At 38.8% G+C, this 57671-nt stretch carries 56 protein-coding genes, 1 pseudogene, 1 CRISPR repeat array and 1 other annotated feature (1 of these 59 running past the window's edge); of the genes and pseudogenes, 8 read left to right on the top strand and 49 right to left on the bottom strand.

Annotated elements, in window-relative coordinates:
* The 16 genes from rpsQ to fba all read right to left on the bottom strand — a co-directional run.
* Positions 1-104: the start of a 30S ribosomal protein S17 gene (gene rpsQ, locus ACO5V7_RS04500; protein WP_039849226.1), read on the bottom strand. The gene continues 163 nt to the left of window position 1, outside the view; the window shows 104 of its 267 coding nt (coding positions 1-104); the start codon lies at positions 102-104; the stop codon falls past the left edge of the window.
* Positions 105-128: 24 nt separating this feature from the next.
* The gene (rpmC, locus tag ACO5V7_RS04495; RefSeq protein ID WP_005607469.1) at positions 129-335 is read right to left on the bottom strand and encodes a 50S ribosomal protein L29; all 207 of its coding nucleotides are present in this window, start codon (positions 333-335) and stop codon (positions 129-131) included.
* Complete coding sequence (gene rplP / locus ACO5V7_RS04490) at positions 325-759, bottom strand: 50S ribosomal protein L16 (RefSeq protein WP_005607470.1); 435 nt, start codon at positions 757-759, stop codon at positions 325-327. Before rplP ends, rpmC begins: the two co-directional genes overlap by 11 nt.
* A 2-nt stretch (positions 760-761) precedes the next feature.
* Positions 762-1424 carry a 30S ribosomal protein S3 gene (rpsC, locus tag ACO5V7_RS04485; RefSeq protein ID WP_298650464.1) on the bottom strand — a complete coding sequence of 221 codons (663 nt, stop codon included), beginning with the start codon at positions 1422-1424 and terminating at the stop codon, positions 762-764.
* A 3-nt stretch (positions 1425-1427) separates the two neighbouring features.
* Complete coding sequence (gene rplV / locus ACO5V7_RS04480) at positions 1428-1784, bottom strand: 50S ribosomal protein L22 (RefSeq protein ID WP_005607473.1); 357 nt, start codon at positions 1782-1784, stop codon at positions 1428-1430.
* A 19-nt stretch (positions 1785-1803) separates the two neighbouring features.
* The gene (rpsS, locus tag ACO5V7_RS04475) at positions 1804-2085 is read right to left on the bottom strand and encodes a 30S ribosomal protein S19 (RefSeq protein ID WP_485485212.1); all 282 of its coding nucleotides are present in this window, start codon (positions 2083-2085) and stop codon (positions 1804-1806) included.
* Positions 2086-2142: 57 nt separating this feature from the next.
* Positions 2143-2973: a 50S ribosomal protein L2 gene (rplB, locus tag ACO5V7_RS04470; RefSeq protein WP_298730598.1), complete on the bottom strand. Its 831-nt coding sequence runs from the start codon at positions 2971-2973 to the stop codon at positions 2143-2145.
* 44 nt (positions 2974-3017) lie between these two features.
* The gene (gene rplW / locus ACO5V7_RS04465; RefSeq protein ID WP_005607479.1) at positions 3018-3308 is read right to left on the bottom strand and encodes a 50S ribosomal protein L23; all 291 of its coding nucleotides are present in this window, start codon (positions 3306-3308) and stop codon (positions 3018-3020) included.
* Positions 3308-3931, bottom strand: coding sequence for a 50S ribosomal protein L4 (gene rplD, locus ACO5V7_RS04460; protein ID WP_485485211.1), 624 nt, complete (start codon positions 3929-3931; stop codon positions 3308-3310). The genes rplW and rplD overlap by 1 nt, the downstream gene beginning before the upstream one ends.
* A gap of 25 nt (positions 3932-3956) precedes the next feature.
* The gene (gene rplC / locus ACO5V7_RS04455; protein ID WP_485485210.1) at positions 3957-4589 is read right to left on the bottom strand and encodes a 50S ribosomal protein L3; all 633 of its coding nucleotides are present in this window, start codon (positions 4587-4589) and stop codon (positions 3957-3959) included.
* Positions 4590-4614: 25 nt separating this feature from the next.
* The gene (gene rpsJ, locus ACO5V7_RS04450) at positions 4615-4923 is read right to left on the bottom strand and encodes a 30S ribosomal protein S10 (protein ID WP_039849279.1); all 309 of its coding nucleotides are present in this window, start codon (positions 4921-4923) and stop codon (positions 4615-4617) included.
* A 423-nt stretch (positions 4924-5346) separates the two neighbouring features.
* Positions 5347-6534 carry an elongation factor Tu gene (gene tuf / locus ACO5V7_RS04445; protein WP_298645536.1) on the bottom strand — a complete coding sequence of 396 codons (1188 nt, stop codon included), beginning with the start codon at positions 6532-6534 and terminating at the stop codon, positions 5347-5349.
* A 156-nt stretch (positions 6535-6690) separates the two neighbouring features.
* Positions 6691-8778 (bottom strand): elongation factor G, encoded by a 2088-nt coding sequence (fusA, locus tag ACO5V7_RS04440; RefSeq protein ID WP_298645534.1) that lies wholly within the window; start codon positions 8776-8778, stop codon positions 6691-6693.
* Positions 8779-8849: 71 nt separating this feature from the next.
* Positions 8850-9320, bottom strand: a complete 471-nt coding sequence (gene rpsG / locus ACO5V7_RS04435) for a 30S ribosomal protein S7 (RefSeq protein WP_005607491.1) — start codon at positions 9318-9320, stop codon at positions 8850-8852.
* A 36-nt stretch (positions 9321-9356) separates the two neighbouring features.
* A complete protein-coding gene (gene rpsL, locus ACO5V7_RS04430; protein WP_049555349.1) occupies positions 9357-9773 on the bottom strand; it encodes a 30S ribosomal protein S12 in 417 nt (138 codons plus the stop codon).
* Between the two features lie 322 nt (positions 9774-10095).
* Entirely contained in the window at positions 10096-10953 is an 858-nt protein-coding gene (fba, locus tag ACO5V7_RS04425; RefSeq protein WP_298645525.1) for a class II fructose-1,6-bisphosphate aldolase, read from the bottom strand.
* Positions 10954-11230: 277 nt separating this feature from the next.
* On the opposite strand from fba, the gene ACO5V7_RS04420 reads away from it, so the two are divergent.
* The gene (locus ACO5V7_RS04420; protein WP_485485209.1) at positions 11231-12478 is read left to right on the top strand and encodes a CapA family protein; all 1248 of its coding nucleotides are present in this window, start codon (positions 11231-11233) and stop codon (positions 12476-12478) included.
* A gap of 135 nt (positions 12479-12613) precedes the next feature.
* On the opposite strand, the gene ACO5V7_RS04415 is transcribed toward ACO5V7_RS04420, so the two are convergent.
* The 4 genes from ACO5V7_RS04415 to ACO5V7_RS04400 all read right to left on the bottom strand — a co-directional run bounded on the left by ACO5V7_RS04415 (position 12614) and on the right by ACO5V7_RS04400 (position 17041).
* On the bottom strand, positions 12614-13780 hold the full coding sequence (locus tag ACO5V7_RS04415) for a M20 metallopeptidase family protein (RefSeq protein ID WP_485485208.1): 1167 nt from the start codon (positions 13778-13780) through the stop codon (positions 12614-12616).
* 350 nt (positions 13781-14130) lie between these two features.
* Positions 14131-14994 carry a MetQ/NlpA family ABC transporter substrate-binding protein gene (locus tag ACO5V7_RS04410; RefSeq protein ID WP_298645520.1) on the bottom strand — a complete coding sequence of 288 codons (864 nt, stop codon included), beginning with the start codon at positions 14992-14994 and terminating at the stop codon, positions 14131-14133.
* A gap of 303 nt (positions 14995-15297) precedes the next feature.
* A complete protein-coding gene (locus ACO5V7_RS04405; RefSeq protein ID WP_485485207.1) occupies positions 15298-15993 on the bottom strand; it encodes a methionine ABC transporter permease in 696 nt (231 codons plus the stop codon).
* Position 15994: 1 nt separating this feature from the next.
* A complete protein-coding gene (locus ACO5V7_RS04400) occupies positions 15995-17041 on the bottom strand; it encodes a methionine ABC transporter ATP-binding protein (protein WP_485485206.1) in 1047 nt (348 codons plus the stop codon).
* A gap of 54 nt (positions 17042-17095) precedes the next feature.
* Positions 17096-17339 (bottom strand) — a binding site (T-box leader).
* Between the two features lie 156 nt (positions 17340-17495).
* Here ACO5V7_RS04400 and tehB point away from each other — a divergent pair.
* A complete protein-coding gene (gene tehB, locus ACO5V7_RS04395) occupies positions 17496-18362 on the top strand; it encodes an SAM-dependent methyltransferase TehB (protein WP_485485205.1) in 867 nt (288 codons plus the stop codon).
* Between the two features lie 66 nt (positions 18363-18428).
* On the opposite strand, the gene ACO5V7_RS04390 is transcribed toward tehB, so the two are convergent.
* From ACO5V7_RS04390 to ACO5V7_RS04375, 4 genes are all read right to left on the bottom strand, one after another.
* Positions 18429-18995: a hypothetical protein gene (locus ACO5V7_RS04390; protein ID WP_485485204.1), complete on the bottom strand. Its 567-nt coding sequence runs from the start codon at positions 18993-18995 to the stop codon at positions 18429-18431.
* A gap of 66 nt (positions 18996-19061) precedes the next feature.
* Positions 19062-19868, bottom strand: coding sequence for a hypothetical protein (locus tag ACO5V7_RS04385; protein WP_485485203.1), 807 nt, complete (start codon positions 19866-19868; stop codon positions 19062-19064).
* A gap of 205 nt (positions 19869-20073) precedes the next feature.
* Positions 20074-20766, bottom strand: a complete 693-nt coding sequence (locus ACO5V7_RS04380) for an LrgB family protein (protein ID WP_485485202.1) — start codon at positions 20764-20766, stop codon at positions 20074-20076.
* A complete protein-coding gene (locus ACO5V7_RS04375; protein ID WP_298645509.1) occupies positions 20747-21115 on the bottom strand; it encodes a CidA/LrgA family protein in 369 nt (122 codons plus the stop codon). Before ACO5V7_RS04375 ends, ACO5V7_RS04380 begins: the two co-directional genes overlap by 20 nt.
* Positions 21116-21707: 592 nt before the next feature.
* On the opposite strand from ACO5V7_RS04375, the gene ACO5V7_RS04370 reads away from it, so the two are divergent.
* Both ACO5V7_RS04370 and ACO5V7_RS04365 read left to right on the top strand, forming a co-directional pair.
* On the top strand, positions 21708-23060 hold the full coding sequence (locus ACO5V7_RS04370; RefSeq protein WP_070444871.1) for an MATE family efflux transporter: 1353 nt from the start codon (positions 21708-21710) through the stop codon (positions 23058-23060).
* Positions 23061-23489: 429 nt separating this feature from the next.
* Positions 23490-24254 (top strand): class I SAM-dependent methyltransferase, encoded by a 765-nt coding sequence (locus ACO5V7_RS04365; protein ID WP_485485201.1) that lies wholly within the window; start codon positions 23490-23492, stop codon positions 24252-24254.
* Between the two features lie 846 nt (positions 24255-25100).
* Here ACO5V7_RS04365 and ACO5V7_RS04360 read toward each other — a convergent pair.
* A complete protein-coding gene (locus ACO5V7_RS04360; protein ID WP_485485200.1) occupies positions 25101-25469 on the bottom strand; it encodes a hypothetical protein in 369 nt (122 codons plus the stop codon).
* On the bottom strand, positions 25466-26881 hold the full coding sequence (locus ACO5V7_RS04355; protein WP_485485199.1) for a Y-family DNA polymerase: 1416 nt from the start codon (positions 26879-26881) through the stop codon (positions 25466-25468). Before ACO5V7_RS04355 ends, ACO5V7_RS04360 begins: the two co-directional genes overlap by 4 nt.
* Positions 26882-27161: 280 nt before the next feature.
* Here ACO5V7_RS04355 and ACO5V7_RS04350 point away from each other — a divergent pair.
* Both ACO5V7_RS04350 and ACO5V7_RS04345 read left to right on the top strand, forming a co-directional pair.
* Positions 27162-27388 (top strand): annotated as a pseudogene (locus ACO5V7_RS04350) (MATE family efflux transporter); the annotation flags it as partial.
* A gap of 235 nt (positions 27389-27623) precedes the next feature.
* Positions 27624-28787, top strand: coding sequence for a galactokinase (locus ACO5V7_RS04345; RefSeq protein WP_485485198.1), 1164 nt, complete (start codon positions 27624-27626; stop codon positions 28785-28787).
* 479 nt (positions 28788-29266) lie between these two features.
* Here the strand turns inward: ACO5V7_RS04345 and ACO5V7_RS04340 are convergent, their stop codons facing one another.
* From ACO5V7_RS04340 to ACO5V7_RS04265, 16 genes are all read right to left on the bottom strand, one after another.
* Positions 29267-30442: a hypothetical protein gene (locus ACO5V7_RS04340; RefSeq protein WP_485485197.1), complete on the bottom strand. Its 1176-nt coding sequence runs from the start codon at positions 30440-30442 to the stop codon at positions 29267-29269.
* 15 nt (positions 30443-30457) lie between these two features.
* Complete coding sequence (locus ACO5V7_RS04335) at positions 30458-31519, bottom strand: hypothetical protein (RefSeq protein WP_485485196.1); 1062 nt, start codon at positions 31517-31519, stop codon at positions 30458-30460.
* A gap of 70 nt (positions 31520-31589) precedes the next feature.
* Positions 31590-31922 (bottom strand): methyltransferase family protein, encoded by a 333-nt coding sequence (locus ACO5V7_RS04330; protein ID WP_485485195.1) that lies wholly within the window; start codon positions 31920-31922, stop codon positions 31590-31592.
* A gap of 112 nt (positions 31923-32034) precedes the next feature.
* Positions 32035-34183: a CRISPR direct-repeat array (repeat unit 36 nt; unit sequence GTTTTGTAACCATTCAAATCAACACAGCTCTAAAAC).
* A 69-nt stretch (positions 34184-34252) separates the two neighbouring features.
* A complete protein-coding gene (csn2, locus tag ACO5V7_RS04325; protein ID WP_485485194.1) occupies positions 34253-34918 on the bottom strand; it encodes a type II-A CRISPR-associated protein Csn2 in 666 nt (221 codons plus the stop codon).
* Positions 34905-35249: a CRISPR-associated endonuclease Cas2 gene (gene cas2, locus ACO5V7_RS04320; protein ID WP_288294803.1), complete on the bottom strand. Its 345-nt coding sequence runs from the start codon at positions 35247-35249 to the stop codon at positions 34905-34907. The genes csn2 and cas2 overlap by 14 nt, the downstream gene beginning before the upstream one ends.
* Positions 35246-36115 carry a type II CRISPR-associated endonuclease Cas1 gene (cas1, locus tag ACO5V7_RS04315; RefSeq protein ID WP_485485246.1) on the bottom strand — a complete coding sequence of 290 codons (870 nt, stop codon included), beginning with the start codon at positions 36113-36115 and terminating at the stop codon, positions 35246-35248. The genes cas2 and cas1 overlap by 4 nt, the downstream gene beginning before the upstream one ends.
* The gene (cas9, locus tag ACO5V7_RS04310; RefSeq protein WP_485485193.1) at positions 36112-40260 is read right to left on the bottom strand and encodes a type II CRISPR RNA-guided endonuclease Cas9; all 4149 of its coding nucleotides are present in this window, start codon (positions 40258-40260) and stop codon (positions 36112-36114) included. Before cas9 ends, cas1 begins: the two co-directional genes overlap by 4 nt.
* Before the next feature lie 260 nt (positions 40261-40520).
* Positions 40521-40817: a helix-turn-helix domain-containing protein gene (locus ACO5V7_RS04305; protein WP_485485192.1), complete on the bottom strand. Its 297-nt coding sequence runs from the start codon at positions 40815-40817 to the stop codon at positions 40521-40523.
* Positions 40759-41019 (bottom strand): tryptophan synthase alpha chain, encoded by a 261-nt coding sequence (locus ACO5V7_RS04300; RefSeq protein WP_485485191.1) that lies wholly within the window; start codon positions 41017-41019, stop codon positions 40759-40761. Before ACO5V7_RS04300 ends, ACO5V7_RS04305 begins: the two co-directional genes overlap by 59 nt.
* 458 nt (positions 41020-41477) lie before the next feature.
* The gene (locus ACO5V7_RS04295; RefSeq protein WP_485485190.1) at positions 41478-42308 is read right to left on the bottom strand and encodes a PRD domain-containing protein; all 831 of its coding nucleotides are present in this window, start codon (positions 42306-42308) and stop codon (positions 41478-41480) included.
* 18 nt (positions 42309-42326) lie between these two features.
* Entirely contained in the window at positions 42327-43784 is a 1458-nt protein-coding gene (locus ACO5V7_RS04290; protein ID WP_485485189.1) for a glycoside hydrolase family 1 protein, read from the bottom strand.
* A 12-nt stretch (positions 43785-43796) separates the two neighbouring features.
* On the bottom strand, positions 43797-45626 hold the full coding sequence (locus ACO5V7_RS04285) for a beta-glucoside-specific PTS transporter subunit IIABC (protein ID WP_485485188.1): 1830 nt from the start codon (positions 45624-45626) through the stop codon (positions 43797-43799).
* A gap of 272 nt (positions 45627-45898) precedes the next feature.
* The gene (locus ACO5V7_RS04280) at positions 45899-47455 is read right to left on the bottom strand and encodes a PTS transporter subunit EIIC (protein ID WP_485485187.1); all 1557 of its coding nucleotides are present in this window, start codon (positions 47453-47455) and stop codon (positions 45899-45901) included.
* Positions 47456-47473: 18 nt separating this feature from the next.
* A complete protein-coding gene (locus tag ACO5V7_RS04275) occupies positions 47474-48805 on the bottom strand; it encodes a 6-phospho-alpha-glucosidase (protein ID WP_298729562.1) in 1332 nt (443 codons plus the stop codon).
* A gap of 140 nt (positions 48806-48945) precedes the next feature.
* Positions 48946-49686, bottom strand: coding sequence for a MurR/RpiR family transcriptional regulator (locus ACO5V7_RS04270; protein WP_485485186.1), 741 nt, complete (start codon positions 49684-49686; stop codon positions 48946-48948).
* Positions 49687-49922: 236 nt separating this feature from the next.
* Positions 49923-50183 (bottom strand): hypothetical protein, encoded by a 261-nt coding sequence (locus tag ACO5V7_RS04265; RefSeq protein WP_485485185.1) that lies wholly within the window; start codon positions 50181-50183, stop codon positions 49923-49925.
* A 354-nt stretch (positions 50184-50537) separates the two neighbouring features.
* On the opposite strand from ACO5V7_RS04265, the gene ACO5V7_RS04260 reads away from it, so the two are divergent.
* Positions 50538-51848 carry an SHIRT domain-containing protein gene (locus ACO5V7_RS04260; RefSeq protein ID WP_485485184.1) on the top strand — a complete coding sequence of 437 codons (1311 nt, stop codon included), beginning with the start codon at positions 50538-50540 and terminating at the stop codon, positions 51846-51848.
* A 91-nt stretch (positions 51849-51939) separates the two neighbouring features.
* Here the strand turns inward: ACO5V7_RS04260 and ACO5V7_RS04255 are convergent, their stop codons facing one another.
* Both ACO5V7_RS04255 and ACO5V7_RS04250 read right to left on the bottom strand, forming a co-directional pair.
* Positions 51940-52848 (bottom strand): alpha/beta hydrolase, encoded by a 909-nt coding sequence (locus tag ACO5V7_RS04255; protein ID WP_485485183.1) that lies wholly within the window; start codon positions 52846-52848, stop codon positions 51940-51942.
* Positions 52849-52973: 125 nt separating this feature from the next.
* On the bottom strand, positions 52974-53660 hold the full coding sequence (locus tag ACO5V7_RS04250; protein ID WP_485485182.1) for a YjjG family noncanonical pyrimidine nucleotidase: 687 nt from the start codon (positions 53658-53660) through the stop codon (positions 52974-52976).
* Between the two features lie 540 nt (positions 53661-54200).
* Between ACO5V7_RS04250 and ACO5V7_RS04245 the strand changes: the two genes are divergently transcribed.
* A complete protein-coding gene (locus ACO5V7_RS04245; protein WP_485485181.1) occupies positions 54201-55418 on the top strand; it encodes an alpha/beta hydrolase family protein in 1218 nt (405 codons plus the stop codon).
* A gap of 416 nt (positions 55419-55834) precedes the next feature.
* Here the strand turns inward: ACO5V7_RS04245 and ACO5V7_RS04240 are convergent, their stop codons facing one another.
* From ACO5V7_RS04240 to ACO5V7_RS04220, 5 genes are all read right to left on the bottom strand, one after another.
* The gene (locus ACO5V7_RS04240; protein ID WP_485485180.1) at positions 55835-56296 is read right to left on the bottom strand and encodes a hypothetical protein; all 462 of its coding nucleotides are present in this window, start codon (positions 56294-56296) and stop codon (positions 55835-55837) included.
* Positions 56277-56669 (bottom strand): TIGR02328 family protein, encoded by a 393-nt coding sequence (locus ACO5V7_RS04235; RefSeq protein ID WP_485485179.1) that lies wholly within the window; start codon positions 56667-56669, stop codon positions 56277-56279. Before ACO5V7_RS04235 ends, ACO5V7_RS04240 begins: the two co-directional genes overlap by 20 nt.
* 11 nt (positions 56670-56680) lie before the next feature.
* Positions 56681-57133 (bottom strand): hypothetical protein, encoded by a 453-nt coding sequence (locus ACO5V7_RS04230; protein ID WP_485485178.1) that lies wholly within the window; start codon positions 57131-57133, stop codon positions 56681-56683.
* 156 nt (positions 57134-57289) lie between these two features.
* The gene (locus ACO5V7_RS04225) at positions 57290-57451 is read right to left on the bottom strand and encodes a DUF2992 family protein (protein ID WP_485485177.1); all 162 of its coding nucleotides are present in this window, start codon (positions 57449-57451) and stop codon (positions 57290-57292) included.
* A 53-nt stretch (positions 57452-57504) separates the two neighbouring features.
* On the bottom strand, positions 57505-57671 hold a 167-nt coding region (locus ACO5V7_RS04220), incomplete at its 5' end, for a ClbS/DfsB family four-helix bundle protein (RefSeq protein WP_485485245.1).

The raw sequence follows: 57671 nt of genomic DNA, 5'->3' as shown, positions 1-57671 counted from the left end.
GAGTGACGTTTGTAAGTTTCGATTGCAACTACTAACGTTTTGTCCATCTTATCTGAAACAACGCGTCCTTGATATACTTTACGTTGGTTACGTTCTACAGTCATGTTCATTGCCTCCTTTGCTGATGATTATTTTTGCAATTCTTCTTGACGCAATGCAGTCTTGATACGCGCAATTTGTTTACGTACTTCACGAATGCGTGCTGTACCTTCTAATTGCCCAGTAGCAAGTTGGAATCGTAAGTTGAATAGTTCTTGTTTTAATTCATTTTCTTTTTCAACAAGTTCAGCAGTGGATAACCCTTTAAGTTCTTTCTTAAGTTCATTAACCTTCATTCGATTCACCACCATTTTCTTCGCGTTTCACAAATTTTGTTTTAACTGGCAATTTGTGTGATGCCAAACGTAAAGCTTCGCGTGCGACTTCTTCTGATACGCCAGCGATTTCAAACATCACTTTGCCGCGTTTAACTGGTGCTACCCAACCTTCAGGTGCCCCTTTACCAGAACCCATACGAACCCCGATAGCTTTAGCTGTATATGATTTGTGAGGGAAAATTTTGATCCATACTTTCCCACCACGTTTCATGTAACGTGTCATAGCGATACGTGCTGCTTCGATTTGACGGTTTGTAATCCAGTGAGATTCTGTTGCTTGTAAACCGTATGTACCGAATACTACTTCTTTACCACCTTTAGCTTCCCCGCGCATTTTTCCACGGAACTCACGACGGTGTTTTACACGTTTTGGTACTAACATGTTTATTTCCCTCCTTTCTCAGAGTTTTTGTTCTTTCTTGTTGGTAATACTTCATCACGGTAAATCCAAGTTTTAACACCTAATTTTCCGTATGTTGTATCTGCTTCTTCCCATGCGTAGTCAATATCCGCACGTAATGTATGCAATGGAACAGTTCCTTCTGAATAACTTTCAGAACGAGCGATATCAGCACCGTTTAAACGACCTGAAACCATAGTTTTAATTCCTTTAGCACCAGCGCGCATTGTACGTTGGATTGCTTGTTTTTGTGCACGACGGAAAGCAATACGACGTTCTAAGTCACGAGCAATTCCTTCTGCAACTAATTTAGCATCTAAATCAGGTTTTTTGATTTCTACAATATTGATGTGTACTCGTTTACCTGTTAAGTTGTTTAAGTTTGTACGTAATTTATCTACTTCAGATCCACCTTTACCAATAACCATACCTGGTTTAGCTGTGTGGATTGAAACATTAACACGATTAGCAGCACGTTCAATTTCAATAGTTGAAACGCTAGCTTCGTTTAATTGTTTACGGATATAATCACGGATTTTTAAATCTTCATGCAAGAATTCTGCGAAATCTTTTTTAGCGTACCATTTTGAATCCCAGTCACGGATGATTCCAACACGCATTCCTAATGGATGAATTTTTTGACCCACTGATTATCCCTCCTTCTTCTCTGATACCACTACAGTGATGTGGCTTGTGCGTTTTAAGATTTGTGAAGCTGAACCTTTAGCACGTGGACGGAAACGTTTCATTGTTGGTCCTTCGTTCACGTAAGCTTCACTTACATATAAGTTTTCAACATCTAAGTCGAAATTATGTTCAGCGTTAGCAATTGCAGACATTAAAACTTTTTCTACGATTGGTGATGCTGAACGTGGTGTAAATTTCAAGATTGAAATTGCGTCACCGATTTTTTTACCTCTAATTAGATCGACAACAAGACGAGCTTTACGAGGTGCAATACGAACTGTTTTAGCAACTGCTTTAGCAGATGTGATTTGTTCTGACATTTTTCAAGTCCTCCCCTCGTTATTTGCGTTTAGATTTCTTATCGTCATTCACGTGACCACGGTAAGTTCTTGTAGGTGCAAATTCACCTAATTTATGTCCTACCATGTCTTCTTGAATATAAACTGGAACATGTTTTCTGCCGTCATATACAGCAATTGTTTGTCCAACAAAGTTTGGGAAAATTGTTGAACGGCGAGACCAAGTTTTGATCACAACTTTTTTGTCGCTACCTTGAGCAACTTCAACCTTTTTCATCAAATGTTCATCGACGAAAGGTCCTTTTTTCAAACTACGACCCATTACGGAAATCCTCCTTCCAAGAATTTAATAGAATCAGATTTGTTATCTAGTTATTAATTATTTTTTACGACCACGAACAATAAGCTTGTTAGAACGAGCTTTCTTGCTACGAGTTTTGTATCCAAGAGCTGGTTTACCCCATGGAGATACAGGTGTTGGACGTCCGATTGGAGCGCGACCTTCACCACCACCGTGTGGGTGATCGTTAGGGTTCATTACAGAACCACGAACTGTTGGGCGTTTACGTTTCCAACGAGAACGTCCTGCTTTACCGAAGTTAATTAATTCGTGTTGTTCGTTACCAACTGTACCAACTGTAGCGCGGCAAGTTGAAAGAATCATACGAACTTCACCTGAGTTCAAACGAACTAAAGTGTATTTACCTTCTTGGCCAAGTACTTGAGCACTTGTACCAGCTGAACGAACTAATTGTCCGCCTTTACCTGGTTTTGTTTCAATGTTATGGATCACAGTACCAACTGGAATGTTTGCTAACGGTAAAGCATTACCTACTTTAATATCAGCATTTTCTCCTGATTCGATACGTTGTCCTACTTGTAAACCTTTTGGAGCAATGATATATGCTTTAACACCATCTACATAGTGAATTAATGCAATGTTTGCTGTACGGTTTGGATCGTACTCGATTGAGTGAACTACACCTTCAACGTTATCTTTATTACGTTTGAAGTCAATCACACGGTAAGCACGTTTGTGTCCGCCACCTTGGTGACGTACAGTGATTTTACCTTGGCTGTTACGACCAGCGTTATTTTTTGATGATTCCAACAAAGTTTTTTCTGGTGTTGACTTTGTGATTTCGCTGAAGTCATAACCTGTCATATTACGACGGCCGTTTGAGGTTGGATTATATTTTTTAATCGCCACGTCTGTTTCCTCCTATTATTTATAGTAGTTTTTCTTTCTGAAGATTAAGCTTCTTCAGCGAATAATTGAATATCTTTTGAATCTTTTGTAAGCTTCACAATTGCTTTACGACGTTTGTTAGTGTAACCACCGTAGCGGCCAACACGTTTGAATTTAGCACGTACATTTAAGATGTTAACTTTTTCAACTTTAACACCAAAAATTTCTTCTACGGCTTGACGTACTTGAATTTTGTTAGCACGTACATCAACTTCAAAAGTGTATTTCTTTTCGTCAGTAGCAAGCATTGAAGCTTCAGTAATGATTGGGCGTTTGATTACGTCACGTGCATCCATTATTGAAGTCCCTCCTCTACTTTAGAAAGAGCTGCTTTTGTGAATAATAATTTGTCGTTGTTTACAACGTCTAATACTGTAACATCAGTTTCGTCAACGATTGTTACGTTTGGAATGTTACGTCCTGCTAATAATGCGAAATCGTTTGAAGATTCAACAACTACTAACACTTTTGTATCTACGTTTAAGTTAGACAATACTTGTGCAAACTCTTTTGTTTTTGGTGCGTCAAATTGTAATGCTTCCACTACAACAAGCTTATTATCCAATACTTTTTGTGATAATACTGATTTAATCGCTAAGCGACGTACTTTTTTAGGTAATTTGTAACTATATGAACGAGGTGTTGGTCCGAATACAATACCTCCGCCACGCCATTGTGGTGAACGGATTGATCCTTGACGAGCACGACCAGTCCCTTTTTGGCGCCATGGTTTACGCCCGCCTCCGCTTACTGCACTACGGTTTTTAACAGCGTGTGTTCCTTGACGTAATGAAGCGCGTTGCATGATTACTGCGTCGAATACTACATTTTCATTTGGTTCAATTCCGAAGATGTCTGAGTTCAATTCGATTTCTCCGTTTGTTGTTCCATCTTGTTTAAATAATGTAACTTTTGTCATTCTCTCGTTCCTCCTTCCCTATTTATTATTTAGATTTAACTGCTGTTTTAATTTCTACTAATGATTTCTTAGATCCAGGTACGTTACCTTTGATTAAGATTACATTGCGTTCTGCATCAACTTTCACTACTTCTAAGTTTTGAATAGTGATACGGTCGCCACCCATTTGTCCAGGTAATGCTTTACCTTTGAAAACACGTGATGGGAATGATGCTCCACCCATTGAACCAGGACGACGGTGGTAACGAGAACCGTGTGCCATTGGTCCGCGAGATTGTCCATGACGTTTGATAGCACCTTGGAAACCTTTCCCTTTAGATGTACCTATTACGTCAACGATGTCTCCTGCTTTGAATACATCAACTGTAATTTCTTGTCCTACTTCGTACTCGCTAAGCTCGACATTGTTGAATTCACGAATGAAGCGCTTAGGAGTAGCATTTGCTTTTGCTACATGACCTTTAGCAGGGCGATTTGATAAAACTTCACGTAAGTCGTCGAAACCTAATTGAACAGCTTCGTAACCGTCGTTTTCGATTGTTTTTAATTGAAGAACAACGTTTGGAGTTACTTCAACTACTGTTACAGGAATAAGTTCACCTGCTTCTGTAAAGAATTGAGTCATCCCTACTTTTTTGCCTAAGATTCCTTTGGTCATGGTTACACCTCCATTTTTCTATTTATTATAATTTGATTTCAATGTCAACGCCGCTTGGTAAGTCAAGCTTCATTAAGGCATCAACAGTTTTTGGCGTTGGATTAACGATATCGATCAAACGCTTGTGTGTACGCATTTCAAATTGTTCGCGAGAATCTTTATATTTGTGAGTCGCACGAATAACTGTGTAAAGCGATCTTTCTGTTGGCAATGGAATTGGACCAGCTACGCTAGCACCAGTTCTTTTTGCTGTTTCTACGATTTTTTCCGCTGATTGATCAAGCGCACGATGTTCGTAAGCTTTCAAACGGATACGGATTTTTTGTTTTGCCATTGTCTTTCCTCCTTCGTCTAATGTTGTCATAAGACTAGCTCCACGCGAATTTCCGACTTAACCCTTTCGTGGCAAAGCGTCCGGGCGTGTCGCAACCTCTCGTTTCATAGCTCCCCTTCTTAATTTTAGAGGGGGTATGCTACATCGGAATAGATTTTCCTCTGCGGCACTTTTAATAGTATACTAGATTCTTTTTCTGAATGCAAGCGAAAACCGTTGATTTAACAACATTTATTTATGCACACGCGCCCGTGTGTTTCTTTTTGTACTAAAACCCTTACAAACGTTGATATGAAAGCATTTCTTTTAGATTTCTATATTTTTGCTTTCCGCTTTCAATTGTCTGACATTTTTGTTTAATAATTTTTTAAATAAAAAAAGACTATCCGAAAAGGATAGTCTTGAAAATTTAATTTAGAAAAATTATTTTTCGATAGAAGCTACTGAACCAGCACCTACAGTACGTCCACCTTCACGGATAGAGAACTTAGTACCAGCTTCAATCGCTACTGGGTGAATTAATTCAACTTCCATAGTTACGTTATCACCAGGCATTACCATTTCAACACCTTCTGGCAACACACAAACACCAGTGATGTCTGTTGTACGGAAGTAGAATTGAGGACGGTAGTTTGAGAAGAATGGAGTATGACGTCCACCTTCTTCTTTAGTTAATACGTAAACTTCAGCTTTGAATTTAGTATGTGGAGTGATTGTTCCTGGTTTAGCAAGAACTTGTCCACGTTCGATGTTGTCACGTGTAACACCACGTAATAATGTACCAATGTTATCCCCTGCTTCAGCGTAGTCTAACAATTTACGGAACATTTCAACACCAGTTACAGTAGTTTTAGAAGTTTCTTCAGAAATACCAACGATTTCAACTTCATCACCAACACGAACTTGTCCACGTTCAACACGACCTGTAGCAACTGTACCACGACCTGTGATTGAGAACACGTCTTCAACTGGCATCATGAATGGTTTGTCAACGTCACGTTCTGGAGTTGGAATGTATTCGTCAACAGCAGCCATTAATTCTAAGATTTTTTCTTCGTATGAAGCGTCGCCTTCTAAAGCGCGTAAAGCAGAACCTGAAACAACTGGAGTGTCATCGCCTGGGAAATCGTATTCTGATAATAAGTCACGAACTTCCATTTCTACTAATTCTAATAATTCTTCATCGTCAACCATGTCAACTTTGTTTAAGAATACTACGATGTAAGGAACACCTACTTGACGTGATAACAAGATATGTTCACGTGTTTGTGGCATTGGGCCGTCAGCTGCAGATACTACTAAGATAGCACCATCCATTTGAGCAGCACCAGTGATCATGTTTTTAACGTAGTCCGCGTGTCCTGGGCAGTCAACGTGAGCATAGTGACGAGTTTCTGTTTCGTACTCAACGTGAGAAGTGTTGATTGTGATTCCGCGTTCGCGTTCTTCTGGAGCTTTATCGATTGCACCGTAATCTTGAGCTTGCGCAAAACCTTTCTTAGCTAAAACAGTTGTGATAGCAGCAGTTAATGTTGTTTTACCGTGGTCAACGTGGCCGATTGTACCAATGTTAACGTGTGGTTTTGAACGGTCAAATTTTTCTTTTGCCATTTAAATGATTCCTCCTATTAATTGAGTTTTGTTAGATTCTATAACAGTATCTACCGATTGTAATTATACCAAAGAACTCTCTTAAAAATCAACTGGTTATGACTGACATAACCAGTCGATATCGTTCATTTGATAGTTATCAAATGGGGGGGGAGATTATTCTCCGTTACCGCCATTTTTCTTAATGATTTCTTCTGCAATGCTCTTAGGAACATCTTCATAGTGGTCGAATGTCATACTGAATGTACCACGACCTTGTGTTGCAGAACGTAATGTAGTCGCGTAACCGAACATTTCTGATAAAGGAACCATACCTTTAACGATTTGTGCGTTACCACGGATTTCAGAACCTTCAATACGTCCACGACGAGCGTTAACGTGGCCCATTACATCTCCGAAATACTCTTCTGGAACTGTAATTTCAACAGCCATCATAGGTTCTAAGATAGCAGGTTGAGCTTTCTTAGCAGCAGCTTTAAGCGCCATAGAAGCGGCAACTTTGAAGGCTGTTTCAGATGAATCGACATCATGGTAACTTCCATCATAAAGTTTAGCTTTGATGTCCACTAATGGATAACCAGCTAATACCCCGTTTTCCATAGCATCTTTCAATCCAGCTTCAACTGCAGGGATGTATTCACGAGGAACAACCCCACCGACAATTGCGTTTTCGAATTCGAATCCAGCACCTTCTTCGTTAGGAGTAAATTCAATCCATACGTGACCGTATTGACCTTTACCACCTGATTGACGAACGAATTTACCTTCAGCTTGTGTAGAAGCACGGAATGTTTCACGGTAAGATACTTGAGGAGCACCTACGTTAGCTTCTACTTTGAACTCACGACGCATACGGTCAACGATGATGTCCAAGTGTAACTCACCCATACCAGCGATAACTGTTTCACCAGTTTCTTGGTTAGTGTAAGCACGGAATGTTGGATCTTCTTCTGCAAGTTTTTGTAAAGCAATACCCATTTTATCTTGGTCAGCTTTTGATTTAGGTTCAATAGCAACCTCGATAACTGGATCAGGGAATTCCATTGATTCTAAGATAACTTCAGCTTTTTCATCACATAATGTGTCCCCTGTAGTTGTATCTTTAAGACCAACTGCAGCAGCGATGTCTCCTGAGAATACTTCTGGAATTTCTTGACGAGAGTTCGCGTGCATTTGTAGGATACGTCCTACACGTTCACGTTTACCTTTCGTTGAGTTCTTAACGTATGAACCTGATTGTAAAGTACCAGAGTACACACGGAAGAATGTTAAACGACCTACGAATGGGTCAGTCATAACTTTGAAGGCCAATGCTGAGAATGGTTCTTCATCAGATGAATGACGTTCTACTTCTTGGTCTGTGTTAGGGTCTACCCCTTTAATTGAAGGAACATCTAATGGAGATGGTAAGTAGTCAACTACTGCATCTAACATTAATTGTACCCCTTTGTTTTTGAAGGCTGAACCACATAATACTGGGTAGAATTCTACCGCACATGTAGCTTTACGGATAGCTGCTTTTAATTCAGCTTCTGAAATTTCGTCACCTTCTAAATAGCGTTCCATTAATTCTTCGTCAGTTTCAGCAACAGCTTCCACTAATTTTTCACGCCATTCTTCAGCTAAGTCTTGTAAATCTTCAGGGATATCTGTTTCTTGGATATCTGTACCTAAGTCATTTGTATAGATTTCAGCTTTCATTTTGATTAAGTCAATGATACCAGTGAAGTTGTCTTCAGCTCCGATTGGTAATTGAATTGGGTGTGCATTTGCTTGTAAACGATCATGGATTGTACCTACTGAGTATAAGAAGTCAGCACCGATTTTATCCATTTTGTTTGCAAATACGATACGTGGAACTCCGTATGTTGTAGCTTGACGCCATACAGTTTCTGTTTGAGGTTCTACCCCAGATTGCGCATCAAGTACAGCTACTGCACCATCTAATACACGTAGAGAACGTTCTACTTCAACTGTGAAGTCCACGTGCCCTGGAGTGTCGATGATGTTGATACGGTGGCCTTTCCATTGTGCTGTTGTAGCAGCTGATGTAATAGTGATACCACGTTCTTGTTCTTGTTCCATCCAGTCCATTTGAGAAGCTCCTTCGTGAGTTTCACCAATCTTGTGGATTTTACCAGTGTAATAAAGTACACGCTCAGTCGTTGTAGTTTTACCTGCATCGATGTGGGCCATGATACCGATATTACGAGTATTTTCAAGAGAGAATTCTCTTTTTGCCATCTTCGTTCTACACCTCTTTCTATATTTCTAACAATAAGCGAGACCAAAAAGGTTGGAAAACCTTTTTAATCTTACCAACGATAGTGAGCAAACGCTTTGTTCGCTTCAGCCATTTTATGTGTGTCTTCACGTTTCTTAACAGAAGCACCTGTGTTGTTCGCAGCATCCATAATTTCTTTTGCTAAACGAACTTCCATAGTATCTTCACCACGTAGACGTGAGTAGTTTACTAACCAACGTAAACCTAATGTAGTACGACGGTCTGGACGAACTTCCACAGGAACTTGATAGTTAGAACCCCCTACACGGCGAGCTTTAACTTCAAGAACAGGCATAATGTTTTTCATTGCTTGTTCGAAAACTTCCATTGGATCGTTTCCAGTTTTTTCTTTAACGATATCAAATGCGTTATATAAGATTGTTGCAGCTTTACCACGTTTTCCATCTACCATTAAACGGTTGATTAAACGAGTAACTAATTTTGAATTATAAATTGGATCAGGTAAAACATCACGTTTTGCGACAGGACCTTTACGAGGCATTTATAATCCTCCTTTCATTTAATGAGTGTTTATTTATTATTTGTTTTTAGGACGTTTAGTACCGTATTTAGAACGACCTTGCATACGGTTGTTAACTCCTGCAGTGTCTAAAGCACCACGAATGATATGGTAACGTACCCCTGGTAAGTCTTTTACACGTCCACCGCGGATTAATACAACGCTGTGTTCTTGTAAGTTGTGACCGATACCTGGAATGTACGCAGTTACTTCGATTAAGTTAGATAAACGTACACGGGCATATTTACGTAACGCTGAGTTAGGTTTTTTAGGTGTCATAGTACCTACACGAGTACATACACCACGTTTTTGTGGAGAGTTTGTATTCGTTTGTGATTTTTTGAAACTGTTATAGCCTTTACCTAACGCTGGAGAAGCTGATTTCTCAACTGCTGATTTACGAGGTTTACGGACTAATTGGTTAATAGTTGGCATTAAGCTCTTCCTCCTTCCCTAACGGGTTCTTCTTGGTCCACACTTCCGGGCGGACCATTTTTTGTTAAAAATTAAAAGACATCACTGTCTTATAAAATGGCCTTCTTACCAGTCAGCACGACTGATTTGATTACTTATCAGGAATCAGGTATAAAAGCACCTCTAATAGAATATCATTTCTTCACTTTAGCGTCAAGAGATTTCCTATTCAATTATCGAAACTTTCCATTGAGAAAATAGTGGCTTTTTAAATCGTACAATTCATTTTAAATTAAAAAAAGGCGGGATTTCTCCCGCCTCAATATTTTTTTATTATAGAAAATTAAGCTTTTCCTGTTGAACCAAAGATATCCATTGTTTCTTTTGTTACTTTAACGATAGCATCGAAACCAGGTTTGATAACTTTACGTGGGTCATAAACACCAGCATCTGCATTTAATTTAGCACGAACTGCTGCTGTCCATTGTTGTTGTAATTCAGTGTTAACGTTAATTTTAGCATGTCCACGTTCGATTGCTTTTTTGATTTGGTATTCTGGAATACCTGATCCACCGTGTAATACTAATGGAGCACCTGTAGCTTCTGAGATTGCTAACATTTCATCGAAACCTAAAACTGGTTCGCCTGAGTAAGTTCCGTGAACTGAACCTAAAGCTGCTGCTAATGCATCAATTTTAGCTTCTTTAACCATACGTACACATTCGTTTAAATCAGCGTAGTTAATTCCTCCAGTTACGCCATCTTCAGTACCACCTACAGTACCTACTTCAGCTTCTACTGAAGCTCCTTTTGGATGTGCATACGCTACAACTTCTTTAGTTAATGCGATGTTTTCATCGATTGGGAAGTGAGAGTGGTCAAACATTACTGAGCTGAATCCAGCATCGATGTATTGTTTACATACTTCTACTGAAGAACCGTGATCTAAGTGTAATGCTACTGGAACAGTGATGTCCATTGAATCTAATAACGCATTTACCATAGCTGAAACAACTTTTGGTCCACCCATGTATTTACCAGCGCCTTCAGACACACCTAAGATAATTGGTGAGTTAGCTTCTTGAGCTGCTGTTAATACTGCTTGTGTCCATTCTAAGTTGTTGATGTTGAATTGACCAACAGCGTATTTACCTTCTTTAGCTTTTTGTAACATTTCAGTCATGCTTACTAAACGACTCATGTTTTAGTTCCTCCTTGATGCTTACAGCATTTATTTTTAACGGTCTTATTATAACGTATTCTTTTTTGAATTTCTACCTTTTATTGTTTTTAACATTTCCGTAATCTTTCTTCTGAAAAATGATGTGTCCACCATTCGTTCAAAAAACACTAATTTTTATTTTAAAAAGGCACTAAACATTACAATAAAAATATTCGTTTTTTATCCCAAAAGAAGCTTTTAAACAGATTTTATTTTTATTATAATAAAGTAAATAGTAGGATGGTGCATTATTAATATGAGAAATACTAAAAAACAAGACAAAATTAAACGAATCGAATTTTACGGAATTTGTATCTTATCTATATTAACCCTTACGCTAGGCTGCCTTGCACGTCCATCTGCGCAAGGAAGCTTAGAGACCGTTCAATCAGAAGAACTTTCATCCAAACAAAATCAAGATACAACCATTCCTTCGAATCTCCCTCAATCTGCCAAAACCAACAAACACACTGCTCGCATTACTGCAAGTGGCGATATGCTTTATCACGATATTGTTTATGGTAGTGCGTTTGATGGAACATCATATGATTTTAAAAATGACTACGAACAAATTACTCCACTCATATCTAGCGCAGACCTTGCAATTGGGGATTTTGAAGGAACGATTAATCCCAGCAAGCCTCTAGCAGGATATCCTATTTTCAACGCTCCTGAAGAAGTGATTCAAAGTATTAAGGACGCTGGATACGACGTCCTCGATTTAGCCCATAACCATATCCTCGATACAGGCATCGAAGGATTGAAATACACAGCTAATGCTTTTCGTAAAAACGGCCTCGATATTTTCGGGGTTAAAGTCGACCCTTCTGAAGGTATTCTTGTAAAAGAAGTCAATGGGATTAAAGTGGCTATTCTCGGATTTGCATATGGATTTAACGGAATCGAAGCCAGCCTCACCGATGAAGAATATAACAATCACTTATACGATTTGAATATGCAAAAAGTGAAGGAACTTATCGAACGCGCTGAAGAAATTGCAGACTTTACGATTGTATTGCCCCAAATGGGAGAAGAATATCATCTTCATCCGACAAAAGAACAAGTGGATACGTATCATCAAATGATTGAATGGGGTGCCGATGTCATTTTCGGCGGACACCCACACGTTATTGAACCGACCGAAACCATCACAAAAGATGGTGAAAAGAAATTCATCATCTACTCGATGGGGAACCTCCTTTCCAACCAACGCGTCGAAACCCTGGGAAACATCTGGACTGAACGCGGTGTCATTATGGACATTACGATTGAAAAAGAAAATGGTAAAACAACGCTTACTAGTGTTAAAGCCCATCCAACATGGGTTTCACGTACTGAAATCAACCGCAGTTTTATGGGCGGTCCTGCCTATGACTATCAAGTCTTTCTTGCTGAGAACTATATACCAGGCGGACCCTTAGAGCATACCGTGGATAAAGAAACGCTGGAGCGAATTCAATCCGCTTATACAGAAGTAAATGAATTATTAAATATTAACTTTTAAATAAAAAACAGAGGCGCTTCCTGCAAGCAGGAAGCGCCTTTTACTATTCTAACTTAAGTCATAGGAGCTGAAATGTATGTAATAATTTTATTTGGAGTACCGATTTCTTCGTAATACCCTGTAATCCAAAAATAGTTAAGCGAGTCTACTTAAGAAATAGTTCACTTCAATTTCAACACCCAAGGCTAATACGCGCTCATCGATATCGAATTTTTCATGGTGATGTCCATACGCTGTTTCTTCGCCCGATTGGCTTCCAAGCAAGCCATAAACACCTGGTTTATTCACTAAGTAATCTGCAAAGTCATCGGCGCCCATGGATGATTCATAATTTGTAATTAGGTTATCAATTTCTTCTACTTTTGAAACCACCTTTTGGAATTCTTCTGCTAACTCTAGCGTATTGATGACTGGAGCTGCCGCATCATACCACTCAATTTCAAATTCACAACGGTTGAGCTCAGCAATTCCTTTTGCAATACGCGTTACAGCTTCTTTTAAATGTGCACGTGTTTCGTGGCTAAATGCACGAATCGTTCCCTCTATTTCAGCATCGTTAGCAACGATATTATAGCGCGTTCCTGCATTTAATTTACCGATTCCAACTACAGCCCGGTCAATTGGATTCACTTCGCGAGCCACGATTGTTTGCAAGGCAACCACAACTTCACTTGCTGTCACAAGCGCATCATGTCCTAAATGAGGGCGCCCTACATGAGCACTCTTCCCTGTAATTTTAATTTTAAAAATATCACATGAGGCATTCACTGGTCCACCTTGCACCGCAAACGATCCAACTGGCAATCCTGAATTTACGTGAATCGCAAATGACTCATCCATATCATCGATTTGACCTGATGTCACGAATTGTTTTGCGCCTGCACCAATTTCTTCGGCAGGTTGAAACGCAATTTTTACAATTCCTGAAAAGGTGTCTTTGATGTCGTTCAATAATTTAGCTGTTCCAAGTCCCATAGCCGTATGCGCATCATGTCCACAAGCATGATTCAAACCTAGTCGTTTTGAAGCATATGGTTTACCCGTGCAATCAGGAAGTTCTAATGCATCAATATCAGCACGAAGTAATACGGTTTTCCCTTCCCCTTTCTCCCCTTTGATAATCGCTAAAGTTCCTGTCTCCCCAACCTTTTCAAACGGCACGCCAAATGAATCAAGTTCCTTTTGTATAAAGGCTGCAGTTTCATATTCTTTTAAACTTGACTCAGGATTCTCATGTAGATATCTTCTTGTTTTTACAAGATAATCTTGTAATTCAGATGCTTTTTCTTGAATAGTACTCATTTTATGCTCCTTCTTTCATTGAATAAAGAGGCCTGCTAAGCACGCCTCTCTAACTCTATTTTTTTCGAAATGTAAGATATAACTTACATTTTGCTTTTCTCACAACTTAATAGTTGAGTTCGAAAAGGCAGAGACTCAAGCCTTTCTCGCTTTGTCCGCGCGACTTTCCAAGTCGCTTACGGCAAATCTCGAACCGTCATCGTCTCTTATCGCTTTTTCTCACATCCTATGTAGTTGAGCTCGCCATCGCAGAAATGGCGTGCGTTTCCTGAAACGTCCGCACGACTCGTTCCGAGTCCCTTACGGCATATCAGTCCAATGGTTCGGCCCTGAGCGTTCGCCCTCGTATCCTAGTTGTTTAATTTTGCTTTTGTCCAAACTGGTACGCTAGCACCTTTGGTCACTTCTTCGATTTTCTTAGCGGTTTGTTCTGTTTGGTAGTATTCCACTACTTTTTTGTATACTTCATTGTTTTCGTTTCCTTCTTTAACCGCAATTACGTTGTAGTAAGGTTTAGAAGAATCTGTAATTTCTTCAATGAAGATAGCATCTTTTGTTGGTTGGAATCCCGCTTCAACAGCAAAACCGTTATTGATTAATGAAGCCGCAACATCATCTAATGCACGAGCTGTTTGTCCAGCAGGTAATTCTTTGATTTGAATGTTCTTAGGATTTTCAACGATATCATCTTTAGTTGCTAGAGTATTACTTGGATCTTTTAATTTAATAACACCAGCAGCGTGTAGTAAACGTAATGCACGTGAGTTGTTTGAAGTATCTTCAGGAATTGCGATTGTATCCCCATCTTTTAATTCACTTACGTTTTTGATTTTCTTAGAGTATACACCCATTGGCGCAATCACTGTATATCCAATTGGTTTGATGTGTGTGCCTTGCTCTTTGTTGAAGCGCTCTAAATAAATGATTGTTTGGAAAGCATTCAAATCAACATCGCCATTTTCCAATGCTTGGTTTGGTTGTACATAGTCAGTAAATTCTACTAACTCTACTGCAATACCTTCTTTTTCTTTCAAGCGGGCAATAACGTCATTCCAAACTTCCTGGTTTCCAGCGTTAACCCCTAATTTGACTTGTTTTACTTCTTTTTTTGCTTCTGTAGATGCATTGCTTCCTGAGTTAGATGATTGAGCAGCCCCACATGCTGCTAAAGTTAATGCTGCTACTGCAGCTACGAATAATTTTTTAATGTTCATTTTATTTTCCCCTTTTGAGTTAGTTTGTTTTTGTTTTGGATGAGATTCGTCACATCCCGTAGTTGAACTCGGGCTCACAGGACCGACGTCCATTTCCTGATATGTCCGCACGACTCGTTCCGAGTCCCTTGCGTCATATCAGTCCAATGGTTCGGCCCTGAGCGTTCGCCCTTGTATCCTTTGTAGTTGAGTTCGGAAAAGCAGAAACGACGTCCACTTCCCGAAACGTCCGCAGAACGTTTCACGTTCCTTCCGGCGTTTCGGTCCAGTGATTCGTTTCTAACCGCTTTTCCTCACATCCTTTTATTTCGTGGCTTTCTTTTCTAAGAAGTCCCCAATTGCTTGGCAGATAAATACTACGATAAGCATGATAAGTGTCGATACAACGATAACGTCTCCTTGGAATCGATTATATCCTCTGGAAATAGCTACGTTCCCGATTCCACCGGCACCGAATGCTCCAGCCATAGTCGTTAATCCGATTAAACTAATGATTGTTAATGACCCTGCACGAATTAAACTTGGTAGACCTTCTTTTAAGTACACTCTGAAAATAATTTCAAGTGGAGTACATCCCATCGCAACGCTAGCTTCAATAACCCCTTTATCTACCTCGGTTAAGGCTAGCTGCACCTGACGAGAGAAGAACGGAACTGTTGCTACTACTAGAGGAACGATTGCCCCCGGAATACCAATGGTTGTTCCGATAATAAAGCGAGTAAACGGAATTAATAACATCGCTAAAATAATAAATGGTATCGAACGGAATACATTCACGATTTTATCTAGTATTAAATACACTAGTTTGTTTTCAAGAATATTCCCCTCACGTGTCACCACTAATGTCACACCTAAGGCAATCCCTAGAACTCCAGCGATGAAACCAGATATTCCTACCATTATTAATGTATCAATCGTCGCTTTTTGAATTTCTTCCCAAACTTTAGCATTAATATTTGGAAACCATGATTGAAAATCTATCAGTGCTAATACATTCATCCTAAGCACCTCCCTTTGATTCTTCTAGGACATCAACAGAAACACCTTGTTCCTTGATATAAGAAAGTGCATTTTCGATACCTGATTTTTCTCCAGAGAGACCCACTAATAGCGTTCCTACTGGCGTCTCTTGAATAATCTCAACATTGGCAAACAAGATGTTGGCTGCCACTTGGAATTGAGTAGATAGTTTTGTGATTAATGGTTCTCCCGTCGAAGCTCCTACAAATGAAATCTTCACTAAGTAGTCGCCTTCTTTCAGATTTAATAACTGTTCATGCGAAAGCACTGTTTCAATTCCTTGGTTAATATGAGTAGCTGTATCGATGAAGTCTTTCGTTAAGTCACGTTCAGGATTTGTAAAGATTTCAAGAACGCTTCCTTGTTCAATCACTTCTCCCTCTTCCATAACTGCTACTTTATTACAAATTTCTTTTACAACTTGCATCTCATGCGTGATGATGACAATTGTAATGCCTAATTGAACATTTACTTTCTTCAGTAATTCCAAAATTGAATAAGTTGTTTTAGGATCTAGCGCACTTGTTGCCTCATCACAAAGCAATACATCTGGGTCATTGGCCAACGCTCTTGCGATCGCGACACGTTGTTTTTGTCCCCCAGACAGTTGACGAGGATAACTGTTGACCTTATCTTCTAACCCTACTAATTCTAATAAGGATAGTACTTTTTCTTCAATTTCTGATTTGGTTTTCCCTGATTTTTTTAATGGAAAAGCCACATTATCAAATACGGATAAAGTATTCATCAAATTGAAATGTTGGAAAATCATTCCAATTTTTTTACGAGCTTCACGTAGTCCTTTCGGTTTCAGCTGTAGTAAATCGACACCGTTTACCACTACATTCCCTTTTGTAGGACGTTGAAGAAGATTAATGGTTCTCACTAGCGTACTTTTTCCAGCGCCACTATAGCCGATAATTCCATAAATATCTCCTGATTCCACATCTAAAGATACATTTTTTACTGCATTGATTACTTTTGCGCCTTGTTTAAAAGTCACATCAATATTTTCTAATTTAATCATGTGTTCTCCTTTCTTTTAAGCAAACAAAAATCGCCCTCCTACTAACATAAGTTAGCAAAGGACGAGCTCAATTCCCGTGTTACCACCTTTGTTCATAGCATTCTCACAAATCCTATCTCCATCTGTTAAACAGTATGACTGTTTAACGAGAAGCTGTATCGGGCTTTCCCGTAATTGCCTAACAATTCGACAATTAACACTCAAAGGCCATCTTCAAAGTTGCAACCAATATCTCTTTCCACCAAACCGAGACTCTCTAAAAAGGATTCACTTCTACTCTCCTCATCACCGTGTGTTATAAGCATGAAACTAGGATAGCAACAATTCGCACCTTAGTCAATTATCGCTTTTCTATCACTAGCTATAGCTATTAGTTATAACAAAAATCTCTTTAGTTTTTCAACTCCTCTTTTTTTAGTACAATAATCCTATCACTACTGAAAGGAGACTTTTTATGAGCCTCGATTTAATTCCTTATAAAACAATGCCCATTTGGACAGCTAGTACTTTACCAGAACCCTTTCAAAAAATGCATAATACAAAAGTTGGAACTTGGGCGCGTTTAACCATTCTAGAAGGAGCCCTGACCTTTTATGAACTCGATGAAGAGGGGCGTGTGCTTTCTGAGCATCTGTTTACAAAAGAGTCCGACATCCCTTTTGTTGAACCTCAAGCTTGGCACCGGGTCTCTCCTGCTAGCGACGACTTGCGCTGCTATTTAACTTTCTACTGTACTCCAGAAGACTATTTTTCAAAAAAATACGACTTAACAAGAACTCATTCGGAAGTCATTGAAGCTGCTCCAAAATTTGAAAAAGGACCCATCCTCGACCTTGGTAGTGGCCAAGGTAGAAACAGTCTCTATTTAGCCAAAAAAGGCTTTGAGGTTACCGCATTAGATATCCAAACCATGAGTTTAGCTCATCTCCAACAAATTGCCGAGGAGGAAGGGCTAGCTATTCACGTGGAGCCTTATAATATTGAAAGTGCAGATATCCCTGGTGGTCTTTACAACGCCATTATTTCCACTGTGGTTTTGATGTTTCTAAATCCCGATAGTATCCCAGATGTCATTGAAAATATGCAATCTCATACGGCCCCTGGAGGATATAATCTCATTGTCGCAGCGATGTCTACCGAAGATGCCCCTTGTCCTGTGAATTTTCCAAAGACCTTTGCAGCTGGTGAACTCAAAGAGTATTACAAAGATTGGACTTTCCATAAATATAATGAAGACTTTGGGCAATTACATAAGTTGGATGAACATGGAAATCGTATCCGTATGCGCTTTGTAACGATGCTTGCTCAAAAACCAAAATAATCGTTTAACTTATACAAAAAAGAGACTGGAATCTGATATGTACGCAGAATCCCAGTCTCATTTTTATTATTCAATATATAAAGTTTTGTCTTTCACTCTAAATTTTGTAGTTTCTGTAATGGTTTCACCTGTTAATACAAGGACGTCTTCTCCTTTTTTAGTTTCATCCACTACACGCCATTCACTATCTTTTTTCACCACTAAAACATTATATTTTTGGCGATGATCTTCATCATTCGTTGGAATTACGAAAGCATCTGTTACTCCTGCTAATTCAACTGCTTGATCCAGATTGCTATCTTTAACAATTAAAAATTTACCCTCTAATTTAACAATGTTATATCCATCATTGATTTCTGTATTCATTTCAGCATTCTTTAATTGTTCAACACTTTTAGCAATATTCCCTGCTTTTTTAGCGGCATCCTTTAATTGTTCACTAAGTTTATTTTTCGCATCCTCATCTAATTTTTTCGTTGCTTCTTGTACAGCTTTTGCATTTTCAATTTGCTGTTGTTGTACTCTACTTCTTTCTTGTTTTTGTTCATATCTTCTATAACGATTGTACCCAACAACTATAATGAGGATAATCGAAATAATAATTCCTAACCATCTTCTTCCTTTTGATTCCATCTATTATTCACCCCTAGTAAAATATAATATAAAAATAACATAGTTAAGTATTTTTAGTAAACTCATTCAAAACCCACTTTGCAAGATAAATCTTAAAAAGTGCAATCGTGGCTTGATCCCTTGATTGGATTCTGTAGAAACCTCACTTGTATCTGGTGTGCGTGGTGTCATTACTTTTGGAATTAAATCCACTGTAAAGGTAATATTGCCGTTGCTCCAAGGAATACTATACACTCTACCTGAATAGACCCAATCTTGCTTTCCTTGTTCAAAGGCTTTTGAAGTCTCATCCAGTTTTTCTCTCATATATTGTACAGCATGATGATAATTTTTAAATTCCGTATTCGTATTTCCTAACGGAAGTAGACGATGGGCAGAAGTGGTCACTTCCTCAGTCGTAGTTGTTGTAGAAGTAGACACTCCCTCATCTATTTTAACTGTTGGTTTTTCTGTTGAAGTGCTCATCTCCGTCTCACTTGTTTGAGGCGTCACTTTTTCCGTCGTCAATGGTTCCTTATTTGGAATGACAACTATTTCTGTTTCTTGCTCTTGTTTTTCAAGAACTACTTTCTTTTCTTCAGTAGTTACTGGAAGCTCCGTAGTGCTTACTGTTGTTGATGCTTCCGACTCTTTCTGAGCCACTGCTTTGTTTTCAGATTTTTCAGATTTACTTGGAGAATTTGACGATACTGTATCAGTCGTTTGTACTTCCACCACTTGTGTTACTTTTGGTAACGGGCTCATCTCTTGAGAAAGAACGTATACACCAGCAAGCATTGCCATTGAGAAGCCCAACGTAATCCCTATTTGGCTCACTAACCCTAACGACTTAAAGAATTCTAGAATTTTAATAAAAATTGTCTTAATCGTCATTTTTTTCTCCTTTCCTTGTTTATCTAAACAATTATAACATTTTTTTCATCATTTTAGAATAAAAAAAACACAATATCATAAAATATACAATCTTTTTTAATTAGTCATAAAAATTAGAGGAGTATCTGATTTGCAACTAATTTCAAGACGATACACTTCTATTAATATAGAAGGAATCATTAAACACAAGCATCTCATTTTAAAGTTATAAAAAACCTAGAAAAATTTGGGTTCCGACTAATGTGATAATTCCTGATATAACGATAGATAGACTGCTCATCGCTCCTTCAATCTCACCAATTTGCATCGCTCTTGCTGTCCCAATCGCATGAGAAGAAGTTCCAATTGCAATCCCCTTAGCAACTGGGTGCGTAATATTGGCAATCTTACATATCCCCTCGCAAAACATATTTCCTAGAACTCCTGTAATAATAATCACTGCAACTGTAATCGTCACATATCCGCCGGTTTCTTGAGATAGTCCCATTCCGATGGCTGTCGTAATTGATTTTGGAAGAAGCGTAACATACTCTTCATGTGTCAATTGAAAAATGTAAGAAAGTAGCCACACTGTACAAAGACTTGTTAGAACTCCTGATAAAACTCCGAAGAAAATTGCTTTCTTATGTTTCTTTAATAACTCTAACTGCTGATATAAAGGAATCGCTAAACAGACGGTTGCTGGTGTTAAGAAGTAACTTAAATTATCTGCACTTGCATAATAACTAGCGTAGTCAATACGGAATACATTTAAAACGATAATTACGAATACAATCGCCACCAACAATGGATTAAAAATAGGCCATTTATAGCGATCTCGAAGGAATACACCAATTTCAAACCCTAGAATACTAATAACAATTCCAATCGTTGCTGAATTAATGGCTAGTTGATTCATGGTCTTCCTCCCTTTCTAAAATGAACTGTGTTACTTTTCCGGAAACAACCATAACCATAACTGTTGTAATCACCGTAATGATGGATACGGGTAAAATAATTCTTTGTAATTGGGCCCAAGATTCAATAATTCCTACAGCTGCAGGAATAAACATCAGAGCCATAATCTCAATTAAGAAAGTCCCCGCTTGATACACACGATCGAGTTTGATGAATCCCGTCATTAAAAATAGCATCATTAATACTAGTCCATAGATACTTGCTGGAATAGGAAACGGCAAGAGATATTTTAAAATTTCACCTAAGCAGGTTACAAACATAATCCAGCCAAATTGTTTAAAGAATTTCATTACTTACTCCTTTAATGTAAAAACACCCTATCCAAGTCATAGAATAGGATGCTTCCATATTTTTGTATATATAAAACTACCTCAGAAAGAATACTCTCTTCCAACTTTTTTTCATAGTATAATCAAATGTATAGAAAGTCAACTACAAACCTAAGAAGTTTCGTCACTTCACCCTATTTTTTTAACAACTGCTTAAACATCGTCTTTTCCATCGTTAGCAAGTCAATAGAAGTCATTTAAGCAGAGGTATAAGGAATACTGGGTATCTCTTTTCATTTCTTTCCTTATTTCATTTCGAAACTGATTCTGGTCGTCCCTGCTTTTCCATTCTTTATATTTTTGGTATAGCGAATTGCGTTTCGTTACCTCTATCTATGATTGATTCATTTCTAAAACTTCATCTATTCTTTGAAGCTAAGAAGAACCCTCTTCGCGATTGGTCTGTTTGACCCCCTTTACCCACGACAAGCCTATACGTCCTTTCTCAAGCGAAATCCTTTCTCGATTTTCACCACAATAAAGTTCCTCCAAAAGCGAATTTTTACAAGGAACGTTCTTGAATTTCCCCAAGCGTGCGAGTATAATTTCCCTTATGAAAAAGACCGCCATTAACTTAACAGACGGGCCGATTTTGCGGTCCATTATTACGTTTGCAATTCCCATTGTTATTTCAAATATATTCCAGCAACTCTATAACACTGCCGATATTATGATTGTAGGGAGGTTCCTTGGGCAGGATGCGCTGGCGGCTGTTGGGGCGACCGCAGCCATCTTTGAACTGATTGTCGGATTCGCACTCGGCGTCGGCAATGGGATGGGCGTCATCATCGCACGTTACTACGGAGCCAATAACCATCGCCTCTTGAAACGTGCCGTCTCGGCCACCATCGTCATTGGGGCCGTTCTCAGTCTCCTCGTAGCTCTTGGGGGAACGTTCGGGATGTATCCGCTGCTCGAGTTTCTTGGAACACCCGCTAGTATTATCGACCAGTCCTATGCGTATATCTCGATCATCGTGCTCGGGATTGCGGTGACGTTTGCGTATAATTTATGCGCGGGGTTGCTCCGCGCCGTTGGAGATAGTCAGGCTGCCCTTTACTTCTTGATTTTTTCAGCGGTGGCGAATATCTTCCTCGATATTTTACTCATTACAACGTTCAACATGGGCGTTGAAGCTGCGGCGATTGCGACGATTATTGCTCAGGGCATATCGGCCGTTCTCTGCTTTATCTATATCAAAAAACGCGCCAGCTTCCTCATTCCGGCCAAAAGTGATTTTGTCCGCGATGATGAACTGTATCTAGATCTCATCAGCCAAGGATTAGCCATGGGACTCATGTCATCCATCGTCTCACTAGGATCTGTAATGCTCCAGTCCTCCATCAACGCGCTTGGACCGGTCATCATCAGTGCGCAAACTTCTGCCAGACGGATTTTCGCGTTCTCGACCTTGCCATTTGCGGCGATTGCAGCGGCAATGACGACCTTCACTTCACAAAACTTCGGAGCCAACAAAGTGCACCGGATTGCCAAAGGAATTCGTCAAGGCAGTCTGCTAGCGTTTGGATGGGCGATTCTGGTCTGCATCATTTTATTCTTTGCGAGTCCATTCCTAAACGAACTCGTCTCTGGATCGAGCGACCCGCTTCTACTGGATAATGCCGCGCTGTATAATCGCATCGGCTCGCTCTTCTATGTGCCGTTAGCGCTTCTTCTGATTTTACGAAATAGTCTGCAAGGGCTTGGACAAAAGGTGACGCCACTCGTGTCGAGTTTTATCGAGCTGGCAGGGAAGGTGCTTTTCGTGGTGTTTGTGATTCCGCAGGCGGGCTATCTTGGGGTGATTTTTGCAGAGCCGATTATTTGGTGCCTGATGGCCATCTATCTTTCCTACGCCTTCTTGCGTCATCCGCTCATTAAAGAAGTAAGGCATGAAATTTTTTAAAGCCAAGGGCTTCTATGGACCTTCGCGGATATCTTCATAGTAATGGAAATAACTGTACCGGCAAGAGCCGAGGTCTCTTTGCCTATCGAACTTCAAAGGGCGTCATGTTGGTAACACCAACTGACGCCCTAATTCATTTCGATTACACTCGTTATTTCCATTACTATAGAATCCGCGAGGTCCCAGGAAGCCCTCTATTTCATTTATGCTTCTTTTAAGTAAACTGGCGCAAGAACCGTGGATAGTGGATTCCTTAATCTTAAGATCCCTTTGGGATACCGGACTGAGCTAAAATCTCAATCCGACCAAGCTTCAAACTGAGGAGGAACACAATTGGATGTTTGATGAAACTTTGGCGCAGGAGACACTTCCCTACTTTTCCTATCAATAGTATAATGAACCTGAGAATACAGAAAGCGGTGGCAAGAGATGAACAATTATATCAAATGTAATCAAGATCGATGGAATAATGTAAAAAATACCTATACTGAGCCAGTAACACATGAAAAATTAGAAGAAATGAGAAAACATCCCATTTCAGTTGCATTAACGGTTGGAAAAAAAGTTCCTCAAGAATGGTTTGAAAAAGCCAACGGAAAAAAGATATTAGGGTTAGCTTGCGGCGGCGGACAGCAGGGTCCCGTTTTTGCTGCAAAAGGGTATGATGTTACCATCATGGATTTTTCCACATCACAATTACAAAGAGATGAAATGGTGGCTAAACGAGAAGGTTTAACCATCACTACCGTTCAAGGCGATCTGACAAAACCATTTCCATTTGAAGATGAAACGTTTGATATTGTTTTTAATCCAGTTTCAAATGTATATATAGAAGATTTAGAAAACATGTATAAAGAAGCCGCTCGCGTATTGAAAAAGGGTGGCTTGTTAATGGTCGGATTTATGAACCCATGGATATACATGTATGACGCTGACATTGTATGGGACCAACCCGATGAGGAATTACTGTTACAGTTTTCACTCCCTTTTAATTCAAAAGAGCTTGAAAAGGAAGGCAAAATCACCATCAATCCAGAATATGGATATGAATTTAGCCATACCTTAGAAACGCAGATTAGAGGGCAACTCAAGAATGGCCTCGCGATGATTGATTTTTATGAATCGTGTGATCAAAGAAATCGATTATCCCATTATGGGAATGACTATATCGCTACGCTCTGCGTTAAACTATAATGTGATATTTAGAAAAGAGACAAAATTAGTCCCTCGGTATCTTCATAGTGTTGATGGTAAGGACACCGGACCAAGCTTCAAAATGAGGAAGAACACCATTTGATGTGTGATGAAACTATGACGCAGTTGACAAATGAATTCCTCTTCACGCTCAAGCGGTTCAAGGAATTCTATTTGTCCTTGCGGGGGTAAGACTACGAAGAAACAAGTTTCTTCTGTCTTACTCCCTATTCACACTATAGAACCGAGGGATTTTTGTCTCTTTTCAGTTTTTCTTTACATTGCGGAGTGCTCTAAAATGAACTACTAGTGCATAGAATAACTTAAAATAGCCGGTGCTTTTTATGAAAGAAGGAAAATGCGAGTCTCGATGATTGCGTAGTTCAACCTTACGAAAATAGTCACGAAATAAGGCTTCCGGGACCTTTTGGATTCTATAGTAATGGAAATAACAGGTGTAACCGAAATGAATTAGGGCGTCAGTTGAGTGTATCAACTTGACGCCCTTTGAAGTTCGGTAGGCAAAGAGACCTTGGCTCTTGCCGGTACAGTTATTCCCTTTACTATGAAGACATCCAAAAGGCAAAAGGAAGCCTTTGGTTATCTTGTCTTTTTTTGTACTATTTTTGAACGAACACAACTTCGAGCTCGCCTTTTTCATTCTGAAGGACGCGGAACATAATCACGTCGCCGTTGGAAGTCCCCCTGGAGTAAACCCAGGAACAGCTTCCCCAATCACTTGTCCAAATTCATTTGTCTTCATATCCTCTTCTACCTTCTATCTGTCACTCTCATCACTTCTCAAAGTACCTTATTATACCACTTCTTTGTAAAAATGAGGACTTCCTACTCTACTGCTTCCTCTTCTGTCTCGACTAAATAGAGTTCCTGGAGGCCACTGATAGGAAGCCACCTTGCTTCTGTCTGAGACTCCACGTAGACTGCTTCATCGCCCAATTCTATAGGCACACCGATCACCATTTCATGCCCTTCCTTCTTCTTCATGCGAAAACACGCCAGTTGCTGGTGAACGTAGAGTTGTGTGAGGAGCGTCCATTTTTCCTCTTTCGTGAGACGACTTGTGTAATGCTCCATCCGCTTCTCTTTGGCGATTTCACTCGTATGTTCGGACAAGAAGAAGCCTTGCCACTTCGCCATGCCACGGTCTGTGTATTCTCTGGTTGCTTTATACGGTAAATACATACGCATATTCATGTCAATCCATCTAACCCTCCTGCCGAATGCCCTCCGACGAGCTGACTTCTCGCCTTCACGCGGGAGGATTCCAATAGAGAGTTCGCCTTCAAAATCGAGGTAAAGCCGAATTCGTCACGAATTATATCGACGGCCTTTTGCAATTTTTCTTCCTTTTCGACCTGCTCATAATCATCGAACAATGAAAATACCGTAATCGCCTCATCTACGAGCCCTTGATAGGAAATCCCTACCCGACGGACCGCGCCACTCGTATACTTCTGGCGAAACAAGTCTAATACCACCTCCGTCAGAGGCTTGGTTTGATTCGTTGGGTCGATTTTTCGTTGCGCTTGAATCGATTTTTTCTCCTCCGTTCTGGAGTACCCCACATGAATCGATACACAAGTCGTCTTCTTGCGGACTCTGCGCAGGCGAACGGCTACTTGCTCGGCCATTTCTCTTAAAATCAACTCGATATCACCCTTTTGACGGTAATCTTTCGGCAAAATTTGCGAGTTCCCGATGCCGTGTGATTTGACCTTATAGGGATGATGGACATTGCTCTCATCAATGCCATTCGCATGAAACCACAGCTCCACGCCCATAATTCCCAAATGCTTCTTCAATAGATCCGCATCCGCCTGCGCCAATTCCTTAATCGTGTAAATCTTGAGCTGATTGAGCCGCTTTTCCATGCGACTGCCAATCCCCCAAAAATCCGTCATCTTCTCGATTCCCCAGACCTTCGTTTCCACGTCCTCGTACGACCAGTTGGCACGCATATTCTTCGCGTTCTTAGCTTCATTATCCAGCGCGAGTTTAGCAAGGAGCGGATTCGCATTAGACATCCCCACCGTCGAATAAAGCCCCGTCTCCTTCCAAATCGCCCGCTGAATTTGCGCGGACAAGAGGTCTAATTTCTCCTTTCTGGAAAGTGTCGGATCCGGGAAGAAATAATTCAAAGAAGTCGTCAAGTCGACAAAGCCTTCATCGATGGAATACGGATAAATCTCACTCGTCGTGGCAAAATTTTGCAAAATGCGCTGAATCTGCATATTAATCCGGATATACTCGGACATTCTTGGCGGGACAATGACGGTCGCTCTCGCCCAGGCCTCGATGAAACGCACGAAGGCCGCATCCGTTGGAAGCCCTTGACGCTCGGCCTTATAATAGGAAAAGCGACGCGTATGAATATCAAACGGCAAATCGTAGGTCCGACCGACATTTTTGCGCCCGAAGACTTTCTTGAAGACGGGAGAACACGCCAGAATGAGCCCTTTACAATTATCCGCGCGACTCATCACACAGAGCGAGGCCTTGAGCGGATGGAGTCCTCTGGCGATGCACTCGACACTGGCATAGAACGACTTCATATCGATAAACGCAATGTCGCTTCTTGGTTCCAAACTGTAGTCAATCAGAGTCATCGAACACGCCTCCCTTCTTACGATACTCTTGCGGTGAAACGATTAATTTTGCACGAAACCCCTATAAACCTCTCTGTAGCAACGTTTCTAAGGCGATTGTTGTTGAGTTTTTTCTCTTTTAGCACCAAATCTGTTTGAACTACCTTAGTTATAACACGAACGTATGTTCTCTTTCAAGCGAAATTCCTTCTCGATTTTCAAAAAATGAAGTCTACAAAAAAGGAAATTTATACAAAGAATCTTCTTGAATTTCTCCAAATATGCGAGTATAACTTCCCTTATGAAAAAGACCGCTATTCACTTAACAGACGGACCGATTTTGCGGTCCATTATTACATTTGCAATTCCAATGATTATTTCAAATATATTCCAGCAACTCTATAACACTGCCGATATTATGATTGTAGGGAGGTCCCTTGGGCAGGATGCGCTGGCGGCTGTTGGACGACTGCAGCCATCTTTGACCTGATTGTGGGATTTGCACTCGGCGTTGGCAATGGGATGGGGTCATCATCGCCCTCTCAACAAACCGCATCGGCTCGCTCTTCTATGTGCTGTTAGCGCTCCTACTAATCTTGCGCAATAGTCTGCAAGGGCTTGGGCAAAAGGTGACGCCATGAAGAGAGGGCTGCTGGAAGATTTTTAGGTGTTGTTGGCTTTCTTTCGGGAAATCCAAAACACCTCTTTTTTTACGAAGAATTTGTCGTATAATGAAGGTAACTAAATAGAAAGCGGTGATGAGATGGGACAAATTACAGATCAATTAAGACAGACGTTTGTGGAGGTATACGGCACGGAGCCTGAGGAGAGTTTCTTTGCTCCGGGGCGCGTGAATTTAATTGGGGAACATACCGACTATAATGGCGGGCACGTTTTTCCTTGCGCGATTACGCTGGGGACTTACGCGTGGGTGAAGCCACGGTCGGACAAGAAGCTCCGTCTCTATTCGGACAATTTTCCGAAGGATGGTATGCGCGAGCTCGATATGACCGACCTGGCTTACAGGGGCAGTGACTCGTGGGCGAACTATGTCAAGGGCGTTTTCGTGTACTTGGAGAATCTTGAGTTTGCTTTTCCACACGGCATGGACATCGCATTTTACGGAAACATCCCAAACGGATCGGGCCTCTCATCGTCAGCCTCCTTCGAGCTGCTCGTGGGCGTCATCGCTCGCAAGGTCTACAGCCTGGATATCGACACGCTTTCCCTCGTGAAGGTTGGGAAACGGGTGGAAAATGACTTCATTGGTGTGAATTCCGGCATCATGGACCAGTTCGCTGTGGGGATGGGCAAGAAGGACCACGCTATCTTCCTCGACTGTGCTACGCTGGAGTATGAACTCGTTCCAGTGAAACTTGGCGACTATCGCATTGTCATTATGAACACGAATAAACGACGCGAACTGGCCGATTCGAAATACAACGAACGCTTTGCCGAAACGCGGATTGCCTTGAAGGAGCTACAAGAGCATGTATCTATCGATAGCCTGGGAGAACTCACTATCGATCAGTTCGATGCAGTGAAGCATCACCTATCCAGCGAGCTCTTCGTCAAACGTGCTCGCCATGCCGTGAGCGAAAATGAACGGACGGTGCTTGCGACTCGTGTCTTAAAAGAAGGCGATCTCGCCCACTTTGGACGTCTCATGAACGAAAGTCACCTCTCGACCGAACTTGATTACGAGGTCACTGGAAAGGAACTCGATACGCTCGTACATACCGCTTGGGAACAAAGTGGCGTCCTTGGTGCTCGTATGACAGGCGCAGGATTTGGCGGTTGTGCCATCGCTCTCGTGCATAAGGACCATATTGACAAGTTTGAAGCCAACATTGCCAAAGTCTACACCGAAGAGATTGGCTACGCCCCAAGCTTCTATATCGCGGAAGTCGCGGATGGAGCGCATTAGTACAAACAAAAAAAGATCATTGGATTTTCCACATCCAATGCTCTTTCTGGTTTTAGTGATTTGAGGTATCTACTTCTCTTGCTCCTTTAATACACCATAAATCTCTTTAATGTCAAGACACGTTCCATTCAAGGTAAATAAAAGGTGTGATTTCTCTCATACACGAAGAAGGTGTGATCGTTTAAAAAAGGCAAAAGGCCCTCGGTTCTATAGTGTGAATGGTAAGAAGAGCAACCAATGGGAGTAAGACAGAAGAAACTTGTTTCTTCGTAGTCTTACCCCCGCAAGGACAAATAGAATTCCTTGAACTGCTTGACAGTGAAGAGGAATTCATTTGTCTACTGCGTTAAAGTTTCAGCACACATTAAATTGTGTTTGCTCTCAGTTTGAAGCTTGGTAGGAGCCAAGACTTAGGCTTGGCCCGGTGCCTTACCATCAACACTATGAAGATACCGAGGGTTATCTTGTCTTTTTTTTTATTATTTTTGAACCGACACCACTTCGAGCTCGCCTTTTTCGTTCTGAAGGACGCGGAACATAATCTCCTCGCCTTCTTTTGATCCGTCTGGATGCTTGGAGTCCATTAAGAGTGTGCCAAAGCATTGATTACCTTCCACGCGTGAAATGCGCACCCACAAGCGTTCGGGGTCCTTGCTCTTGTCTTCGTAGTAGACAGCTACGCCAAAGTCATCGGGATGTTCGCGGTGACGGAATCGGTCGAGGCCTTGGAAGGTTCGTGTTTCTTCTTTTTCTTTGCTCTTTGTGTCATAAACTTCCGCAATGACGCGTCTTGCACGGTCTACAATATACGGATCAACTTCAATCCATTTCATCGAACAGAACTCGCAGCCATCAAGGTTTGCTAGACGAATGAGGTACATCGTCTCTTCGGAGATAAGGCGCATGTCTAGCGTCGACTCCCCCTCTTTAGCAATCCATAGCGGTTGGAACGACACGCCAGCCTCTTCATCGATATATCCGTAAAGGACAAGCCCTGTGTCACCCGCCTTAGCTACTTCTGGCATCACGTCTTCGATGAGCGATGCACAGCGAACGTAGACGAGTTGATGGTAGAAGCTACGGAAAGAGGCATCTTTTACTTTTTGCATCTGAGACGCAATTGGGATTTCATTTGGGAAGAGTTCGCCTTTGATGTCCAGTCCTGGCGCAAAACCGCATCGGTCAAGCCACTCGGGCCTTGTCACCTCTGGGATCGGTTCGGCGTGGGCCTTGGAGGCGAATCGCTCCCTGCTATCAGCCACGATGTCCACCGGCAGATCCAGATTCACATGCTCCATCCATTTCCAACGATAATCGTCCGGCAAATGCAAGAGCAGAATCTGCGTCTTGCCTTCATGCTCGTAAATGTCCAGCACCTTAAAGTGGCTGTCGCGGTTGGCCACATGTAGCCCCCAGTTGGTGCCGTGCTCCGCCTTCGACAGGTCAAAGAGATGGTTGGAGAGGATGCTGAAACGGTGCGTCGTCACCATGCCCCCAACGCGACTCGTCGCATCGGTAAAGGCTGCGTTACGGACAATCTGCCCCACCTTGAACTTCGCTGCTTCTTCCGGCGTGAGGTTAATATCTCTAGCAAACAGCTGCAATCCCGGCAGCATCTCATTCATTAATTGTTCGAGTTGTTGTACTTCTGTCATTCTACTTCTCCTGTCTTACCACGTTGCGCGGGATAATGTTTCGCTATTGTACGGCTGGAGGTTCACGGTGCTCGACTTGATCGTTCCATCCGCGTTCTTCACCGTCTCTGGTGCTGTTTGCCCGATTAAAATCACTTTGCCATTGCCGACTTTGGCAAACACCATCACCGTCGTTCCGGATTCGGACACATAGCACTCCACGATTTCATAAGGGACGTCGCCTTGTTTAAATGTGAGTTCTCCCCATATAAACTTCGCCTTCATTCCAGCAACCGTCGCATAATGGAAGAGCTGGTCTGGAACGGCTAAATCATAGAACATCCGCTGAGTCGCTGGACTTGTGCGCTCATAGACTTCGCCCTTCTTACGCGCGTAAATGGCCATCACATCCGCAATCGATGGGTTACTTTGGGGCGCTTCCTTCTTCCAAGTAACATTGTTGAGGAATCCTGCCCGGAGATCCGCATTCTCCACTTCTTCAAAGTTCGTATCCCTCAGCGTATCTCGCGTCACAGAAGGGGCGTGTAAGAAAATCGGTTCATCCCCCTTGTAGCCAAAGAGATACGCCTGCTGGTTGGTATTATCGATATAAGCATCCACGATGAGAATCTGATAGTCATTCGAGGTGACCTTCCCCATCATATTCCAAGAGGTAGCCTCGCCGTTCACCTTCGCCGCTGTTAAATCCTGCGCTTCTTGAAGCGGTTCGTAGTGCTGGTCTCTTCTTTGGTTCCACTCTTGCATAAATTTGGCAAATCCGCTTGAATGATGCTGAATGAGACGTTCCAAGTCCTTATAGTGCTTCTCGATCATGGCCTTGTCTCTTGGATGAGCGGTGATCAGCTTCTGGCTCTCCTCTTGAGCGGCTTGCAATCCAGACTTGGCATCAGCATCCTTGGCCACTAGATTATACGCTAAATGCAACTGTTCAAAATACGACTCCTGCACTTCTTGCACCGTCGTCGATTGAACGGTAGTCGGTGCAACAGTAGTCGTGACCGTCTCCTCAGGCTTTTTGTTGCATGCTGCCAGCGCCAATACACACAGCGCTGATGCGAATAATTGCCTTCCCTTCATCCTCTTCCCCTCCAATCATGAAAGCCTACTCTATTCATGCTTATTATAGCATAGGTGGGAAAGGATCCCTCTAAAGATAGCGAGGAACTTTTGCCATATATTCTTTGTAAGAATCCCCAAATTTTTCTATACACCATAGTTCTTCTGAAAGAATAATCCAATGAGCTGAAATTTGAAAACACAGCAATATTACAAATAATATACCAGATTGTGTCAATAAAGAAGTGCCTAAAAAATATAAAAATAAAACAACATTAGAAACTTGATAAATATAAAAAGGAAGAACCTCTCCCGCTTGAACAGGAGCAAAATATCCTGCCCGCTGAACTGCTTGTTTATTCAAAATGGATAACCATCCAAATCGAATGATTAATAAAGGTATCAGCAAACAAAAACCATTCATCTATCTCACTTCCCTATATTAAATTTAATCTACATAAGTCAGATACTTTTGATTTGAAAAAGATCGATTAGAACAAAATTAAAACACTAACAGAGCTACGCTATTGTATACATTTTTTTAACCATTCAAATCAACACAGATCTAAAACCTTTCGACATCTTCCAGTTGTAACTCTTTGGTTTTGTAACCATTCAAATCAACACAGCTCTAAAACTCTCTGCTGAGAAAAAACCTGATACTTCAAGTTTTGTAACCATTCAAATCAACACAGCTCTAAAACTCTGCTCCGTTTCTTTTTTATTCCTAGCCAGTTTTGTAACCATTCAAATCAACACAGCTCTAAAACCGAGATAGTTGAGAGAGAATAACCATTGGAGTTTTGTAACCATTCAAATCAACACAGCTCTAAAACGTGTCCTGCTGGTGTTCCGTATCCATATTCGTTTTGTAACCATTCAAATCAACACAGCTCTAAAACTAACAAAACATTTGAAATTGAGTGAAAGAGTGTTTTGTAACCATTCAAATCAACACAGCTCTAAAACTCTTTTTCTTGTAATAATTGACTATTACTATGTTTTGTAACCATTCAAATCAACACAGCTCTAAAACTCTTGAATGTTTCATTTTTAATTGCTCCTTGTTTTGTAACCATTCAAATCAACACAGCTCTAAAACAAGTGAGTATAAGACTCGAACAACTTACCAGTTTTGTAACCATTCAAATCAACACAGCTCTAAAACTAAATGCAACGGGTGAGGAACATGCCTAAAGTTTTGTAACCATTCAAATCAACACAGCTCTAAAACTAGATATATACCGCAATCAAAACTGCTGCAGTTTTGTAACCATTCAAATCAACACAGCTCTAAAACCTACGAAAATAAATAAAGAAGTAAAGAAGAGTTTTGTAACCATTCAAATCAACACAGCTCTAAAACTTGTGGAGTGTCCAAAACTCTAATAATTGAGTTTTGTAACCATTCAAATCAACACAGCTCTAAAACCTACGAAAATAAATAAAGAAGTAAAGAAGAGTTTTGTAACCATTCAAATCAACACAGCTCTAAAACCGGCTTGTTTGTGTATTGGGCTATCAATGAGTTTTGTAACCATTCAAATCAACACAGCTCTAAAACATTGTTAAGTTTTCGTCTGCCATGATTTGGGTTTTGTAACCATTCAAATCAACACAGCTCTAAAACAATGAGATAAGTCTTTTACTCTTTAACCCTGTTTTGTAACCATTCAAATCAACACAGCTCTAAAACATATTGTCTAGCTTTCCAAAACAAAGAACTGTTTTGTAACCATTCAAATCAACACAGCTCTAAAACTCTTTAGCGTAGTCAATAGCCTTACCGAAGTTTTGTAACCATTCAAATCAACACAGCTCTAAAACTATCTTTTCAAAATTTCAAATTCACGTTTCGTTTTGTAACCATTCAAATCAACACAGCTCTAAAACGTCTGCTATGAGAGTTAAATTTACTTTTTCGTTTTGTAACCATTCAAATCAACACAGCTCTAAAACTACACTTTAGCCTCATCACGAATTGTTGCGGTTTTGTAACCATTCAAATCAACACAGCTCTAAAACTTAATTACAATTCGTTTCGTAGGTATTATAGTTTTGTAACCATTCAAATCAACACAGCTCTAAAACCATTTATTTCTTGTTCTAATTTCTTATTAGGTTTTGTAACCATTCAAATCAACACAGCTCTAAAACAGCTTTACGGGTTAGAGGGCGAGAACTGTAGTTTTGTAACCATTCAAATCAACACAGCTCTAAAACTGCAGTTTCGTACACTGCACCGATTACTCCGTTTTGTAACCATTCAAATCAACACAGCTCTAAAACTTAAAAAATTCCTGAAAGGAATTTTTTCTTGTTTTGTAACCATTCAAATCAACACAGCTCTAAAACATTGTTATGGCGAATAACAGGAAGTAGACAGTTTTGTAACCATTCAAATCAACACAGCTCTAAAACTCTTCCGTGTGCTTTTTGCCAATCAAATTTGTTTTGTAACCATTCAAATCAACACAGCTCTAAAACTCATGATTCTTATAGTATTCACAACATCCCGTTTTGTAACCATTCAAATCAACACAGCTCTAAAACTACGGATCCATTGCCCGTCCACACGTTCGAGTTTTGTAACCATTCAAATCAACACAGCTCTAAAACTAATAGTTGGCGGTAATCGTCATATTCTCCGTTTTGTAACCATTCAAATCAACACAGCTCTAAAACCTCGTAGAAGGTTTCGTAATCGCGCTGCTCATCTCAGCCAGACTACTGATTTGAATGATTTTTAATTGTTTATAATTCTCTTAGCATAATAAAATCTTCGTCAAAGACATACTGATCATAAGAAAAAACTCGTCTCGGTTCGATAAATAGTACATTAATTTGATTTAACTCTATAAATTCCTTAATTTCATCTATTTCTTCTTCTTTGAAATAAGAGGCAATATTGACAAATATCAGTAATTTTTTCTTTACAAGATATCTAAATATTTGTAGAATCTCAAATATTTGTTCAAACAGTGTATTCGCAACTGTATCTACACGAACATCTAGCGCTGATATGATTTTTTCAACACTGAGTTCAGTATACGTCAAATTCAGTTCATTTTCTATACACTGCGACCCAATAAGGTTTGTAGCTCGAACTAATACCTGTTCCAACTCACTTTTCAATTCAATATTATCATTGAATTGATCCAACAAATCTGATTGAATTGCCTTCACTACCGCCGAACTATTAATAGTAAATCCCAACAAATCAGAAACAACCATTATTTCAGAAGTTTTTAAGGATTTGATTTTCGAATCATAAAGTTTTAAATCACTTGATTCATCATAACAATATAACCATTGAACAAGTTGTGTTAATACTGCTCGATTTTCAATAACTAATACTGTAAACCCTTTAATCCCAATAGACTCATCAAATATTGGCAGATTTAACCTAACTTCCTTCACTGTAATCTTCTCCTAAAAATACCAGACGACTATCTGTATTCGCAATACTATTATTCTTCTCTCCATGAAGATAAATCATTCGTGCAAATTGTTTCTCAGTTACTGTCAATATAGTGATATTTCCTTTTTTAGGATTATTAGCTTGCAACCTATCTATCAATAGTGAATTTGCATTTCCATTTAATAGTAATCTGCTATATACCGAATATTGATGCATCAAAAAACCTTCAGATAGCAAAAACTTTCTGAATTTACGATATGCTTTCTTATCTTCCAAAGTATCCGTAGGCATATCAAACATAATAATCATTCTCATAAAACGATAACTCATATCCTAAACACAGGAACTCCTTCTCCCTCATTATTTAATGCTTTAACAATTTTCTTAGTATAGTCAGAAATTATATTTGAAAGAAACATTTCTTTTCCTGAATACTCATAATTATTAATAAAAATTTGGAACAATTTGCTTTTGATTTTATTAAACTCACAACCCCTATTTTCGTATACAATACGATCAATAATGGGTCTAAAAGGTTCCATAATATCACTTGCAAAATTGAAAGGATTAAATTGATTAGAATGTTTCAGTCCTAATTGCGTCACACATCCAGTTGCAACTATTTCTCTTGCAAACATACTCAACAATAAAGAATAACCGTAATCTAGTCCTGCATTAATATCATTTGATTTTTCTCTATTAAAATTATTACCAAATAATGCATTAAAGTATATTCTAGCAGCATGACCTTCTCTATTTGTAGGATCAAATATCTGTAATTCCTCATATAATCTTGTTAACGACTCAGATTTCTTATCTAATCCAGCTTCGTATAAAAATACTGCTTGATTAAAAATTTTTTGGGAAATAATTTCTGTCCAAACAACACCCTTAACCTCCTCAGTCCATTCAATTTGTTTAGAAAACTGAAGACTAGAGTCATGTTTCCCATAATAAGGCATCAATTGTGCAACAGGTAATCTTTTATCATCACAAAAAATCACAAGAATATTTTCATCCGACAAACGTTTTATCAACATAGTTGATAAAACGATGTCCGTCGTTTCGAGCAACAATATATCAATCTCGGACAGATGAATCATTTCTGTCTGAGATGAATCTTTGTATATCAAGTGATTATTTTTATAAGACAACTTCGAGTGTTGATTAACAACAATCGTTCGCCATCCCATTATTCTTCACCCAGCTTACTTAGATCAATACGAGTTTCGTATAACCCTGTGATGGATTGACGAATCAGTACTGCATCTAAAAGAGCTGATGGGGAATACTCTCTATATCTTGGTATTTTCTTATCTAAGAAATCAAAATCGGAAGCACTCCCTGCAGCAGTAAGTTCAAATATTCCTTTTTTAGATTCTTTTCCTGGAGCGATTATACTTTCTACTAATTTATCAACATCTTTCTCATCCCAATTCTGTAGTTCGTTCAGTATTAGCTCTCCGTTTTTCTTAGCCTCCACAAAACGAGAATTAAAATCTAATACAAAGTAAACTAGTTCTTTGAGTTCATTAACATGTCCTTCAACATATTCTCTATGTTTCGTATTTTCTTTATTGTTTATATTTTTCGCGTGATACAATAATTTTATATACTTTTCAGGTAACCATAATTGATTTCCTTTATGAATTTCTCCTCTTTTGTTGTTTGTTGATAAAATACTTGCCAACATTCTTCTTGATCCATTTTTCAGTTCGAATAAAGAATATTTAGGTAATTTCAATATTGATTTTATTTCCTTATAGCCTTTATTCAATAAAAAAGCAATCTCATCTTTTTCAAATTCTTCTTTTTCCATAATTGAAATACCTTGAAACTCAATAACTTCCGTCATTTTTTTACGTTTTCCTTTTTCAATAATCGCGTGTACAAGAATAGCGTAAGAATTTGAAATCCCACTATACCCTCCATATTTTCTAGGGTCAAGATCACGTTTAGCAGGAATTAAGTTATCTGTACTATTAGGCGCAGGTTTAGGAGATAAATTAGCGTTGAACAAACCTTTTTGTTTTCCCTTTGTTATGCCATGTGTTTGAATTTCTGTTTTTTTAACTACATTAACTTGTGGTAATGATAACACTTTTCTAACTGTCTCTAAATCCATTCTTTTATTCCAAACAATCTCACCTGTCTCATTACAAATCTCAACCTTAGGGCGTTTAATTAGTTGACCATTGGCCAACTTAATCTCTGTCTTAAAGAAGTTCAACAAGTTAGAGTAGAAAAAGTATTTTGCTGTAGCTTTTCCATATTTTTGAGTATCTTTATTTTTCGCAATTAAATCAAAGATATCATAAACTTGATAATCACCATAGACAAATTCTGAAGATAGTTTTGGGTATTTCCGTAATATTGCTTTTGAAACAACTGCATTCAAATATGCATCGTGCGCGTGATGAAATCCGTTAATTTCACGAATCTTATATAATCCAAAATCTTCTCTAAACTGTGTTACTAAGTTTGACTTTAGTAGAACGATGTTAACATCACGAATTACTTTGTCATTATCATCTCTTCTAACGTTGAAGTGTGCGTCCAATAAACGAGCAACATGTTTGGTAATTTGACGGGTTTCTACCAATTGTCTACGAATAAATCCTGCTTTGTCTTTCGCTGTAAGTTTTCCTTTAGTTAAATTATAAAATTTCCTTTCGGAAATCAATCCTGCATTTAAAAGTTGTTTCCAAAAAACTCTCATTCTTTGTACTACTTGATTACTTGGAACATTATCGGATTTACCTCTATTATTTTTAGAGCTAGTCAAGACTATATTGTCAAAAGAATCATCTTTCATAAAACTTTGTGGAATAATATGATCAATATCATAATTTGAAAGATTCCCAATATCTAAATCTTCTCCTGTATACATATCCTTTCCGTTTTGAAGATAGTACAGATACAAACGGTTATTCGCTAACGTTTTATTTTCTGTGGGTAACTCTACCTTTTGATCACCCTTAAAATCTTTGAAAGCTTCCTCTAATTTATCCAATCGTTTTGACGAACGAGCTTCTCCTTTTGCGGTTGTTTCAGGTCCTTTTGCCATCTCAATTACTATACTGTCAGGAGCATAACCCATCACCCTACAGATTTCTTCCACAATCTTTACGCTCTGATAAATGCCTTTTCTAATAGCAGGACTACCAGGAATATCCTTAACTAACTCTTCTAGACTACTATCTATGTCAACACTATTTTCAAGGGTTATTTGGTTTGCAAACGAAAGATTTTTATCGTTGATTAGTTGCATCAAATTACGATTTGTATATCCATCATCCTCAAGGAATTCCATAATATTTTTTTGAGTTTGTCTATCTCTAATTCCACAGAGTAATTTCTTAGATAATCTCCCCCAACCTTTGTAATGTCTTCGCTCCAACTTTATCAAAACTTCTTTCGATAAACTATCTCCATAATTAGAAAGTCTTTCGCGAATGATTTCTCGATCCTGAAAGAGCGTGAGAATTGATATAATTTCCTCAATTTCCTGTTCATTTTTTGGATCATCAAGGTACTCTCTCGGCATTATTTTCTTCAAGTCATGGTATGTTCCATACGAACTATTAAAATTCTTGTTCTTTTTATCTAAGCCAAGAACCTTTACAATATGAAAATTCGGATATTCTTTATCAAAGAAGGATAATAATTGTTTTTCAGTAACCGTTCTATATTTCTTAAATAGTTTCTCAAAAATATTTCTTTTCATCTCTGCACTTACAGCATAATGAGCATTATTTTCTAAAACATATCGAATTTTAGTTAATTCATTAAACACTATGAATTTTTCATATAATAAGCTATGCTTAGGTAATACTTTTTCATCAGGAAAATAAGTACAACGATTTGTCATTCTTATAATAAATTGCTCTGCAGTAGCAACTTTATCAACATAATTTTCCCAATTCCATGGTCTAATCTTCTCATTACCCTTTCTAACTACCCATCCAAATCGACTGTTCCCATTTGAAAGAGGGCCGACAAAATAAGGTATTCTAAAAGTTAAAATTGATTCAATTTTTTTAGAATTTTCCTCCAAGAATGGATAGTATTTCTTTTGTTTTTCAATAATCGCCTTTAATTCTTCAAGATGAAATTGATGAGGAATTGCTCCATTATCATATGTTCTTTGCTTCCGTAAGAAATCCTCTCTTTCAATCTTCTCGAGAATCCACTCAGCTCCTTCAATATTCTCCAACAACGTCTTAGTGTTACTATAAAAATTAGCTTCCGATGTTTTCCCGTTGATATATCCTGCATAATAGTCTTTTGATTCATCATTAAAGAATTCATTATAATTTAGCTTTGAATTATTTTTGATAAGTAATTTCAACGTTTTCAAATCTTCATGGTGTTCTTCATATCTACGAATCATTGAGGTTGATAGCAGTGCATTTGTATCTGAAATATCTTTCACGATTGTTGATAACAACATACTGTCGTATACTGCTTTTGCAGCATAAAATACCTCAAAGTACTCGTCCGGAATCAAACCTTGTAACGCATCCAAATCCTCATTGAATGTATCCTCGGAAATTTGAAGTTTACATTCATTTTCGAGTTCAAAGTCCTTCTGGAAATTTACTTTATTTCCAACCACCAAATTTATGAACTTCGCAAACAATGAATTTTTCTTTACTTCTGGGTATAACCCTAATACTCTTTCAACTTTTTTTGATCTACTCAACTTTTCAGTTAAAATACTATCAACATCCACAGTGCCATCTTGATCATCCTCAAATATATCATTGTAACCACTTACAAAGACAGAAAAATTTTCTTTTAAATTAACATTTTTGGGGTCTATTTGTTCAAATAAGAAGTGCCCACGATATTTAATAATATGAGCTAAAGCAAGATAAACTAGCCTGATATCCTCTTTTTCATCGCTATCTGAAAGTTTTTTTCTCAAATGGTAAATAGTTTTATATTTACTATGAAATGCCATATCTTCTTTTTTGTTACCAAACAATGAATATTTACTAAAAACTTTATCTTCCGGTACCTTAAAAGATTCATCTAATCTCGCAAAAAAATTAGGGTCAATTCTGCGTACTTCCTCATCAAAAATATCTCTTAAATAAGTAATTCTATTATTTCTTCTATCTATTCTACGGCCTAACCCCCTCTGTTGTCGTGTATATTTCGCAGTATTTCCTGCATCAAATTCTAAGGTTCCCAATAAATTTCTTTTTATGTAGTCTTTATTAGAATTCCCTTCCACTTTCATTTTCTTCGACGGAACTTTATAGTCATCTGTTATAACCGCCCAACCAACACTATTTGTTCCGATGTCCAACCCAATTGAATATGGTTTATTCATAAAACACCCTCCTAAATTTAATAACTTGCAAAATAATTTTATCATAAAACCGTTTACATTTTAATAGGTTTGTAGTAAAATAACATTGTTGAAACCATTCAAATCAACACAGCAAGTTAAAATAAGGCTTAGTCCGTACCCAGCCACATAGTGGTGTGCACCGATTCGGTGCTTTTTTTATTGCTTATTATTACGCCTATATCTAATTTACCGACACCTATTGTTATTTTTTGTTATCTAAATCAGTAAAAGTTTAACTGTTAAAAATTCTTTTTATCCATCTTAATCCCAACTTCATATCCATTTTGCCTTGCAAGTTCTACGAGACTTAGAATCGTTGGATTATGATGACCACTTTCGGCTCTATTCAGTACAGTTCGTACAATTCCATTCTTCTCTGCACACTGATCTTGGTTCAGTCCTTGTTCAAGGCGCATTTTAATAATACTTAACGCAACTTTTTGAAGTGTTACTTCATTTAACAAATCCTTCTCGAAGTTAGGATACTTTGAAGATAACATCGTGAATACTTTGTTCAAAGAAGAAGTCACTGCCATCCACCCCCTCTTTAACGTCTGATAATGGAATTCTTAAGTACCACTCTCCTTCTCTCTGGAATCCCCAATGTTCTAATACTTCTGGAGTCACTCCATCGTCTTGCAAGATTTTTAATACTGCAGCAAGTCGAATCATTTCGTTATATTCGTAGTTTTCTAGCTGCCTTGCCATGTTCATTGTAATCTTAAATTTCTTGCCCAATTTGAACACCTCCATTTTCTTCATTGTAGCATATTTGCTACTGTAGCATATATGCTACTTTTTGCTTTTATGAATCGCTATTTTCCATGCAAAAAACTCTATTCAAATACTAAATATCGTCTCTTAAAAATATATAATATTAGTTGTAAATTTGAGCTCTCAACCTCCCTTCTTCTTAGCAGGAGCCTTATTAAATAAAGAATGGTACACTTTGCCTAGCAATAATTTTCATTATCCTTTTGAAGGAAACCATCCTATTTAATTTTAATTATTACATCGAATTTTATATAAGAATTTATGATTTATATATTCGAAATGTTCATTTATAGGAATTATTCTTGCTTTCTATAGAAAATTTATTTTTAATTTTTTTGTCTGATTTGCCGTAAATTTGCATATTTTTGTCAGAAAATCGGCCTTTTGCGCAACAAAAAACCAGGACTCTCGTCCTGGTTTTCCTATTGCACTATTCGATTAAAATGAATCGCTAGATAAAGCAATTCATCATTCGTCATTGGTTTTTGGTATTTCTTCTTCACGAACTCGTTCACTTGATAAGCGACCACCAAAGCTTTTGGATAGCGGTTAGCCACGTATTCGAACATCTCGGTATCGTTGGAATCGAGCATTTGATCTTGGAAGTATCGTTCGACAAAGAATTTAATATGAGTCACAAGCCTTGTGTGATGGATATTCTGATGAACAAGGTCCACTCCTAAGCTATAGCCTACGAGATTGACGATAGAGCTAATCAGCTTCGCAGCTTCCATCCCCTTGAAGGACTTCGCGTTCATTTGCGCATTGATAAAGTGAAAGGCAATATTAGCTGCTTCTTCTTCTGGAATGTCAATTGCAAATTGCTCGTTTAACAGCTTCACTCCGAGTTCGCCGAGTTGATATTCTTGGCGATAATAGGTCTTGATTTCCCAGAAGACTTTATTCGTGAACATCAGTTGGTCATGGTACCGAACAACGGCAAACTGCAAGTGATCGACTAATGCGAAGTAACTCGTTGGCGTTAATTTCAATTGCAGCTGTTCTTCTGCTTTCTTAATCAACTGGTTCACGATATCGATATACGCGGGGTCTACGGTACCAATTGAATGGACGAACTCTTGAATTTTCGCATCATCGACAGGAATGAAGACTTGCGATACAGCTTCTTCGCCGACTTCTTGTCCTGGCTTCTTGCCGAATCCAATCCCTTTTCCAAGCAAGACGAATTCTGCATTCGTGTCGTCTTCTACGAGTACGACACTCGAATTGAGTACCTTCTTAATCTGATACATGGCGACCCCTTTCTATCTTTAGTGTAAATTTTCTCCGTTTGTAGCAATAACTTCTTTATACCAGTCAAACGAATCTTTCTTATAGCGTTTTAACGTCCCGTTACCGAAGTCGTCCTGGTCCACATAGATGAAGCCGTAGCGTTTCGACATTTGAGAAGTCGATGCGCTCACTAAGTCAATTGGTGCCCAACTCGTATATCCGAATAATTCAACACCTTCTTCGATAGCTGCTTCCATCGCTTTAAAGTGACTCTTGAAGTATTCAATACGATATTCATCGTGCACTTTGCCGTCTTCGGTTAAGACATCTTTTGTGCCCATTCCGTTTTCAACAATCAATAATGGTTTGTTGTAACGGTCATAGAGTTCGATTAATGATATTTTAAGCCCTAATGGGTCGATTTGCCAACCCCATTCTGTTGAAGGTAAGTATGGATTTTTAACCCCCATCACGGTATTCCCAGCGGTGGTTTCTTGATTTGTACGGACAGCCTCTGTTAGTGACATATAGTAACTGAACGACACAAAATCCACGGTATTCTCTGCTAAGATTTCTAAATCCCCTGGCAACATCTCGATATGAATCCCTTCATGCTCGAATCGTTTTAAGATAAGCGGAGGATATTTACCGAAGACTTGTACATCCGCAAAGAAGTAGTTATCCAAGTTGCGTTTTAATGTTTTTTCCACATCTTCTGGTTTACATGTGTTTGGATAGCACGTTAATTTCGTTAACATACATCCCATTTGGCTTCCCGGAATGATTTCGTGACACAGTTTTGTTACGAGTGCACTTGCCACAAATTGGTGGTGAAGCCCTTGATAAATGACTTCCAATTCTTTTCCTTCTGGGCAACGATCTGGAATAATCCCCGCTGTTGTAAATGGATGACGAACGATACTGTCAATCTCATTGAAGGTTAACCAGTATTTTACATAGTCTTTATAGCGCTCGAAGCAGACTTTACTGAATTTCACAAAGCAGTCGATTACCTTACGATCCACCCATCCATTGTACTTAACGGCGAGTGCTAATGGCATTTCATAGTGCGACAGTGTCACGATGGGTTCGATGTTGTGTTTTTTTAATTCTTTGAAGACATTGTCATAAAACGCAAGGCCTTCTTCATTTGGTTCCTCTTCCTCGCCGGTTGGGAAGATACGGCTCCAAGCAATCGACATCCGGAATGCTTTGAAGCCTATTTCTCCAAAGAGCGCGATGTCTTCTTTATAGTGATGATAGAAGTCGATTCCGCGACGTTTTGGAAACTCATCATCCGTCAAATGGTCCATAGCGTATTGAATTTTTTCTGTTGAGACATGATTATGCCCTGCATAGTCTTCAACGCTTAAATCTTTTTTGAAAGTCGCAACGTCGGCAACGGATAATCCTTTCCCTCCAACATTAAACGCTCCTTCTACTTGGTTGGCTGCAACTGCGCCACCCCATAAAAATCCTTTTGGAAAGCTCATCATCTGACTCCTCTCTTATACTAAAGTTGCTAGTTTCACTTCTGGAGTTGCTTCTCCAACAACCTCAAAGTCTACTTTTTCATTGGTACGGTTTGTAAAGATGGCAATCACAATCGGATTGAATCCTGCTTCTTTAATGGCTTCTTGGTCGAACTCTACTAGGACGGTACCGCGGTCTACAGCATCTCCTTCTTTGACTTTTACATCGAAGAATTTCCCTTCTAGTTTTACGGTATCAATTCCAATATGGAACAAAATTTCATTTCCTAAGTCTGTTTTAAATCCGAGTGCATGCTTGGTTTGATACACCATTTCAACGCTACCATTGGCAGGTGCTAATAATTTTCCATCGACAGATTGAATCGCTACGCCTTCTCCTAAGACTTTCGAAGAGAATACTTCGTCTGGAACTTGGTCTAAAGCGACAACTTTCCCAGTTGCAAATGCATTTAGGTCTTCAGAAGTTACTGGAGCTTCCTCCTCTACTTCTTCTTTCACTTCGTCCTTATAAAGTACGAATGCCAACACAAATGATACCACAAATGAAATCGCAAACCCGATGCAGGCTTTAAAGAAGTTATCAGCAATGGTTTCGGATACGAACATGGACATTGCAGGGAAACCTGGCCCTACTAATACGTATGCTTCAACAACTGCATACCCTAAGTACAAACCACTTACAAGAGAGCCTAAAACAACACTAGCAAGAACTTTTTTGTGTAATAAAGTGACCCCATATAGAGCAGGTTCGGTAATACCGCAGAAGGCTGAAATCCCTGCAGAAAGCGCTGTTGCTTTTAAGGTTTGGTCTTTTGTTTTTAACGCTACGGCAAAAGTAGCTCCACTTTCAGCAATATTATGTGCCAAAGAAGCAGGCATATAGAGTGCTTCTTTCTTCAATTCACCCATCGTTGCCACAGCATAAGGAATCATTGCTTTGTGCATCCCAGTTGAAACCATGAATGGTAAAACAGCTGCTAATAAACCTACAGCTACCCATCCGACTTTTTCGAACAAGAATAAAACGACGGTCGCAAAAAGGGTCCCTACGTTATATCCAAGAGGCCCTAAAATGAGTAAAGAAAGTGGCACAGTCACTAACATGCTCACCATTGGAACAAAGAAGATACGAATGGCTTTAGGCGTTACTTTTGTTAATTGTTTTTCTAAGAAGGCATATACGATAACTGTTAGAATCGCTGGGAATACTTGATATGGATACGCAATATTTTGTAATCCTACCCCAAATATATCAGCTGATTTACCTAGTAGCGCTAACATGTTTGGTAATAACAATGCCCCGACAACGGACATGGCTACTAATTGATTCGCTTTTAATTTACGCGCAGTAGTAATCGCAACAAGTAGCGGTAAGAAGTATAAAGGCGCATCCCCAATCAGTGTAAAGATTTGGTAGGTACTCCCTGCTTTATCAATCCATCCAAAAGAAGCACATAGTGTCATCAACGATTTGAGAATCCCACCACCGGCCATAGCTGGCACTAATGGTTGGAAGACTCCCACGATGAAGTCTAATAAATAGCTTCCTGCATCTTTCCAGTTGAAAGCTTTCTTAGGGGCTTGTGTCGTTGCAAAACTTCCATCAACTAATTTTTCAACTTCCTCGTATACTTCTACAACTTCATTCCCAATAACCACTTGGAATTGTTGTTTTCCTTCGATAACGTTTAACACACCTTGGAGGGCTTTGATTTTATCGGCTTGTGCTTTTTTGTCATCCACTAGTGAGAAACGTAAACGTGTGGAGCAGTGCTCCAAATGCGCAATGTTTTCTTTGCCTCCTACTAGCGAAATGATGGAACTCGCTAACTCTTTGTAATTCATGGTTTTTCCTCCTTTGGATTTGGGGTAACAAAAAAGCAGACAGAATCCAACACAAATAAACGAAATGGTTTATTGTATAAGATCCTGCCTGCTTTACCAGTTACATGTCTTTTTGTTAAGCACATCATAGCATCTCTATTTTATTTTTGCAAGCGTTTTAAAAAAAGTTTTTTTCAAAAAATATAAATTATTATATGTTACTATTTTAGAAATGAAAATAACCGAGGTGGATCCTCGGTTATCTCCATCTTGCTAAAAAACAAGTATTATAATCATTCAATATTTAAATACTCTCTTAATTCCGTTTTATAGATTGAAGCTTTTGCACCATAGATAATTTGAATACCATTATCAACATGAACTACTCCTTTAGCATTCAACGCTTCACTAAAGTACGAATCACTTTTAACTTTGGCATTATCTTTTAAAGTTACTCTTAGTCGAGTAAAGCAAGCATCTACTGCTGAAATATTATCTTCTCCTCCGAGGGCTTCGACTAATTTTAAGTTAAAACTACTATCATTCTTTTCTTGAACTTCTTCAATTTTCTCTGTTTCTCTTCCTGGAGTTAAATAGTTAAACTTCTTAATAAGGAATGAGAATACAAAGTAGTATAATACAAAGTAAATTGGTCCTAATATTAAAATCCAAGTCCAATTTGACCCTTTATCTGCTCCTAAAATCCCATTAAATATGAAGGATAGCAATGGCCCTCCAAAAGTTGCTGAACCAGAAACATTAAAATTAACAAGATATGTGATGACATATGCTAATCCTGAGAATACAGCATGGAAGCCAAATAATAATGGAGCTACGAATAAGAAACTATATTCTAAAGGTTCTGATATCCCCATAATTACACAAGGAATGGTGCTTGCAATCATTAGTGATGCAATCTTCTTTTTATTTTCAGGTCTTGCAGTCTTATAAATTGCAAATGCAGCTCCTGCCAAACCAAACATGGCAAAGATAACTTTCCCATTCATTAGATATTTACTTACATCAATATCGTACATCGCATTTGGTGTATTTAAAATTGCATTTTGAATATTTACAGCACCTTCATATACTTGTCCTCCAATATCCTTGACCCCTCCAAGAGAAGTAAAGAAGAATGGTAAGTAAATAAAGTGATGAAGTCCAAAAGGTAGTAAAAGTCTTTCCGCTAGACCATAAACAAATGATCCAATTGCACCAGTTTTTGCGATAAAGTCAGCTGCACTATTTAAGAATAATTGTACAGGTGGGAAAATGAAGGCTAATACAATTCCTACAAACCCACTCACAATTAAACTAACGGCTGGCACAAATCTCGTCCCATTAAAAATAGAAAGAACTGCTGGAAGTTCAATTTTATAATATTTATTGTGTAATGCTGAAACTATTAACCCAATTAAAATACCGCCAAATACCCCTGTGTCTAATGTAGTAATTCCAAGAATCATTTTCTGACCCGTTAGTAATTTTCCTGGATTAATTGTCCCATTCAAAATAAGAAATGATCCCAGTATGGTATTCATTCCCATGTACGCAATAAAACCTGAAATAGCAGCTGTTGCTTTTTCCTTTTTGGCAAAGCCATAAGCAATTGATATTGCAAAGATAATTGGAATATTGTTATTAATCACATTCCCAAGATCTTTTGTTAATTTAAATAAAGCCGTAAGAAATGGATTTCCTAATAATGGAATTGTTTTTATCAAATTTGGGTTTGAAAATGCACTCCCAATTCCCACTAAGATCCCCGCAATAGGTAACAATAGAACAGGTGCCATCAATACTTTCCCAAATTTTTGGAAAGAAGTTAGAATTCTATTTCCTGATTTCATATTTTCTTCTCCTATTCATCATTTGAGTTCAGGCCAATATTCTGAGTTGGCCTCAATAAGACTATCTAACACCTTACGAGCACGCTTAGCATCTACTACTAATCTATTCAATGTTAAGGCTTGTAATGCTTTTTCATAACTACCTTCAAGGTATGCTTCTACTGCTAATTTTTCATATGCGTATTGAGATTCAATTAATCCTTTATAGAATGTACCAATTTTACCAACCGCAAATGGTTCTACTCCATTGACACCTAATAATGCTGGTACTTCAATCATGACATCTTCAGGTAAATTAGAAACAATACCGTTATTAGGTGTCATAATAATAAATGTATCCCTTGTGTTATTTAAGATAGAGGCCGCACATTCAACAATCATATCTCCATGGGCATCATTATGAACAATATGAGAATCCTTAGCACTATTATTTTTAATAATACGATCACATTCTTCAAAGACTCTCTTTTCACGTCCGTCCATTACTTCGTTTGCTCGAGTATAATTTGGATCCAATTTTGTGATTTTATAATCTGGATACAAATAGTATTGCAAATAAGTATTTGGTAGATAATCAGGGAAATCTCTTACCATTGTTTCAACCATTCCATAAGTATCTAACCATGATTGGTCACGTTGTTCCGCATCTACTGGTAAGAAGCCTTTTTCTAAGGTAGTCTTCTTAATCAATGGAAGATAGTCTTCACCAGTAATTTTGTCATACACGTGAGTAAACCAGCCAAAATGATTTAATCCAAAATATTTTGGTTCAAAACGATTATAGTCAACTTGAATAAGTCTTCCGAATGATCTTAAAAGATTTACTGGTTGATCACAAATATTGAGAATTTTATGGTCGTCTGGGAACACTTTGTTCAAAGCTACTGCAACAATCGCAGCTGGATTTGTATAATTAATAATCCAAGCTTCTGGTGATTTTCTACGAACAATACTTACAAGTTCAATCATATCTCTAATTGAACGTAGTCCATATGCAAAACCACCAGGCCCACAAGTTTCTTGTCCAATTAACTCTTGTGATAATGGGATTTTTTCATCCTTTTCTCTCATTGGATAGCCGCCCGTTCTCATTTGACAAAGGACAAAATCTACATTTTCAAATGCAATTTCTGGATCAGTTGTGTATGAGAACTTAACTTCTGGTGCTTCTTCTCTAAAAAGAATCTTTCCGAATTCTCCAATCTTTTCTTGACGTTTTTCATCAATATCATACAATTTAAGTTCGTTAATTTTAAAAATATCTAAATGTTTCGTCAACGCTTTCAAAATTCCAGGTGACCAAGTAGACCCACCACCGACGATTACAACATTTACAGATTTATTTAACATAATAAAGACTCCTCAATAAAATTATTTAACACATGTGCTTTATACTTTTATTATAGAATCCGTTTTCAAAAAAACAATAAGCTTTGGCGTATCCGCCAAAGCTACACAAGTATTGTAAAATAACACATCACCGTGTATTTTTACACATTATTTAATTTATCAAGGTATTTAGCTATCAACACCTCAAAGAAATAAGAAATTGAGAATCGAGAAGAGATGTCCATCCCTTCAAATACCTGTTTTTGATAATCTACAAACACACTTAAATCAGATATTTTTTCAATTGGGTTTTGTGATAGTCCCGTAATTGAAATCTTAGTTGCTCCATTTACACTAGCTACATTTGCACACTCAACAATATTTTTTGTTTGACCACTCATTGAAACTAGGAAAATTAAAGTATCTTTATTCGAATGAACTGCTGAATGTAACATTAAATGTCTTTCATTATAAACACTTGCATTCTTCCCAAGAATTCTTAATTTATCTGCTGCTATGTCACATGGATATTTTGATAATCCATGCGCATAAAATAGAATTTCTTTCTTAGTATCTAGCAATGTTATAATCTCATCTATTGTTTCATTCTTAATTAATTTTTTTGTTTGAACTAATTGATTATCTACACTTAATGATTGGTTGTTCGGATTTGGCATAATTGAATGAATGATACCTTCTCTTAATTGAACAAAACCTGTATATCCCATTTTTTTTGCTAATCTAACAACTGTATTTGGTGAAACAAAAAATTGTTTAGAAACTTCATTTAAAGAAAGATGATCTCTACTAGAAAGTTCTTTCTTTATAAAGTCTAGGATTTCTTTTTCTAGTTCATTTAGCTTAGAATAATTCTCTTGAATATTATTATAAAAATTACGCAAAATATCATCACCTTTCTGGCTTCATTTTACATCTTATTTACTTCTAACTTCAATACTATTTTTATATATTTTAATTAAAATAACCCTACTAATTTACAGTATATTTCTCTTTAATTCTTTTTTATAGTCATTTCTTGATTAGAATATCTCTTATTAGAATCCTTTTTAAAGAAAAACCGAGGCTCTTGCCTCGGTTTCTCATTTTGTTCGATTTTGATTTTGTTTTATTTTTGTTTTTAGTTCCCCTGTTTCGGCACGACTTCTAGATAGTCGAGTAGGGTCCAGACGAATTCGCGGCCTTTGATGCGGTTGATGGCTCCTTCGGCACAAGAGATTTCGTCGTAGTGTTCGACTTTATCACGGCGGATGCCAGGTCCTGAGATGACGATTGGCACAGGCTCGCCACTATGTTCTCCTTTTTCGCAAGGCGTTGAGTGGTCTGCACAAAGCGCAATCAGGGTGTTCTCAGGTCTGTTTTCCATTAAGATGCCAAACATTGAAATAAGATTCTATAAAACTATCACTTTCCCCACATGTTCGAACTGTTATTCACAAGCCCTCTTTTCATAAATCATTTCCAACATTTTCTATATCAAACAGCCTGTTTTGATCGTTGTATTTCATGTCCGGCCTTTGCTGAGCCATTTGTATAACACGCTTCTGACTCCTATTGAAGATCATTATAAATACCTATATAAATAGGATTTCTTCCACTTTTGTTTCGGTTTATATTTTCTGAAATAAAAAAATATTTTTTCAAAATGGAAAAAATTGCTTTCTCAAGGAAATAATTTGCCTTTATTTCTTAATCATGCTATTTTGTAAGCAGATTCAAAAAGGAGGAATGTAAAATGGATTTCAACTCTAAAAAGAAATATATTTTAATCGCAAAAACAGTCAGCATCACAGCAACTTTAGCATTAGGAGCTGCAGTGGTCCCTTCTACATTGGTTGGACATCATAATGTAGTAGCTGAAGAAGCAGCTGCTCCAACCTCAGCAACCTATAAGGTGGAATACGTATTCGAAAGCGATACGACAGGGAAAGAATTGCCAGAAGAACTAAAACAACTTGCTCCAAAAGATACTGCTACCTACGCAACAGGAAAAACGGTAACTGCTAGTGCTCCAAGCAAGGAATTATATGCAGAATCAAATACTTATCCTACAGTCCCTGAAGGAATAGGTTATTGGGTTTTCCAAGGTTACGACGCAGATAGTAAAGAAGTGACTGATGGAAATGTTACTTTCACTGGTAAATGGAAATTTTATGATTACGTTAATATTACTTACAAACTAGTGAATATCGTTGACCCTGATAACGATGTAAGAAAAGAATTTGCGGAAATTCCCGCTGCTTTATCAAAATTAAACCTTTCTTCTACTAGAAAATTATCAGATTTTCTTGGTGAAAATCGCAAACAGGCACAGTTTACTATTGACAACAGCTCATTTTTTGAAAGTGAAGAAGTTGACCGAGGAGGGTACACTGAAACTATTCACTTCATCAGAGACGATGAGGAGGAAGGAAAATGGGTATATTATGAGCCACCAATTACTCTATACTATTCTCTAGAGGATGATATTAACGATGAACAGTTTGTTGGAAAACGTCCTGATGTAGTAACTGATGCAGCCTTCACGTTTGTAGCAAATTCTCGTACTCCAAAATATGAGTTCGTTAGTGGTACTGAAGGAAAAACTTTACCTGCTGCAATTGTGGCACTAACTCCAGAAGATACTACTGAATACGTTTATCATAACAGACATAATTATGCAGCAACAGATAAAGTTGTAGCGAAAACTCCGTCCCAAACTACTTATTACGATAGCGAAAATAAAGGAACATGGACTTTTACCGGTTATGATTATTCTGAAATGTTATTAAATAACTGGGATAAAAATGGCTGGGATTTAAAATTCGTCGGAACTTGGACTTTCAAAGCCGATGAAGAAGAAACAACGACTACTTCTGAAGAAACTACTAGCGTTACTACAGAAACACAATCAGAAGCTAAACCGTCTGAAGCGCCAGAAGCTAAAAAACCTGAGTTACCAAACACTGGAGCAACTGACGCTCAATCAACAGGAACCATTTTAGTTGGTGCTAGCTTGATTGGCCTAGGCATGTATGTGCTTCGTCGTAAATCTCAAGAAAACTAAAAATTCCATCAAATGAAAAATCCTTATAGAGTAGATTAAACATCTACCCTATAAGGGTTATTTCTTTTTGTTTTGACTTTTGTTTATAGCTTTATTTCATCCCATTATAAATTTCATCTGCAATCTCAACCCCAATTTGTGCTTGTTGCTCTGGCGTCAAGGCGTGGCCTGTGTCCTCCAATGTTGTGAGGCGTGCGTCTTTTAGGCGCTTCAGTGTTTTTTGAGAGGCCGTGATTAACACGATATTGTCGTCTTTGCCGTGATAAATATGCACAGGGATTGCAAGCTTGTCTAGGTTTGCGTAGGCGTCCATGTCGTAGATATCCGTGATGTATTTCTTCCCGATTTTCGTGCCGAGTAAGTTGAAGGTCTCAGGTACCTCATCTAGTTTCGGGAAACTACTTCTAATATCGTCCGGCAGTGAAAATGCAGGATAGAACAAGAAGAGGCCTGCGATATTGGTGAGCTCCTCTGCTGTCAGTGCCGTGACAAGTCCGCCTTGGCTACTTCCCATCAGATAAATTTTCTGCGGATCGGTATATTCCATGCCCTTGCGATGCGAATCGCGTCCTTCAAGTTTTGCACTTCGGTTAGAACAGACATCTCGGTCGTTAGTCCCTTCACTCATCGGAGCCGATGAAGACGACCCTCCTGCAAACTCCAAGCTGAAGACTGTAATGCCGGCCTTGGCCAATGCCTTCTGCACTTCTTCCTCGTGTTCGACGTTGGCCCCAAGTCCGTGGCTAACAATCACGAGTGGCACGCGTCCTTCTACGTCGGGCACAAAGGCACGCGCGTAGAGATTCTTGCCATTACTTTCGAAATCATATTCTTTTACGGTATACGTGCCGTCTGTCTTCACTTCGACATGCACCTGTTGTGTGGTTTGTGGCATCTGCACGGTCGCATTCGTCGTGTTCGTACCGTTTGTGTTCTTAGTCGTCGTTCCACACGCTGCGAGTAGCATCGCCACGCCAATTCCCATTAATACTTTTTTCATTCATTTCCAACTTTCATTTTTGGTCGGGGATTGGCCCTTTTTAGTAGTCTACCCGCTTCCCCTTGAAAGCTCAACTGTTCTGTTTGCAAAAAACGACCGCAAGACATTCCCGCAGTCGTTTCCATTTATACTAAAAATTCTAATAATTCCGCGTAGCTACGGACTTCCACGGTTGGTTTTACCGCCGTTCGGTTCTCCTTACGCGCCAGGTTCATCCAAATCGTGTCGATTCCCGCATTAATCCCGCCCTGGATATCGGCTGTGAGCGAATCCCCAATCATCACCGCTGTATCTTTGTCGAAATCTGGGATGTCTTTTGCCACTCGTTCGAAAAAGAGCGGACTTGGTTTTGCGACTTTTAATTCTTCCGAGATAAATACTTTTTTGAAATACTTCGTAACCGGAGAATGCTCCAAGCGTCCCTTTTGAATCGTCGTAATTCCATTCGTAGCTGCATAGAGCTGATACCCTGCATCTCTAAGCGTATGCAACATTTCCTCCGCACCATCGATTGTTTGCCCTTGCGTGGAGAGGATGGCCTCATATTCGGATGCTAATTCATGTCCATCTTTTTCCAAGCCAAAATGGTCGAATAATTTGGCAAAACGCGTCCCCACTAACTCTTCACGAGTGATTTCGTTTTTCTCCAGCGAGCGCCACATCGCACGATTCATCGGGATGTACACCTCAATATACTTCTCTATCTCACTGACCCCCTGATTCTCCAGCAATTTCGTCAGAGCGTAGTTCTCCGCCGAGTGAAAATCCCACACCGTCGAATCCAAATCAAACAATAATGTTTTGTAAATCATCTACCTAACCCCTTTTTTCTTATAATCCGTATCTACTATATTGCTTCATGCGGAATTGCGTCCTTTTCTCCCGAACGTCAATCACTGAAAAGTCCCTTTTCATCTTTTGTGTCTGTATGCATAAGGAATGCATACGTTCGCCTACACCCTAAGATTCTTTTCATAGTTTTCGATAATGAACTCCGCGTCTTCGAAGTCAGTCGTCATGTCTGTGCGGTTGATTTCTTTTAATTTTTTCTCTAACACTTTCAATATAGTTAAAAGTTACCAAAGTTCTTTATTTAAGGTGGAACCGTAACGTTTTGATGTTGTACCTCCGAAGCGTACATTATGTACTTTCCTCATTAAATAATTCTATCATCTATTGGTAACGAGAATTGCTTATATTGTACCATAAACATACGGAAAATGAATATGACTAGATAGTTAAAAACCTTTGTAAATAAAGCTTGAATCAATCTTCGAACATTTAAATGTATTAAAGATTCATCGATATGGTATGATAAAAAAAAGGAATATCCTAAAAATAAGAGGCGCGTTATGAAAGAAAATGAAGTTATTTTAAAAAGGCAATCTACTCGAATATTTTTCAAAAATGGGGATACGGATTTTTTCTTTAATTGGTTGTTAGGTATAGGAGAAGTTTTTGGTTTTTCTCACGGAGAACTTTATTACCTTGCCCAAGAGTTGGGCAAATCACCAAAACCAGATAACTGGAAAAATGTTTTTTTATCGCATGGGAACTATCTTGAACAAAAAGTATGTCATTCGGGTTTAAGTGAGCAAACAAAGGCACAATATTATCTAGCACAGACCTATTCCCTTCGCTCAGCAGTTCAGTTTATCAATCCTTTTTCTGACGAATATTTGCCTACCGTTCATAAAATGGAGACGGCGTTTTCTAACGCCATTCAATCACTAGGAGCCCCAGTCGAAGAATTATCGATTCATTATCAGGATTCCTATTTGCCGGGCTATTATCTTCACAGTGGTAATCATTGTCCAACATTGATGATGGTTGGTGGTGGAGATACCTATCGCGAAGATTTATTTTACTTTGCTGGCTATCCAGGCTGGATGCGAAGTTACAATGTTTTAATGGTTGATCTACCTGGTCAAGGGTCCAACCCTGGCAGAGGTTTAACTTTTGATGTAAATGCCTCTATTCCAATTTCACAGTGCATAGACTGGTTAGAAGTGAGAAATCCTCAGCTGAACAATCTAGCTATTTATGGAGTTAGCGGAGGGGGATATTTTACCGCACAAGCTGTCGAAGAAGATACAAGAATACATGCATGGATTGCAAGCACTCCTATTTATGACGTTTCGGAAATCTTTAGAAAAGAATTTGGGGCAGGCCTAAAAACTCCAAGTTGGTTAATGAATGTCCTTTTAAAGTTAGCTGGAAGTCTGAATGAGGCTGCGGATTTAAATCTTAAAAAATATGCTTGGCAGTTTGGTACTTCTGATTTTAAGAGTGCTATTAATGAAGTGTTTAACCGTGCAAAGGTTGTGGACTATCAAAAAATTCAGTGTCCTTGCCTATTTATCATGGGAGAGGGTGAAGGCGCCGAATTACAACACCAAACCAGAGGGATTTTCGAAGCACTTAAGTCTAAAAATTCGCAAACTAAACTTCAAATTTTTGAAGCAGAAAGTGGTGCGGATGCTCATTGCCAAGTCAACAATTTGAGACTCGCTCATAATGTCGTTTTTGATTGGTTGGACACTTTATTTGAATGGAATCAGAAGGGATAGATTAGATTTATAATCCTGATTATAGTCCTCTTAACAATAATGTTTGAGCAGCTGTAACATCATTTTGATTGAGTAGTTATACCATTTGATTCATCTTAGGCTAAGCAGATAAACAGAAAACTAAAGCCTTTTGTTTATTTTTGCATACTTCCGTTCATAGGAATTACCTTTTATAGTTTCGTCGCAAAAATCGGCTTTCTTGTAAGTGCACGTAGCACCACAAGAAAGCCGATTTTATTTATCTTTCTATGTTTAGACCTCTAAGATTCCTAACCCTAACTCTGGGGCTTGCATTTTCATTGCCTTCAATCTGATGGTTAGTTGAAGGTGTTTTTCAATTACATTCAACTACTCTTCGCCAAAGCATATAAACAAACTCCCTTTACAAATCCATCATATCAATGAATTTCATACCTTCATAAACTGTTGTTTTCATAGTTTTCGATAATGAACTCCGCGTCTTCGATATCAGTCGTCATATCTGTGCGGTTGGTTTCTTTTAAAATCGCCAGACTCTTCTTGATCAGCACGATGAGTCCACTGATTTCCTTTTCATAAAATTTTTGTTTTAAAAATAGGAGCAAGCACCAGAGGAAGAACAGCGGAACAGCAAAATACAAGACTAAGAGCGAGATGGAAACAAATCCCGGTTCCTGTGCCACACGAGCAACAATGGCCATCGTTGGGGCTTTGAAAAGTTCGGTCTTGATAAAGAAATACCCTAAAAATCCCATAATAAATCCAATTATCGCCAGCCTTTGTTCTGCACGCTTTGGTTTTGCCTGTTTGAGGCCAGCTTCTTGCGTTAACGTGTCGGTCAAATAACGAAACTGCGCTAACTCTTGATTCGTAATTCGATTATGAAACGAAAACTTCATGGTCTTCTCCTCCTAGAACAATTCCTTTTTGTGCTAAATTCTCCACACATTCTTTGTAATACGCATCATCATGCTCTTTGTATAACGGACGCTTCCACGCACACGTCACAACTTCGGTATACGGCGGACACACTTTTCCCCGGTACGACGCCTCTTTCCATAGAGGAGTCACATTGTACCCACGGCGTTCCATTTCATCCATAATCAGCATATGATATTGATAGAGTACATACGGCGAATACGTAAAAACATAGTCTACCGTTGCGTGCTTCTTGCCCCAGCCATTTCCTCTCAGAGCACAACATTCACGGTGTTGCCCCAAGAGTTGCGGACGCGGGAGCTTTCCAATCAAGTCTTCATGCCATAATCTCATCCATCTTCCTCCTAAAATCCAAATCGGTCCTTATAGTCCGCCATCAGCACTTCTACATCTTCGATATCCTCTGCCAGTTCCGCGCGCCCTTCTTCCCTCAAGCGAGCGACCACCTGCTCAGCAAAAGTCACTAAGTTTTTTAATTCTCGTTTTAAATCCTTTTGAATCCATAATTGATCTAAAAATAAGACCAAATTGACACTAATCAAAATAAAGAGAACGGGAATTCCGATAGAAAACCAACCAAAGTGTTCCAACAATGTCTGAAACGGAACCCAAGTAAACGAACTCCGATAGAAAATGATGGTAAGTGCCAGCACGACAACCGTTGGCACAACAGGATTCCGTTCGACTTTAGCCGGAACCTCCTCTGTCAACTCTGCCTTTTCAGCTAAAAACTCAACGATTTCACGAAAACGACTGACCGTCTTCTTCGACAGAAAACTTCTAAACAACTGATTCACTGCCTTCCCCTTCCTGGAACATACCTTTTTACTTTATTTCCCAATTATACCATCTCCGGCCCCACTTCGCCTACATCCTCGCGAATTTATAAGATACCCCCAAAAATGAATCTGTCCTATTTTTCATTCAAGATCCCTTTCCTCTCAAAATAAAAACTATTTTCCTCTATGTTTTTGTTTTCGTTTTTCTTGTTTTAATTGAAACTTTCTCTTTTTCTCTAATTCTCTTTGTTGCTTGCTTTCAACTCTTCTTTCCAGTTTCATTTCTTCTCTTTGTTGCTGCAGAGCCATTTGAGATTTTGAACAAATACATTCCATTCTTTGAAGAAAGTATTCCTTTTGCTTTTGTAAAATGCATTTTACTACCCCAATTATTTTGACTTACATTTTTTCTGATGAGCCTTTAGCTTTTTCATTGCCCAATCATAATGACTTGCAGTCGCACTCACAAAATAGGAACCCAGCGTACTCCCTCCAACCCAATTATATACACCTTTTGAAAAAAGTTCTTCGTTTGTAAAGGTTTCAGCCAACTGTA

This window comes from Granulicatella sp. (assembly GCF_057274575.1).
This window is presented reverse-complemented; position numbering and strand designations above follow the sequence as displayed.

What these genes read in the sequence shown, in the direction of transcription:
- rpmC (WP_005607469.1), bottom strand. Translation starts at nt 335, where the DNA reads ATGAAGGTTAATGAACTTAAGAAAGAACTTAAAGGGTTATCCACTGCT.
- rplP (WP_005607470.1), bottom strand. Translation starts at nt 759, where the DNA reads ATGTTAGTACCAAAACGTGTAAAACACCGTCGTGAGTTCCGTGGAAAA.
- rplV (WP_005607473.1), bottom strand. Translation starts at nt 1,784, where the DNA reads ATGTCAGAACAAATCACATCTGCTAAAGCAGTTGCTAAAACAGTTCGT.
- rpsS (WP_485485212.1), bottom strand. Translation starts at nt 2,085, where the DNA reads ATGGGTCGTAGTTTGAAAAAAGGACCTTTCGTCGATGAACATTTGATG.
- rplW (WP_005607479.1), bottom strand. Translation starts at nt 3,308, where the DNA reads ATGGATGCACGTGACGTAATCAAACGCCCAATCATTACTGAAGCTTCA.
- rplD (WP_485485211.1), bottom strand. Translation starts at nt 3,931, where the DNA reads ATGACAAAAGTTACATTATTTAAACAAGATGGAACAACAAACGGAGAA.
- rplC (WP_485485210.1), bottom strand. Translation starts at nt 4,589, where the DNA reads ATGACCAAAGGAATCTTAGGCAAAAAAGTAGGGATGACTCAATTCTTT.
- rpsJ (WP_039849279.1), bottom strand. Translation starts at nt 4,923, where the DNA reads ATGGCAAAACAAAAAATCCGTATCCGTTTGAAAGCTTACGAACATCGT.
- tuf (WP_298645536.1), bottom strand. Translation starts at nt 6,534, where the DNA reads ATGGCAAAAGAAAAATTTGACCGTTCAAAACCACACGTTAACATTGGT.
- fusA (WP_298645534.1), bottom strand. Translation starts at nt 8,778, where the DNA reads ATGGCAAAAAGAGAATTCTCTCTTGAAAATACTCGTAATATCGGTATC.
- rpsG (WP_005607491.1), bottom strand. Translation starts at nt 9,320, where the DNA reads ATGCCTCGTAAAGGTCCTGTCGCAAAACGTGATGTTTTACCTGATCCA.
- rpsL (WP_049555349.1), bottom strand. Translation starts at nt 9,773, where the DNA reads ATGCCAACTATTAACCAATTAGTCCGTAAACCTCGTAAATCAGCAGTT.
- fba (WP_298645525.1), bottom strand. Translation starts at nt 10,953, where the DNA reads ATGAGTCGTTTAGTAAGCATGACTGAAATGTTACAAAAAGCTAAAGAA.
- ACO5V7_RS04420 (WP_485485209.1), top strand. Translation starts at nt 11,231, where the DNA reads ATGAGAAATACTAAAAAACAAGACAAAATTAAACGAATCGAATTTTAC.
- ACO5V7_RS04415 (WP_485485208.1), bottom strand. Translation starts at nt 13,780, where the DNA reads ATGAGTACTATTCAAGAAAAAGCATCTGAATTACAAGATTATCTTGTA.
- ACO5V7_RS04410 (WP_298645520.1), bottom strand. Translation starts at nt 14,994, where the DNA reads ATGAACATTAAAAAATTATTCGTAGCTGCAGTAGCAGCATTAACTTTA.
- ACO5V7_RS04405 (WP_485485207.1), bottom strand. Translation starts at nt 15,993, where the DNA reads ATGAATGTATTAGCACTGATAGATTTTCAATCATGGTTTCCAAATATT.
- ACO5V7_RS04400 (WP_485485206.1), bottom strand. Translation starts at nt 17,041, where the DNA reads ATGATTAAATTAGAAAATATTGATGTGACTTTTAAACAAGGCGCAAAA.
- tehB (WP_485485205.1), top strand. Translation starts at nt 17,496, where the DNA reads ATGAGCCTCGATTTAATTCCTTATAAAACAATGCCCATTTGGACAGCT.
- ACO5V7_RS04390 (WP_485485204.1), bottom strand. Translation starts at nt 18,995, where the DNA reads ATGGAATCAAAAGGAAGAAGATGGTTAGGAATTATTATTTCGATTATC.
- ACO5V7_RS04385 (WP_485485203.1), bottom strand. Translation starts at nt 19,868, where the DNA reads ATGACGATTAAGACAATTTTTATTAAAATTCTAGAATTCTTTAAGTCG.
- ACO5V7_RS04380 (WP_485485202.1), bottom strand. Translation starts at nt 20,766, where the DNA reads ATGAATCAACTAGCCATTAATTCAGCAACGATTGGAATTGTTATTAGT.
- ACO5V7_RS04375 (WP_298645509.1), bottom strand. Translation starts at nt 21,115, where the DNA reads ATGAAATTCTTTAAACAATTTGGCTGGATTATGTTTGTAACCTGCTTA.
- ACO5V7_RS04370 (WP_070444871.1), top strand. Translation starts at nt 21,708, where the DNA reads ATGAAAAAGACCGCCATTAACTTAACAGACGGGCCGATTTTGCGGTCC.
- ACO5V7_RS04365 (WP_485485201.1), top strand. Translation starts at nt 23,490, where the DNA reads ATGAACAATTATATCAAATGTAATCAAGATCGATGGAATAATGTAAAA.
- ACO5V7_RS04360 (WP_485485200.1), bottom strand. Translation starts at nt 25,469, where the DNA reads ATGAATATGCGTATGTATTTACCGTATAAAGCAACCAGAGAATACACA.
- ACO5V7_RS04355 (WP_485485199.1), bottom strand. Translation starts at nt 26,881, where the DNA reads ATGACTCTGATTGACTACAGTTTGGAACCAAGAAGCGACATTGCGTTT.
- ACO5V7_RS04345 (WP_485485198.1), top strand. Translation starts at nt 27,624, where the DNA reads ATGGGACAAATTACAGATCAATTAAGACAGACGTTTGTGGAGGTATAC.
- ACO5V7_RS04340 (WP_485485197.1), bottom strand. Translation starts at nt 30,442, where the DNA reads ATGACAGAAGTACAACAACTCGAACAATTAATGAATGAGATGCTGCCG.
- ACO5V7_RS04335 (WP_485485196.1), bottom strand. Translation starts at nt 31,519, where the DNA reads ATGAAGGGAAGGCAATTATTCGCATCAGCGCTGTGTGTATTGGCGCTG.
- ACO5V7_RS04330 (WP_485485195.1), bottom strand. Translation starts at nt 31,922, where the DNA reads ATGAATGGTTTTTGTTTGCTGATACCTTTATTAATCATTCGATTTGGA.
- cas2 (WP_288294803.1), bottom strand. Translation starts at nt 35,249, where the DNA reads ATGAGTTATCGTTTTATGAGAATGATTATTATGTTTGATATGCCTACG.
- cas9 (WP_485485193.1), bottom strand. Translation starts at nt 40,260, where the DNA reads ATGAATAAACCATATTCAATTGGGTTGGACATCGGAACAAATAGTGTT.
- ACO5V7_RS04305 (WP_485485192.1), bottom strand. Translation starts at nt 40,817, where the DNA reads ATGGCAGTGACTTCTTCTTTGAACAAAGTATTCACGATGTTATCTTCA.
- ACO5V7_RS04295 (WP_485485190.1), bottom strand. Translation starts at nt 42,308, where the DNA reads ATGTATCAGATTAAGAAGGTACTCAATTCGAGTGTCGTACTCGTAGAA.
- ACO5V7_RS04290 (WP_485485189.1), bottom strand. Translation starts at nt 43,784, where the DNA reads ATGATGAGCTTTCCAAAAGGATTTTTATGGGGTGGCGCAGTTGCAGCC.
- ACO5V7_RS04285 (WP_485485188.1), bottom strand. Translation starts at nt 45,626, where the DNA reads ATGAATTACAAAGAGTTAGCGAGTTCCATCATTTCGCTAGTAGGAGGC.
- ACO5V7_RS04280 (WP_485485187.1), bottom strand. Translation starts at nt 47,455, where the DNA reads ATGAAATCAGGAAATAGAATTCTAACTTCTTTCCAAAAATTTGGGAAA.
- ACO5V7_RS04275 (WP_298729562.1), bottom strand. Translation starts at nt 48,805, where the DNA reads ATGTTAAATAAATCTGTAAATGTTGTAATCGTCGGTGGTGGGTCTACT.
- ACO5V7_RS04265 (WP_485485185.1), bottom strand. Translation starts at nt 50,183, where the DNA reads ATGTTTGGCATCTTAATGGAAAACAGACCTGAGAACACCCTGATTGCG.
- ACO5V7_RS04260 (WP_485485184.1), top strand. Translation starts at nt 50,538, where the DNA reads ATGGATTTCAACTCTAAAAAGAAATATATTTTAATCGCAAAAACAGTC.
- ACO5V7_RS04255 (WP_485485183.1), bottom strand. Translation starts at nt 52,848, where the DNA reads ATGAAAAAAGTATTAATGGGAATTGGCGTGGCGATGCTACTCGCAGCG.
- ACO5V7_RS04250 (WP_485485182.1), bottom strand. Translation starts at nt 53,660, where the DNA reads ATGATTTACAAAACATTATTGTTTGATTTGGATTCGACGGTGTGGGAT.
- ACO5V7_RS04245 (WP_485485181.1), top strand. Translation starts at nt 54,201, where the DNA reads ATGAAAGAAAATGAAGTTATTTTAAAAAGGCAATCTACTCGAATATTT.
- ACO5V7_RS04240 (WP_485485180.1), bottom strand. Translation starts at nt 56,296, where the DNA reads ATGAAGTTTTCGTTTCATAATCGAATTACGAATCAAGAGTTAGCGCAG.
- ACO5V7_RS04235 (WP_485485179.1), bottom strand. Translation starts at nt 56,669, where the DNA reads ATGAGATTATGGCATGAAGACTTGATTGGAAAGCTCCCGCGTCCGCAA.
- ACO5V7_RS04225 (WP_485485177.1), bottom strand. Translation starts at nt 57,451, where the DNA reads ATGGAATGTATTTGTTCAAAATCTCAAATGGCTCTGCAGCAACAAAGA.